This is a genomic window from Nostoc sp. (assembly GCF_036919555.1).
GTDB lineage: Bacteria > Cyanobacteriota > Cyanobacteriia > Cyanobacteriales > Nostocaceae > Nostoc.
Genome location: NZ_JBALCS010000052.1, coordinates 1 through 56,385, shown reverse-complemented (window position 1 = coordinate 56,385; position 56,385 = coordinate 1). Strand labels below are relative to the sequence as shown.

Here is a 56,385-nt window from a genome sequence, read left to right as displayed (position 1 = left end):
CAAATTTCTCAATCTTTTCCTGAGTCTGACCACCACTGGGCTGTAGCGGCGTCCAGAACGGACCGGGTGCTACAACGTTGACACGCACACCTTTCTCAATCATTTGTTTAGAGAGTGCTTTGCTGAAAGTAACAATACCTGCTTTGGTGAGCGCATAGTCAATGAGTCCCTCTGAAGGTTCATACGCCTGAATAGAAGCTGTATTAATGATGGCTGCGCCCGGTTTTAGGTGCGGTACTGCCGACTGTGTAATCCAAAATAGCGCGTAGAGGTTAGTCTTAAGCACCTTATCGAACTGCTCGGTGGTGATATCGCCAATGGAAGGACTAGTACTCTGTGCGCCGGCATTATTTACAAGAATATCTAAACCGCCCAGAGATTCTACTGCATCCGCCACAAGTTTTCGGCAAAAATTCTCATCCGTGATGTCACCCGGAAGAGCGACGGCTTTGCGTCCCGCTTGTTCGATCAGTTTTATAACTTCTCGTGTATCCGACTCTTCACTGGGAAGATAGGAGATTGCCACATCAGCCCCTTCACGTGCGAATGCGATCGCTACGGCACGCCCGATACCGGAATCTCCTCCGGTGATCAACGCCTTTCGGTTTGCAAGCTTGCCACATCCTGTATAGCTCTCCTCGCCGTGATCCGGCTGAGGGTTCATCTGTTGAGCAAGTCCCGGTGCAGGCTGCGGCTGACGGGGGAAGGGCGGTCCTGGATATTGCAGACGTGGATCTTGCATCTCCAATCGATCATTTGTCATCTGTTGTTCCCATGTTGTGGTGTATCCAATTCTAGAATCGCTTTTGGATTGCATCCATCCACTTGGGGCAACATCATTGTTGTAATTAGTAACAGTTTTAAGACTCCCGTGCATCTGTTTGACTCTACCTTTCGGCAGACTCCCAACAACCAGATGTTGCGTCTACTTGGTGGGAGAAAGTAGTGAGCATGATTTGCGATCGCAAATCATGCCAAAAATTGGTGAGTATTTATGTTTGGGCTGCAACAGTTCGTTCACAAGCAATTTCCGCAGGAAAGTCGCAGCACCAACCTTTTAAAACTGCTCGCTTAACGCCTCATGAGTTGCAAATTGCAGAATTGGTTGCTTTGGGGCGAACTAACGCAGAAATTGGGAATCAACTTTGGATTACTAAAAATTCTGTCAAGCAAGCCTGAAAGCGAATGTTTCTTGACATACTCCCCCGAATTTAGCGAAGCGGATTCGGGGGATTCTGAGGTCAAACAGCAATTGCAGGCACTGCCCGACTTACATCACCTAACTCAACATTTGTAGGTTCAACTTTTGCATTCAGCCGTTGCAGGACTAGAAGGCTGTTGCACGCTATTGTTAACAGTTTTTGCTTCTACAAAAGCTTCTCGACCTGTAATCAATCGAGAGCGACGATTACGAGTGATATAATTCCACCCCCACTGAATTGCTACTACTAATTTAGTGTCAAACTCGATTAAGAAGTAGATGTGAATTACTAGCCAAAAGAGCCAAGCAATGAAACCTTTGAGTTTGATTAAGCCTAAATCTACAACAGCTAAATTTTGCCCAATCATCGCCAAAGTACCCACGTCATTGTAACGAAATTGTGGCAAAGTATTACCTTTAAGCCTTCGTTGAATGAGTTTGGCTACATACTCTCCTTGTTGTTTGGCTACAGGTGCAACACCAGGTAAGGGTTTACCATTTTGATGGGAGAAGTTGCCTAAATCTCCCACTACAAAAATGTTTTTATAACCCTTGATAGTCAAGTCCGGTTCTACAATCACACGCCCGTCGCGATCGCACTCTACACCTGTACTTTTTGCTAGGGCTTTCCCCATAGGCGAACCTTGAACACCTGCTGCCCACAATATAGTTTTTGAGGTAATTTCTGTCAATTCATCGCCTTGCTTGAAAGTAACGATGTTATTTTCAATATTTGTCACTCTGGTGTTAGTGTAGACAGCCACACCCAACTTTTGCAAAGATTCTGCTCCTACTTTCGATAACTCTGGCGCAATGTGTGGGAGGATGCGATCGCCCCCTTGCAATAGTAAAATTCTCGCTTCTGAGGTGTTGATGCTGCGGAAATCTTCTGTGAGCGTTTGGTATGCTAATTCCGCGATCGCACCTGCTAATTCTACACCCGTGGGACCACCCCCCACAATCACAAAAGTCAACAAAGCACGGCGTTTTTCTGGATCAGTTTGTTTTTCTGCCGCTTCAAATGCCGAAAATATCTGGCGACGCATTTCTATGGCATCTTCAACAGTTTTCAAGCCCGGAGCAAATTCTTTCCAGTTATCTTTACCAAAATAGGAATGGTTAGCACCTGTGGCGACAATTAATGTATCATAAGGTACTAATTCATCACCTAGAATAACTTGTTGCGCTTTTGGATCAATATCATTCACTTCTCCCAACAACACTTTTGTATTCTTGCTTTTGCTAAATACAGATCGCAATGGTGCGGAAATATCAGCAGGTGATAGCGCACCTGTGGCAACCTGATATAAAAGCGGCTGAAATAGGTGAAAGTTACGTTTATCAATGAGAGTAACATTTACATTTGCTGTCTTTAAAGCTTTTGCTGTATACAGTCCACCAAAGCCACCACCAACGATAACTACCTGATGCGGTGCATTCTTCTCAAGAGAGACTACCATAATAAATATTTCCTTGTGTTAAGAAGTTGTAACTATTCTTAACAAAGTTCTAACAGAATTATCATGCAGGTTGCCGTTTATTTAGAACAATTAAAAAAATAATGAAAGTAGCCAAAGTTAGTTTTTATTCGGATTTACCGAACAAGAAACATCTCCTAGTTGGTGGTAGCCGGACGGTAATTGTTCTAGTGACTCCTCGCTTGAATGTTATGAGCGATCGCCTTCTTGATTAATCTAGGACTTACGCAAAATCATGAAAAAACGAACCGCAAAGGACGCAAAGGACACAAAGGAATAAGATTTTAGAGAGTTATTGCGTAAGTCCTATAATCATCAGTTTGGTTTTACGAACTTAAGAGTCATGCGATCGCTCTCCCCAATGGCGACGAAGCGTTGCCTATCCTTTTCACCTTGGCTTAGGGTCGGAGGTAGTGTCCAAACTCCGCCTGGATAGTCCTTAGTATCTTTTGGGTTGGCGTTAATCTCTGATTTGCCCACGAATTTGAAGCCGGCTTTCTCCACAGCAGCAATTACCCCATCTTCTGACATATAGCCAGTTTTAATACTCTCTTGTAAAGAAATATCTGGTTTGCCACGGTGTTCTTCCACCCCTAAGATGCCCCCGGGCTTGAGTGCTTTGTAAGCCGCAGCGTAAACCTGCTCGGCATAGCCAGCTTTGACCCAGTTGTGAATATTACGGAAGGTAACAACCATGTCCACGGAGTTGTCTGGGGCTAAGGTGATTTCGTTTGGGGGATTGATTTGGGCTACTTTGACCTTACCAAAAACTTCTGGATGATCTGCTAGTACAGTTTGGAAAGCCAAAGCGGGTTTACTCGTGCGAGGAGCAAAGTTAGTAACGATGAGTTGACCCTTTGCAGCTAGAAATGGAGCTAATATCTCGGTATACCACCCGGTCCCTGGCCACAATTCAACTACGGTCATATTGGAGCGTAAACCGAAGAATTTCAAAGTCTGGGCTGGGTGGCGGTACTTGTCTCGGTCACGATTTGCAACGGAGCGATGACTGCTGGTAAGTATAGTTTGAAGCGTGGTTGTGCTATCAAATGTCGCTTTTTCCCTTTCGTTGGCTAGAACAGTTGGGGGCATTATGCATGCCAATAGGAGGAAAGCTAGAGTTAGGGCTTTTAGTAAGCTAAGGCGGGGGGTGAGATTTTGTGTAAATTTCATACCTGTTGTTTTTACTTTCCACTTCAGCATAAGGGTTAATAGCCCCTTCAAATAGGGTATATCGCATCTATTAACTTTCTCAAATTACCGCCAAAAAATAACCCCCAGTTGAAGGCATTTTTTATTTTTCATGAGTATAAATAAATATTCCTCGAAAACTTATTAATCATGAGAAGTTTTCTTTCTATATCTGGAGGTATTGACAAAATTCACTCGCTTTTCTACTTTATTCTAAGAATTATCTGAGCTTGTATTCAAGCGAACGCCAAGAGCGTCTCCTAGAGAGGAAAAGATAGCTTTGCCGGGGTGGGGTTCTTCGAGTTTAATAAGTAATCAAGCGGACATGATATTAAATCATGCAAACCCCAGGTTTACCTAGATTTTTAGAAGCGGTGCTAAGGCTAAAGTCTTGTTTTTATCAGCAAGGAAAACGCAATCGCAGAGGTTAAACAGTTCTACCTCAGTCTGCGTCTGTCGCATCAGCCGCAGGAAATCACCTTCAGCGTCAACACTCAGGGCAATATAATTGAGGAACATTTTGAGGTAGCCTACGCGCGCTCGCTCTGGCATAGTTGCGGCTGTGGGGGTTTGCCATAAACGATCAATATAGTTGCGTACCTCTACTAAAGGAACCGGCGTGATCGGCTCGAAGCGCAAAGCCTGCCGAATTTGATTAAAAAGCCAAGGATTCCCGATCGCCCAGCGTCCCACCATCACACCCGCCGCCCCCGTTTGAGAAAGCACTTTAACAGCAGTTGTCGCAGAGTCGATATTACCATTGGCAAGCACTGGACAATGGACTCGGCTTACCGCTTCAGCAATCAAATCATATTTCACTGAAGAGTGGTACATATCTTTCACCGTGCGACCATGCAAACTCAGTAAATCAATGCTGTGGCGATTGATTATATCTAGAATTTCGTAAAAGTTATCTGTATTTTCAAACCCTACGCGCATCTTGACGGTCAAAGGTCGATCGTTGACAGCAGAACGCAGTTCTCCCAAAATCCGATCCACTTTTTCTGGTAAGAGCAGCAATCCACCCCCAACATTTTTGCGATAGATTCTAGGTGCTGGACAGCCCATGTTCAAGTCAACTCCAGCGATATTATAGTTGCAGAGTTCCTTTGCTGTTCTTACTAAGTCTGAAATGCTTTCGCCAATCATTTGAGCAAAAACGGGGCGACCCGTGTCATTTTCGGTGATTGCTGCCAGAATGCTACGATTGAGCCGTGAGGTATCATTGACGCGGAAATACTCGGTGAAGAAATAGTCAGGACTGCCGTAATGGGCAATCACCTTCATAAACCAGAGGTTTGTCACATCCTGCATGGGCGCAAGAGCAGTGAGGGGTAGGTATGGATGGAGCGATTGGGGAAGCGATACCTGGGACATAGAGATGAAGAGCGATCGACAAAGCATCACTGTATCAAAAAATGGTTACTTGTTAGGAACTGCGAACATAAAAGCCCAAAACTGCAATTAAGGTAAAATGCCATCAGTCCAACATGAGAACATAACTTAATACTCTGCATTACTGTTTTCTTCCACTCCTTGGTTTATTTAGAATTACATAGTACTTTATCCATGATCCCGTATTCCCGCTCAATCAAATTCAACGGCTTTTCTTACAACACATGGCGATGGAAAACCTCATCCCCAATCCAAATTACAATATTCATTCCTCGATAAAATTCATACGTTAATAGTCATTGTCAGCCACACAAATCCCTTTACACTTAATACCGTTGGTGGCGGTGCGCTGACAATGAGAACATAGAACTTTTTCGTTTTCTGTTTCTTGATTTATCTTTATACTAATGTTTCCCGTAAGAAAGTCTTTTTCGGTCTGGAGTTTTACAGTCATAAAAATGTAGTAGTTTTTTGCGGTTTACATTTTATCAACAAAGGCAGTTTCTCATAAGTTAGTCACAGAGATGCTTAGACCGTTTTCGGAGATGTCTAATGTACTAGCTTTTAAAAACCAGGAGCTAGTTTTCCAGCGTTCTCTTTTAAGTTTCGTCTGATGCACCTGTAGGAAAATCCTTTTTTTACACGCCAAAATCTTATAAAGTTTAAAAGGTCTAATATTTTCAGGCGTAATATTTTCATCATCACGAAAATCATCACGCAAAACAAATTCCATCGCTTGCGTTTCTGGTGTGATTTTAGGAATGTAGAAATAGAAAGTCGGGTACTCTTCGGTACTCAGTAGAGCTTGTGAACCTAGGGCTAGAAGCGGAATAGCAGGTTTTTGATTTTGAAAGCAATTTCCTCGCGTTGCCGCAGACCCTACTCTACCAGGTTTTCCAGCAATGCCAATTCTTTTTCTGCTGCCACGCGCAATATAACCTGTAACATTAGCGATCGCTCTATTGGCAGACCCGCTTCCAGGACTTATTCCATGTGCTTCCTGAAAAAACTTCAGAGCCTGTCGATCGCACTTAGATACGGTTCTCTTCATCATCCTAATCATTGTAGTGCGATTGCTCTCTCAGCGAACAGTTTTGCTTGAGTTCTGCTTTCCAAAAGTGCGCTCTTCCCCACGAAATTGCTTTATACTTAGTGCCACGGGGCTAGGCGAACAGTTTTGCTTTAGTCCTGCTTTCTCATAAGTGCTAACTGACAAGTCAGCGCTTGCGCTATCGCCCAATCATAGCTGTGATGGGTGAAATCTATGATAGTAGACGATGGCACTAAATCAACCATCATACTTGAGTTATGGCATTCCTTTTAAGACTGTCGCTACAAGTGCTTGGAAGATGAGGCGATCGCACTTCGTTAATGCATCCTACAAGAGCGGCGATCGCACTTATCCAATATAAAGAACAAGATAGACGATCGCACTTTTACCCATGTAGTGATCTGAGCGATCACCTGACGGGAAACTTTACATCAAATTGCGATGGCAACGAGAACACCGCAGGCATCGCACTATATGCCTCAATCCAAACGACAAGATTGGCGATCGCTCCTGATTTATCCCTAGTAATTTTATCTTTGTTTTGAATTTAAAAACAAAATCAAGTTATCTCAGCTGTAAAATATAAGTGTAGAGCCAGTAGTAGATTAAACCTCGGCAAAAGTAATCCCTAAAAATGCCAGGGTAATTTTATGCTTATTTGGTGTCTAAGAAAAAATCAAGTTATACCAGCTGTAAAATATGAGGGTGGAGCCAAAGGTGACTAGTATTGATAATTACAACTTCTCTTTTTCAGGAGAAGCCACAATCCCACAGGCTCCTCCTGAATTTAAATCAGGTTTTATCGGCATTGTGGGTCGTCCTAATGTCGGTAAATCTACTTTGATGAATCAATTGGTAGGAGAAAAAATTGCGATTACATCACCGATAGCACAAACAACACGTAACCGTTTGCGCGGTATATTAACTACACCAGAGGCGCAGTTAATTTTTGTAGATACGCCAGGAATTCATAAGCCCCATCATCAATTGGGTGAAGTGTTGGTGCGAAATGCTAAAATTGCCATTGAATCGGTAGATGTAGCGCTATTTGTGGTAGATGGATCTGTGGCTTGTGGAGCAGGCGATCGCTATATTGCCGATTTGCTCAGTCGCAGCAAAACACCGATAATTCTGGGCGTGAACAAAACCGACCAACAACCGCCCGATTCCCACTTTTTAGATAATAGTTACGCCCAGATGGGCAAGTCCCATGAATGGGAAATCGTAAAATTTTCTGCCAAGACTAGTGCCGGATTACCACAACTTCAAGAATTATTAATTGAACATTTAGAAATTGGGCCATTATACTATCCCCCAGACTTAGTAACTGACCAGCCAGAGCGCTTTATTATGGGTGAATTGATCCGAGAACAAATTTTATTATTGACTCGTGAAGAAGTACCCCATTCAGTAGCGATCGCCATTGACTTAGTAGAAGAAACTCCCAGCATTACCCGTATACTTGCTACCATCAACGTCGAGCGCGATTCCCAAAAAGGCATACTCATAGGCAAAGGCGGAGCGATGCTCAAAGCAATTGGTAGTGAAGCCCGCGAACAAATCCAAAAGTTAATCGCTGGTAAAGTTTATCTAGAATTGTTTGTCAAAGTCCAGCCAAAATGGCGACAGTCGCGGGTGAGTTTAGCAGAGTTAGGCTATCGCGTGGAAGAATAAAACAAGTTAGTCATTGGTCATTTGTCATTGGTTATTGGCAGGCAAAAAAAGTAAAGGACAAAAGGCAAAAGACTATTAACAATTCCAAATTCAAACATTTTAGAGATTTTCAGACGGAGATTTAAACCCGGACTGAAACTGGGGCTACCTGTAGAAGTAGGGGTGTTAAATCCTTTAATTTACAATAAGTAATGACAAATGACTCTTAATTAATAAAAATGTCTTTAGATACTCGCTATCCCTTAAATTTACCCGCCAATGCTCCGCCGTTGCGCGTGTTAATTGTCGAAGATGATCCGATGATGCAACTGGGATTAGAGCAATCGTTAATGGCTCATCCTCAGTTGGAGATTGTTGGACAAGCAGAAGATGGTTATTTGGGAGTTCAAGCCGCACTGCAACTGAAACCTGATTTGGTGGTTATGGATATTGGGTTGCCGCGATTGGATGGCATTGCAGCGACACAGCAAATAAAGGCGGCTCTGCCAGCAACTCATGTGGTGATGCTGACATCTCATCAAACGGAGACGGAAATTATTGCCGCACTGTCTAGCGGTGCAGATGCCTATTGTATCAAAGGTGCAAGTGTGGAAAGATTGTTAAGTGCGATCGCAGCCGCAGTTGATGGTGCAGCCTATCTCGATCCCCAAATTGCGCGACGAGTAATTGATAATCTCAAACCGCCCTCACCCACCAGCAATAACGCCAACTTATCTGGGCGCGAGTTAGAAGTGTTGAAACTCATGGTAGACGGCTTGAGTAACCCAGAGATTGCTGAAAAACTTTATCTCAGTCCCAACACCATCAAAACTCACGTCCGGGGGATTATGAATAAATTAGCAGTAGACGATCGCGTGCAAGCAGCAGTTGTAGCACTGCGTTCTGGATTGGTTTAATCCCATTTACAAGTAGAGGTGTACATATATATGTACGCCTCTATGGCCGATTTATTTGTTGCCAAGATTTTTCAAAAATAGTCTACCTCAATCTATTTTAGTTAAAAGAGTTTGAGAATTGATTCGGGTCTAAATTAACAGGAAATAAGAAAATTTCCTTGCCTTCTAAGTTTGCCTTTTGGTGAAGCAAAATTGCCTTTTCCAAAGAACAATATTTAATTGGAACCCATCCATCGCTATAAAAGTAGACAGTCACTCGGCTCATTGCATACTCTTTCAACGACAATGGAACGTACCAGGACGAGTTCACAATTTGAACTTTACCTGTTGAATCCATGCTTTGAACCTCAGCTACTAAATATATTTGCTTTGACTCATCACTCTCACTACTTTCACTCATCCAGATGAATGAAAGTAACTATCATAAGTAATAAACTAATATGGCTTTAAGTTAGATATTTAGGTAGGAGTTCAAGAGTCAACGAAGAGGACAAGGGGAAAACCCTATAGCGAAAGTTTGACAGGTTGTCTTTTGACGCAAGTATTCTTTTAAAATTATCGTTCCTAAATACTGGTGGAAAAATAGCATCAAAAATTTTTGAATTTTCCTTTAATTGCCTTTCCCCAGTCAGCCTAGACTACTTCGCTTACTTTTTAGAAACTCTATGTTCAACTTTACTCTTGAGAAGAATTTGGGATGGCTATTATTAATTTCGGTTTTAATTGCCACACCAGTTAATGCCCACACCGAAAAGGTATCTGGGGACGTAGGCGGGATGTTGCATATTGAACCCCATGACAATCCTCAAGCTGGCAAAACCGCTCATGTTTGGATTGTCCTCACTCATAGAGGCGGGCGACTAATCCCCCTGACACAATGTAACTGTCAGTTGGCTGTCTACCCTGAACCTCACAGTGAAACTGATGCCCCATTGCTAAAGCCCAGTTTACATAATGTCTCAACCAAGCAATATAAAGGCATTCCCGGAGCCGAGATCGTATTTCCCAAAGTAGGAGCTTATGAATTGGAGTTAAGCGGTACTCCCAAATCTGGAGCTAGTTTCAAGCCCTTTGTGTTATCTTACCCCGTCACTGTCGGCTCATAGAAGCTGAAGTGTTTGACACTCCCCGGCGTGAACGTAGGGGGATTCTTGGCTCACCGAAACCACTTAAATTAGAGTCCTTGCGTCATCTAACTCAGAGGTGGGATTCTCCCCAAGCGTTAATTCGGGTATGCCCTACCCTATTCGCGTTGTCGCGAGTTCTGTTTAGATTTGGAGATAATTACCCCAAAATGCTGAACGCCCTAGCTCCTCTGAATCTTTTACCTACTGCGAGGTGGAGTCTAGAAAAATGCAGTAGAACCGCATAGATTCAATTTTCAAGGTGCAGCGTGTCTTTCGACAACAAGGTTTTTAGCGTGGTTGATTACCTTTTCCACTATCGCTATTGTACCAAAAGCCACCCTAGAACGGCGGGGCTTTAGACCCATTATTTTGGTAAAATGTCATGCTGTAGCAAGATCCCGCAGGGTTGAGAAATCTTGGTGCGATCGCGTCCATTGCGGTAGCGATCGCATAACCTAGTTTTATCTCGTTTCTCTTGTTGAAATTCTGATCGTTGTTCACGAATATCAAAGACTCGTTAACGGAGCTAAAAAACGAGGTTTTAAAGGAGTTTTCATGTCTTTGAACCACATCTGTCGTAAGGGCACAGCATTGCTGTGCCCCTACCGCGTGGTCTATTTAAGACGAAAATAGTTGTAAAATCCTGCCAAACGATGTGAAGGTTTCAAACTCAGGGATGATGAATAATTAGCAATTAAATTGACAAAATCACACTATAAAAGGTGATATTAAGCGATAGAGAGCGATCGCAAAGGACTAACGGGCATGATTAAATCTTGGATGGTGATTGGGGGTGTGGCTTTCTTAGTTGCCTTAGTAGCTAACGTAATTACACCTAGCGATCGCCAATGGTTCAACCGCTTACAACGACCGAGATGGCTAACTTTTGAGGGTGCGATTCCAATTATCTGGACTGTAATATTTATTTGCGGTGCTTGGTCAGCTTATATTGTCTGGGAAAAAGACCCAGGAAGCACCCCAACCTGGTTAATCATGGGTTTATACCTGCTATTAGAAATTATTACCATTGCCTATACGCCTGTAATGTTTAAGCTTCGCAGTCTGAAAGTGGGTACAATTCTTGGTGGCACAGGTTTTTTCATTTGTGCTTTATTGATACTTGCAATCTTAACTATTTCTGGTTGGGCAGCATTGTTACTAGTTCCTTATTTGCTTTGGAGTCCCATTGGTACTTATACCACTTGGCAGATGATCACTCTCAATCCTCAAGATGCCTAAGATTCGCACCAGGGAATGATTCAACTTATGCCCGAAATTGTCAGACTTGCAGTGTATGACTTGACAAAATACACAAAGCTTGAGTGCATTATGATTCCATCTTGGATAATAATTGGGGCTATAACTTTCTTCATCGCCCTTGGTAGTTTCTTGATTACGCCGCGTGATGTTAAATGGTTTGCACAGTTAAGTCGCCCTCACTGGCTAGTTTTTGAGCTGCTAATTCCGCTCATCTGGACTGTGATTTTTATTAGCGGTGCAACTTCAGCTTATATTGTCTGGCAAAAAAATCCAGGAAGCTTAATTACTTGGCTACTAATGGCTTTGTACCTTTTGGTGGAAATTATCACCGTCGCCTACATACCTCTAATGCTGAGGTTTCGTAGTCTGAAAACGGGAGAAATTCTTGGACTAATCGGTTTGATTTTAGCCATTGGCTTGGCAATCTGCGTTTTACCAATTTCTCTAATGGCGGCGCTGTTACTCCTTCCCTATCTAGTTTGGACTCCCATTGGTACTTACACTACCGACGAGTTAAAGGAGTTAAACCCTCAAGATGCCTAACGTATCTATACAAGACGCCCATAACGTGCGGTGACAACATTGGCTGGATTGGATTGATTATTCAGCCAAGCCCACATTTGATCACCAACCGAAAAATGCCACCACTCTTTGGGATTGCGTTGAAAGCCGACTTTTAACATGACATCCCACAATAACTGACGGCGAGCATGATACTTTTGTGCTTGTTGACGATCGCTATTGGCATAATAATCGGTATGCGATCGCTCTGACATTTCATCAATCGGCGAACCCATATCCACTATTTGACCTGCATCATCTACCAGCGTCACATCCACCGCCGCACCTGTACTGTGAGGAGGCGGAGTTTTTTTATCTAAACTTGGTACAGCCCAAATTTCATAAACCGCCTCCCAAATCTCTTGGCGTTGCTTTGTTGATAACTCCACCTCAGTCAGTCCCCTATCCTGCACTGCTTGGGCGAAGCTGTAATCTACCATAAACTGCTGGACTGCGATCGGGCGATAGGCATCAAAGATTTGGATACGCCAGTTAGGATGCAAAAGATCAAGGTAATTTTGGGCTTGGAGCAAATTTTCAATCACGCTTTGACGGAGGTAATAAGGGGAGTGTTCGCCATAAATAGCACCTAATTTTTCATAAGGGTGGGGAGATTCCACCGCAAACAGTTCTAAAGGAATCTCTATTAGCGGTTCACCACACTCGAAAATTGGGATTTGATGATAAGCCCTCATCTAGTCAGCCACACAAAAATTAGGGATTTTAACCAAAGCATAGCATTCAGGGAGTCCCACCCACATAGAGTCATAGCTGCATATACGGCAGTGCTGCGGCAATGCCGTACAGAACCCCCTTAATATTCACGTCGATCTGTTCCACTCGTCGATTTTGAGGAGCTCAAGTGGCGACTGCGGCATCAGCCCGGCGTTGTATAGAGCCTGTTGTAAAAGCCTGGTCAAGAACTTTGAGAGAACCTTGGACAATGCCACAGCTAAGGTCGATGTTTGCTTCATCCGACTGATGCTCAAACGGTTGGCGAAGGTATAGATCCCAAATGGGTTCTATAATCCAGCCAAATTGTATGGTATTATCAGCCACTGGTTGTCCGTCACTATCTGGGTAGATGACCTCTGGCTGGGTCGGCGGTTGGATTTGCGATACCATAGCTTCGCCCTCAGAAGGATATTTAATCGGGATGCTTCCAAATTAGCAGACTCTTAAGGATGTCTGCGGGATGAATTTGGAACGATAACTAACTAAAACAGTACTATTGTTCTACTATAAACCGATTTAAAGATAGTATTATTAAGGACTGTTTCATCAGAAACTCCTTCTTCGCCGCCAATATGTCAGACCAACACCTAGCCGCATCCTTGAACGGACATCTTCCTTACCCCAGCCACAACAGCCAGAATACCATTCGGATTCGGGGTGCTAGGCAGCATAATCTGAAAAATATTGACTTGGAATTGCCGCGCGATCGCCTGATTGTGTTTACTGGCGTTTCTGGTTCTGGTAAGTCTTCCCTGGCTTTTGATACGATTTTCGCTGAAGGGCAACGTCGCTATGTGGAATCCCTCAGCGCCTACGCACGGCAATTTTTAGGACAGTTGGATAAGCCGGATGTGGAGGCGATTGAAGGCTTAAGTCCAGCAATTTCCATTGACCAAAAATCAACGTCTCATAACCCCCGTTCCACTGTGGGTACGGTGACGGAGATTTACGACTATTTGCGGCTGTTGTTTGGCCGGGCTGGCGAACCCCATTGTCCGATATGCGATCGCTGTATTGCACCCCAGACAATCGATGAGATGTGCGATCGGATTATGGAATTACCAGACCGCACCCGCTTCCAAATTCTTGCACCCGTTATCCGGGGTAAAAAAGGCACACACCGTAAGCTTTTGTCAAGTCTGGCATCTCAAGGTTTTGTCCGCGTGCGGATCAATGGCGAAGTACGCGAACTGTCAGATTCCATTGAATTGGATAAAAATTTTACCCACACCATCGAAGTGGTAATTGACCGCCTGGTGAAAAAGCCTGATATTCAAGAGCGTTTGGTTGATTCCCTGTCTACGTGTCTCAAACAATCGGGTGGTATTGCGACCATTCTTCTGAGTCTACTTGGTGATGACGGACAAGAAAAAGAAGAAGAATTAGTATTTTCGGAAAACTTTGCTTGTCCAGAACATGGCGCGGTAATGGACGAGCTATCGCCGCGATTATTCTCGTTTAACTCACCTTATGGTGCTTGTCCACACTGTCATGGAATCGGGACTTTAAGGAGATTTGCGCCAGATTTGATCGTACCTGACCCGGAAGCGCCACTTTATGCTGCGATCGCCCCTTGGTCAGAAAAAGATAATTCTTATTACTTGGAATTACTCTATAGCATCGCGCAAGCTCATGGGTTTGAGTTACAGACAAATTGGAGCAAACTGACAGTAGAACAGCAGCAGATTATTCTGTATGGAGAAAAAGAAGAAGGAAATACAAAAGCCCAAAAAACCCAAAACTTTAAAGGTGCTATTCCAATTTTGCAACGACAATATGAGGGTGGTTCTGAGCTAGTTAAGCAAAAATTAGAGCAGTATTTAATTGATCAGCCGTGTGAAGTTTGTCAGGGAAAACGCTTAAAACCGGAAGCATTGGCGGTGAAGTTGGGTCAATATGGAATTTTAGATTTGACTACGGCATCAATTCGGGATTGTCGGGAGAGAATTGAGCAATTCAAGTTGAGCGATCGCCAGTTACAAATTGCTGATTTAGTCCTCCGAGAAATCAAAGGTAGATTGCAATTTTTGTTAGATGTAGGTTTAGATTACCTTAGCCTTGACCGTCCCGCAATGACTCTTTCTGGTGGTGAAGCTCAACGCATTCGTCTAGCAACACAAATTGGTTCTGGTTTAACAGGAGTTCTCTACGTTTTAGATGAACCGAGTATTGGTTTGCATCAACGAGATAATGGCAGGTTGCTCAAAACATTAACTAAATTACGTGATTTGGGTAATACATTAATTGTTGTTGAACACGATGAAGAAACAATTCGTGCAGCTAACTACATAGTTGATATTGGCCCTGGTGCAGGAATTCACGGCGGAAATATTGTCGCCCAAGGCGATTTTCAGGCATTATTAGCAGCAGAAGATTCCTTGACGGGTGCTTATTTATCAGGAAGGCGAGTAATTACCACGCCAGCAGAACGCCGCGAAGGAAATGGGCGCAGTTTGGGAATTAAAAATGCCCATCGCAACAATTTAAGAAATATAGATGTAGACATTCCATTAGGTAAACTTGTGGCCATCACTGGTGTGTCTGGTTCTGGCAAATCTACCCTGATTAACGAGTTACTGTATCCATCTCTGCAACACCATTTAACTAAGAAAGTTCCCTTACCGAGACATTTGGAGAAAATTCAGGGATTAAACGCGATTGATAAAGCGATCGTTATCGATCAATCTCCTATTGGACGCACACCACGTTCTAACCCTGCAACTTACACAGGAATTTTCGATGCCATTCGGGATGTATTTTCCCAAACAGTAGAAGCGAAAGCTAGGGGTTACAAACCCGGACAATTTTCTTTCAACGTTAAAGGTGGACGTTGCGAAGCTTGTAGTGGACAGGGTGTGAATGTTATTGAAATGAATTTTCTGCCAGATGTTTACGTGCAATGCGAAATTTGTAAAGGTGCAAGATACAACCGTGAAACTTTGCAAGTGAAGTACAAAGATAAGTCTATTTCTGATGTTCTGAGAATGACAGTTGAGGAAAGTTTAGACTTTTTTCAAAATATTCCCAAAGCGATCGCGCGGTTGCAAACTTTATTTGATGTCGGGTTGGGTTATGTCCAACTAGGACAACCTGCGACTACCTTATCTGGTGGGGAAGCGCAACGGGTAAAATTGGCAACAGAACTATCTCGACGCGCTACAGGGAAGACACTTTATTTAATAGATGAACCGACAACCGGGTTATCTTTTTATGATGTCCACAAATTGTTAGATGTGTTGCAACGATTGGTAGATAAAGGCAATTCAATATTAGTAATTGAACACAACTTAGATGTAATTCGTTGTTCTGATTGGGTGATAGATTTGGGGCCAGAAGGTGGCGACAAAGGCGGAGAATTGATTGCTGTGGGTACACCGGAGGAAGTTGCAAAAAATCCCAGGTCTTATACTGGGCAATATTTGCAGCAGGTTTTGCAGCAATATCCGACAATGAAATCTTAGTCTTTTGCAAGTAAGGTGCATTACATACAGGTCATATCCAGGTCAAAAAAGCGGAGAAGGTTGTAGCAAACGTATTATGAAACTTCCTAACCGTGAATCCGCTATCGTTGAAATAGATAAAATCGCGGGTTACTGTCTCAACCCAGAACATCCAGAGGGAAAACACAAAGCCCGTGTATTTAAATCTGCACTAGACTTAAATTTAGCTCATGCAGAAGAATTACAAGCGATCCTTTTACAAGCAGTAGCAAATTATGATGCCATCCCTGGTAAAAGGAATCCATACGGTCAAAAATATATCATTGATTTTCCCCTGAATCGTTCAGATAAACAAGCAATTATTCAAAGCGTTTGGATAGTGCGTAATAATGAAGGCTTTCCCCGCCTAGTCACCTGTTATGTAATCTAAGCAATGAGGTAATACCAATGAAATTATTAGATGTGGTTGCCCTAACCGAAGACTTACCAGAATTGGGATTGCATCGCGGTCAAGTAGGAACGATTGTAGAAGAATATGAACCTGGAGTTTTTGAAGTAGAATTCAGCGACTTAACAGGAAAAGCTTATGCCGTAGAAACTTTAAATGCTAGCCAGCTAATGAGTTTATATCATCAACCAATTGGTGGGAAAACATTATTGGTTTAATATACTGCCCTTCTGATTCTCTAACCAGAGTACCCTGATGAAAAATCATTTTCCATCGCTCATTGTTCAATTTCCAGATGGAACTTCGCAGCGAATAAACAGGCTGTTCATCAGATATATATCTGACTACACGATAGGTTACTAAAATAACCCCTGTTGCCAAAACTAAGGTTTTGAATTCTGTTATCGATCTTTGAGTCAGAGATTCAATGGGTTCATTCTGCAAGCTGTTGATAATTTGTTGTTTATCACAAACACGCCCTGAGCTTCCGAACTCAATGAACGCGTCAGCAAGTAAGTCCATGACATCTTTAGCTGACTTTCGTACATCCGGTTGAAGCAAACGCTCCTCAAACTCACGGAGAAGCGATTCTTCTAAATAGTCTGCTTTCATCTACTTGCTGGAGTTGATTATACCTTTGATAAAACGGCTTACAACCGTCCGATGCAACTTTCTTTGTTAGGCTGTCTCGCCGTTTGCTGCTTGTGGCATTGACTTAATCAACGCCCTTAACACTTTGTTGACCGATTCTGGTGTGGTGAAAACCTGAGCCACATCTTCATCTAAGACCACAACTGTTAATTGTTGCGTTCCACTACGGGCAGCAAAACGATTGGGCTTTGCCGAATCATAATCGAAACGATACTCAACCTGAAGCTCGTCGTCAGAATTTTGCGATTTTTCTTCATGTGTTTCGTTCATAATCTTCACGTTCCTTTCGAGTAGGTAGACGGGTGCTGATGATACGGATAGCATTGGAACGCTCAGTGAAGGAAATCAACAGCAAGAGATTTTGTTGAGAGTGACCAATAATGATTTCTCGCTGCTCATCTATAGAGTGCGCTTCATCATCAAAGATCACTGCCAGAGAATTGCTGAAGACAGTTTTGGCTTCTTCAAAGCTGACACCGTGCTTCTTCAAATTTGCGGCTGCTTTTGATTTATCCCACTCGAACTCCATGACCAGATCATATCCGATTAGCTATACAGAGTTGCTAAAACTGCTCATCTGTAAGGTGAACCATTAGCTGTAGGTTTAGCACAACTGTATTCATTGAATATTACTGCGATCGCTCTAGTTAAAAGTTTTCAGGATTAATAGAGTTTTTGCAAAAAAAACAACCCAGTAGTGCAGTATAATTTCCAGCCTTAAAACAAATTTGCCCCAAGCTCTAGCTTGAGGCTATCTTTTCACTGTTTCTACATCAAGCAAGTGTTTTTTACTGTACAATAGTAGTTAATCCCCTAAAAATTTTTTCTGGGGATTCAAACAAACCAAATACGAGGGAATATTGAACAAACACATTATCGTGTCTTTTGCTTCCCTGCTTATGTTGGCTTACATATCTTTCAATGTAGCCAAAACAGCAGCGCATACAGACTCTGCTGCTAAATCGGTAATTTCAGGAATTACACTTTTGAAACAAAAATGACAAAATGATTAGGCTACTGGTAATAGCTTTTTCAGTCATTTAATTGTTCAAGCTCGTGAATTATGCAGTTCACGGGCTTTTTTTATTTATCTTATTTATATTATAGATCATTATCTAAAAAGTGACTTTTTAATTAGATATATAAAATAAAGTCACTTTAAGCATGGGAATACGAGTCAAAATTTTGAAAGTAACTTAATTACATGGATTTTTATAAGTTTCATAATTTTCTTATAAGATATACTACATACAATAGGTAACAATAGGTATATTTTTATTTACAGCACTTCCCGAAGTTATGAGTTACACTAATTGATCTAATTATCCTTTGTATGTCCTAATAGCATCCCAAGTATCTGTACCTCATAGGAGGAGGAAGTACTGTAATACATCCAACAAGATCCGCTATCAGACATAATCTGATCCCTAGCAAGTATACCCAAAATTAAAGCACCCCACCCCTAACCCCTCCCCGCAAGCGAGGAGGGTAACAATTGTACTAGCAAAAATCGGCTGGGGTCGGAAATTGGCCATGATTGATTAATAATGAGTTGCGGACTTGCGATGATGCACGGCTGTGATGCCATCATTATCTAACAATTTGCCATTCTCGACAGTTGCATAAACCAACCAATGATCGCCAGATTCCATCCGATTTTGTACGGAACATTCGAGATATGCTAGGGCATCTGTAAGTATGGGAGAACCGCTTTCAGTTTCTTGGGCGGCCACATCAGCAAATCGATCTTCTCCTGGGCCAAAAGGTTTGAGGAAGTGCTTCATCAACCCCAAGTGATTCCCTTCTTTAAGAATGTTGAGGACAAATTTGTTTCCTGTATGCGTCAGTGTTTCTACTGCGCGTTCTTTGGCTACAGCTATGGTTAAACCAGGGGGACTAAAGCTAGCTTGAGCGACCCAAGAGGCTAACATGGCACTGGAGCGATCGCCTTCTTTTGCTGTGAGAACACAAAGAGAACCCACAATCCGACCAACTGCTTGTTCTACACTTGTTGCAGGTTGACTTGGCGATCGCACTTTTCTGGTTTTCTTCAATGCTTGGGCAAAGTCGGTTCCAGCTTCTTCACACAATTGTAAGGTGGCATCGTCGGGTTTGAATTTTACGCGGATGGTGTCAAAACCAAACCGATAGCCAGCATCTTTCAATTTACTCTCAATTAAATCAACCGCTTCTCCACTCCAGCCAAAGGAACCAAAAACACCAGCGAGTTTATTGTTAGTAGCGGTGGATAGTACAATTCCTAAAGCTGTTTGCACGGGTGTGGGTGCATGACCACCGAGGGTAGGTGAACCGATCACAAAGCCAGCAGATTTTTCGACAGCAAGCCGGATTTCTTCTGGTTCAGTGAATTCGCAGTTAATCGATTCTACAGCAACACCAGCTTTTGTGATCCCACGAGCGATCGCTTGAGCCAATGTAGCTGTATTCCCGTAAGCTGAGGCATAAATTAACGCTACTGTCAAGTCAGCAGATGTTTGCTGTTGACTCCATTCCCGATAAGCTTTGGTCAGTTCGATTAAGCCATCGCGTACCAAAGGCCCGTGTCCATTGGCATACATTCGCACAGGAAAATCGGCAAGTTTATCCAGCGCTGTTTCAACTTGACGGGCGTGGGGAGCCATGAGGCAATCAAAATAATAGCGCCGATCTTCGTTATATATTTCCCAGCCTTCATCAAATACCTGATCGCCACAAACATGCGCCCCAAATAACTTATCTGTGTACAGAATTTCTGTTTGGGGATCGTAGGTGCAAAGTTGATCTGCATAGCGGGGGTTGGGAGTGGGAATAAATTGTAAATTATGCCCGTTACCCAAATCTAGAGTTTCTTCTCCCCGCATGACAATAATTTGCAAATCTAGATTTTCCAGCGCCGCACGTAAATTTATCGCCCCTGGATTAGAACAAACAAAAGTAATTTGCGGGGCAATTTCCAACAAAGCTTTTAAAGTTACAGCCCGGTTAGGATTTACGTGTCCCAAAATTACATAATCTAAGTCTTCGAGATGGAAACGCTGCTGCAACGCTTCTAAATATATTTGCGTAAACGTTTCGCCTGGAGGATCGATAATTGCGGTTTTATCGCTTTCGATTAAATAAGAATTAGCAGTTGTACCCTTAGCAAGAGCATATTCAATTTCAAATCTGAGCCTTGACCAACTGCGCGATCGCAATATTCTTGTATCTGTACCTATTGGGTAAACTTGAACATCACGGGGTTTGTTTGTTGACATGGGGAGTGGGGAGTGGGGAGTAGTGAATGGGGAGTGGGGAATAATATCATGTTCGCTTGATTTCTTATTAAACCCGAAGAACCCCACCCCGCCAAAGCTATGCTTTGTCTCCCCTCCCCGCCTGCGGGGAGGGGTTGGGGGTGGGGTTCTTTTATTATGGGTAATTTGGCGGACATGATATAAGAAGTAGGAATCACCACTTCCTATTCGCTTTTTTAATAATGCTTTCCGACATGAATTTTAGGGTAATGGGGGATCAGAAGTAGGAAACACCACTCCCTACTCCCTACTCCCCACTCCCTCTCTTAATAGTGGTTTCCAACTTTACGGTGATGCACAGCAGTCAAAGCATCTGGCTTAGAAACCCGTCCGGCGTAGACGGTGCTGTATACTGCCCAATGGTCGCCGCAGTCCATTCTACTGACGACTTCGCACTCCATGTAGGCGAGAGCGTCGTTGAGGATGGGGGCACCATTTTCGGCTGGCTGGGTTCTCACATTTTCAAAGCGATCTGCGCCAGGGGCGAACCGTTTCAAAAAGTGCTTCATTAGTGGTTGGAAATTGCCTTCTTCTAAGATGTTAAGAACAAAGCGATCGCCTACTTGCATGAGTGATTCAATTGCTCGATCTTTGGCTACGGCAATGGAAAATCCCAAGGGTTTGAAGCTAGCTTGATTTACCCATGAGGCTAGCATGGCACTGGAAACATCGCCTTTTTTAGCAGTAATAATATACAATCCGCCGCTAAGTCTACCTAGTGCTTTATCTAAGTCAGCACCAAGAGATTTCATGGCTTTGATACTGCGATCGCGTGTTACCCATTGAGCTAAGTCTGTACCCGCTTCTTCACACAACTTGTAAGTGTTTTCTGTGGGCGTTTGTTTAATCCGAATCGCTGGAAAAACTGTTGTCAAACCCAAATTGCGGAATTTATTCAGCAAAGGATCTATCGGCTCATCATCGCCACCACCGGTTTCAAACACGCCAATAGCTTGCTTTTCTTTGGCTGATCCTAAAACTGTGCTGAGTGCAGCTTGGATGCTAGCAGCGCCAGAAGCTGGAGGTAGACCAACAACTATGCCAGCACAACGGCTAACTAGCTCACGCAGTTCTTGTAAATCGACTTCAGATCCCAAATCGACAATTTCCACAGCGACACCAGTTTTACCGATACCGTTGGCAATTGCACCCGCGAGGCGATCGCTATATCCGTATTCTGAAACGTAAAATATCCCAACTGCTGTTTCTGCCTTAGTTTGTCTTTGGCTCCAAGTGCGGTAACGTCCAGTTAGTTCCTCAACATTATGAGATAATAATGGTCCGTGTCCTGTGGCAATCATGCTAATGGTTTTTAGTTCCGCCATCCGCTTCAGGGCAGACAAAACTGACCGTGCATTCGGCCCCATCAAGCAATCGTAGTAGTAATGAAAGTCTGCTTCGATCGCCGCCAAGTCTTCATCAAAGGTGCTATCTGTGCAATAGTGCAACCCAAAAGCATCACAGGTATAAAGAATTTTGGTTTTGTGGTCAAAGCTGAAGATGGTATCGGGCCAGTGTAAATTTGGAGCAATCACGAATTCAAATTCGTGACCATTGCCCAAATCTAAGCGATCGCCATTTTTCACAATTCGCCGTTTGAATGGCTGATGTACGAAATCTTCAAGAAACTGAATCGCCACCTTAGAACCGACAACGGTAATTTCTGGAGCCATTTGCAGCAAATCTTTAACTAAGCCACTGTGGTCTGGCTCAGTGTGGCTGATAATTAAATAATCAATCTCTGTTGGCTTGATTAGTCCAGTAAGCGTATCAAAATATAGTTGACGAAACTTTTCGTGGGAGGTATCAACTAAGGCAGTCTGCTCCCCACGGATAAGAAATGAGTTATAAGTGGTACCGTTTTGCAGACCAAACTCAATATCGAAGCGATCGCGATCCCAATCTAAAGAGCGAATAGCCGTCGTCTCTTGAGCGATGTCCACAGTCTGTATGGTCAGCCGTTTTTCAGCTTTTTCGGTGAGCGCTACCATAACTCCCCTCCTTAACACAATGAGTATTTGTTCCTCTAGGTTTATTGTTACACGCCTTGAATGTTAATTTTTATTAAAAATCCTATGATTGACTTAAAAAAGTTAAAAGTGTGAAACCGCAGAGGCACAGAGAAGCCAGGGCGTTGGACGGGTTCCGCGACTTGAGGCAACTGGCGCGACACAGAGAGGAAATTTGGCTAGCGTTGGAAATTGGGAATTCCCGACTGCATTGGGCATTGTTTCTAGGCGAGACGCTTTATTCAGCTTGGGATACTGACTATCTTCCTGAGTCTGTTATACAACAGTTGGCTGAATGTCAAACCCTGAATGATTTACTAGAGAAAATTTTTCCCGAAGGTGAATCTCTAACAAACACTCTGCCCCTCTGCCCTCTCCTCATCGCTTCCGTAGTTCCCAGTCAAACTGCTATTTGGCAAATTTACCCAAATACTCGCGTTATTACTTTAGACCAATTATCACTAAAAGGTGTTTATCCCACACTCGGAATTGACCGCGCTTTAGCTTTGTGGGGTGCGGGGAAAACGTGGGGTTTTCCAATGTTGGTGATTGATGCAGGAACAGCCCTGACTTTTACGGCTGCGGATTCTAACCAATGTTTAGTTGGAGGTGCAATTCTACCGGGATTAGGCTTGCAATTTGCAACTCTCGGTCAACAAACAGGACAATTACCATTTGTAGAAATACAAAATTTTCAATCTTTACCACCACGTTTTGCACTCAATACTACAGAGGCTATTCAAAGTGGAGTAATTTACACTGTCTTAGCTGGAATTAAAGATTTTATTGAGGCGTGGTGGGATTTATTTCCTGATGGGAAGATTGTGATTAAAGGGGGCGATCGCACTTTATTATTAAACTATTTGCAAGCGTTATATCCGGAAATTGCAGCAGGTTTGGTTGTAGAACCAAATTTAATTTTTTGGGGAATGCGGGAAATAGTAATGGAGAATAAGGAATAGGAATCCTAATTTTCACGGCAAAGAGACAAGCCAAAGCCCAGATAGCATAGAATTAAAAGAGAAGTTTACCTCTAGATAAACTATGCCCAAAACTTCACAGCTAGATGTAATTATGCAGCAATTGGATGCCCTTTCTTTGGCGGAATTGCTGGCAGTGAGAGCAAGAGTCGATGTCTTGATTGAAGGACAATCGTTGCCATTGGGTAAAGGTCAACCTCCTTTGTTTCGTTGGCGTAACCCAACTTGGTTACGAGAATCAAGGCAAAATCAACTTGCCCAATTTTCTGAATCGGAAGCAAAAGTGGATGATACCTTAGAAAAAGTAATCGGATTGATTGACGAATGGATAGCTGATGAATCGGGATATGATGAACAAACATACCCACAGATTGAGACAAGCTTGAATCAAAATCGGATGTCAGTGTAAAAACACAGATGAGTAGAGCCGTATTGCTAGACACTCATCCTTTGAGTCAAGTAACGCATCCAAAAGTAAACCCAAAAGTCCAACAGTGGTTGCGATCGTTAGGGAAAATTGAAACTGTTATACGTGTGCCAGAAATAGCCGATTATGAGCTTTGGCGTGAACTATTGAGACAAGGAAAACAAAAGAGTATAGACCGCCTCAACAAACTTAGCCAAATTTGTCTCATACCACTGACTCCCGAAACAATGCAAAAAGCAGCCGAACTATGGGCATGGGTACGAAACCAGGGAAAGCCCACGGCAAGTAATGAAAGTTTAGATGGTGATGTAATTCTTGCTGCTCAAGCAATTATCCAATTGAAGAGTTTTGATGAGGTCATAGTTATAACAACAAACATAAAACACATATCACGGTTTGAGAGCCAAGGAATATGTGTAGTCGATTGGCAGAAAACTCTCAATGATTTAGATTAATTGGTCGAAATCACTGTTTTTTGAGATATTTAACCTGCTTTCCTCTAATTACTAATTCCCTTTAATAAACTCCCTAATCTCAACCGCTACAACCCCAGCAGAAGATTCTGGTAAGTCGTTTCCAGCATGGGCAATCATTTTCAACACAACCTTCGGCATTAGATTTTTTAAAAAAAAGTCGTAATTCGTAATTCGTAATTAATAATTGAATTAGTTGAAGTATAAATCCCCAACTAATTCAATTACACCAATCTGATGATTTGGTGGGGAACTAAAACCCGAAAATTACAAATTACGTTAGCGTAGCGGTAGCGAGTCTGCGAGCGTCATTAGGAATTACGAATTAGTTAATTAGAGGGTCGGAATTGAGCTTTGATTCTCTGGGCAATGGAAGTAGCTTCACGGCGAATCCTCTCAGGGTCAACCGTGAGCATCTGACGTTTTTCCATTAGAACTTGCCCATTTACAATCACAGTATCAACATCTTGGGCATCTGCTGCATAAACCAGATGGGAGATAACATCATAAAGCGGGAGCAAGTGTGGTTCTTTAAGCTGGACTTGAATTAGGTCTGCTTGAAGTCCCACCTTAATCGCACCAATTTTATCTGATAAGCCGAGTGCTTCTGCACTGCCAAGTGTTGCCATACGCAAAACTGTCTTAGCCGATACAGCAGTGGGGTCAAGTGTAGTCCCTTTATGGATGAGGGCGGTGAGGCGAATTGCCTTCCACATATCAAGAGTGTTGTTCGACGCCGCTCCATCCGTGCCTAGACCAACCTTAACTCCCGCTTTCAGCATCGCCGGAATCGGCGCAAAGCCCGAAGCCAGTTTCAAATTCGAGTCAGGATTGTGAATAACACCAACACCGCGTTTAGCTAGCAGGGCAATTTCATTTTGGTTAGGCCAGACAACGTGTGCGGCAAATACACGCGGCTCCAGAAAACCGAGATTTTCTAGATGTTTGACTGGGGTTGCATTATAGCGCTGCTGGATATCTTTAACTTCAGTTTGTGTCTCTGCCAGGTGAATCGTCAACGGGATATCATATTGACGCGCAGCCTGAATAGCCTGTACCAGATGCTCTGGCGAGACGGTGTAGGGAGCGTGTGCAGCAATAGCCGGTATTATACGTTCGTTCTTGCCTTTCCAACGTTTCACAAAATTTATCGCCGAGGCAAAGGCATCATCCCATCCTTTGAAACCAGGGCTAGGAAAATCTATTGACGAGGGCGCAATAATGGCGCGTAAGCCGCATTCATTAACGACTTTGGCAGCGACATCTGGCTGAAAGTACATATCAACAAACGTTGTTGTGCCACCACGTATCATCTCCCAGCAAGCAAGTTGTTCCCCAACGCGGACAAAATTTTCATCAACAAACTTCCCTTCTGCTGGGAAGATGTAATTCTGAAGCCAATCCTGCAACGCTAAGTCGTCCGCAAGACCGCGAAACAGAACCATTGCTGAGTGAGAGTGACCATTGACAAGACCCGGCATCAGCACCAGACCCTCGCCTGGGAGCGTCCTGTCCGCTCTGTAAGATGCCATGATTTTATATTTTGTGTCTACCGCAACAATTTTGCCATCCCTAATGGCGACTGCCCCATTTTGGATGACGGGTTGTGCCTTGTTCATAGTAACGATGAAATCGCTACCTACAATCAGTTCTACTTTTTGCTTCCCTTGAGTGCCTAGATTATAGTTACTCTGAGCAATAACTATCTGACCGAAAAAGACAAACAACGTCGTACAGAGAAAAAGAACTAACAGCTTATAGTGTTTTGTCAGATGATATTTCACTCTAAAATATCCTTGTGGGATTTTTCTCGTGACTTTATCATCCGTCTAATTGCTACCAATTTCACAATTAAAAATTGTGTTTTATACCAATCTATCTGTAAACATTCTTCACAAGTTGCTAGTCGCAAATAGCGCTATTTCATCACTCTCATGAGAGAAAAATCAAGGGCAAAATCTGAAAATAAAATCCCGAATCTCAACCGCTACAACCCCAGCAGAAGATTCTGGTAAGTCGTTTCCAGCATGGGCAATCATTTTCAACTCAACCTTCGGCATCAGTTGAGCATAAACCCGGCTTTTGGCTAAAGCATCTGGTGTATCTTGGCCACCTTGTAAAATCAAAACTGGCACGTCTATCATATAAAGCCGCTTTTGCAGTAATTCCGCCTCAATTTCTGCTTGTCGCCGTTTGAAAAGTAACTGGCAACCTATGGGATACGGCAATAGCGCCTGACGCAGCTGCAAGTCTTGGGCAATTTTTTCATGCCAACCTAAGATTTTAGTGAAGGGAGTTAGCGATCGCAACAATTTTACCATTACTGGTGGATAGCTCAGTAATCGCCGCATCTTTCGGCAATGCTGTTCTTGTCCTGCTATTTCTACACCCTCTGGTGCTAGCAATACCACACCATCAACTTTCTCTGGATAATTTAAAGCATAGCTAGCAGCAATCCAACCCCCAAGAGAATGCCCTACTAAATATACTTTTTCTAGCTTGACAGCTTGCAGGAATTCAGCTAAACACTCTACTTGTAAATCTATCGAATGGTGGATATTCGGATTCTCTGATTCACCAAACCCTAACAAATCAGGTGCAAAGCAATGGAAATCTTGTGCAACGGACTCCATCACAGATAACCATTGACTGCTCTCATTCCAAGCACCATGTAAAAAAATTATAGGAGTTTTTTCACCGACTTCACGCCAGAATATCAGCCCTTGAGAGAGCTTTCTCCGGGAGTTACGGAATAGTGTATCCATTTTAATTTAGTAGTTAACTTTCAGCACCATAATAAATAGTCATTAGTCATTAGCATCTAACGAAAAACAAATGACTAATAACAAAATATTATTATGCCAATGTTGTCAAGCCCTTCAAGTAGTCTTGCAACTGCCGAGTATGGTCGTGAGACATCAGTCCTGAAGGGAGGAAATTTGGAGAAAAAGCTTGGATTTCCATGACTTCCAAAGTATCTTGAATCTCCATTGTCCCATGCACCTCGGCTTCAACCACAATACAAATTGAATGGATTCTGGGATCGCGGTCTGGTGCGGAGTAAACTCCTACCAAACGATTAATTTTCACCAATTCTAGCCCGGTTTCCTCCAGCAATTCTCGGCGGACTGTGTTGGGAATATCTTCTCCCCAATCCACCATACCTCCAGGCAATGCCCAAAGACCATCATCACGTCGCCGAATCAGTACTATCCGACCATCGGGTAAAATTGGAATGATACTAGTGCCAGTAATGGGATGACGAAATATGATACCCAATACTGTTTGTCCAATACGCCATAAGCTACGTGTGGACTGGACGGCTGCCGGAAAAAAAGCAATAACGTTCAATCTTCAAAATTTATGTATTGTATTCTATGCTTCTCTACCACTTACATAGACTCAACTAATAAAAATTTTATTGAGTTTTGTTTTATACAAAGATGTTTGTGGTTTGAGATTTTATTCTCACGATTTACGTAGAATATTATTAATTCTAACATCAAGTTTCAATAGAAGCACTGTATTCATCTATACATAATATTTTTTAAATCAGAAAAATTTTCAGTTTATAACTAAGATTAGCCTTGCCCAAACCAGTATCACTAATAGTTTTTCAGCATACATTAAAAAAACTAATCTGAATAATTAAGTTAGAATCCAAAATTAAGAATTCACAAGAGAAAATTAAGCGGGGTTTGAGACTGCCACCTAATTATTGATAATATTGATTGGTTTATTCCAAGAACAACAACTAGTTAGCTAAGTGGGTGGAAATAAATAAGCAAGATTATGTAAACAAAGGTTAAGGAAGAAATTACGATGATGTTACGCGCCATCGACACCCACAATCTGTTTACTTTTTTCCACCCACTTAATTTACATCTCTTTAAAGGATTCAAATCTAAGAAAAAGTATTTTTCATCTAGCTGGTGGGGATAATTCTAAATTTTTATTGACATAACAAGATTTAATGCGGTAGACTAGTACATTGTTTAAAGCGTATTAATTGCTGCACTAGGCTACAAGTATATCAATAACATTGGTAGCTGATATTGCCTACGTGATGCCTAGTTGCTACTTTTTTAGTTGCTACTTTTTTGTTGTTTATTTAATGAGGTGAACATGGCCAAGCGCCGTAACCCGAAAAAAGAAAAGGCGCTACGGAACCAGGCGTATGCCAGAAAGTTTCGTAAACGGACTACGACAGGAAGAATGCAGAGAAGATTCCAACAACGCCCACCGAAGAGTGAAGAAGAAGAAGGCGCAGCAGCAGCTGATACTGAATAAGCTGCCTGCTTAAACCTTTGTTATAGCGTTTCCTAATAAGAATGAGGTACGGCTTAACCTCACCCCGATAAAGCTCTGCTTTATCTCCCCTCTCCGAACTTACGCAGAGGGTTGGGGGGTGAGGTTTTGATATGTACTTCATGCAGATGGGAACCGCTATACTTGGTTTATTTAGTTTTTAGGGCGTACAAATGTGCGCCCTTATTTATTACTCGGCATTGAGCAATTCAATTTTGCATTTTGGATTGACGATAGCGCCACAAAGAGCGAGTCCGCGTACTCCTGCCCGGAAGCAAGCTACGTGCAGCGTCTGATAGAGAGCGTCTTTTGGATTGAATTTCAATCTAAAATCCAAAATCTAAAATCTAAAATTTTTACTCCCCATTCCCCCTATTTAACGATTTGAGCGCGGGCGGCTATGAGTGCTTTGCTTACCTGTACAAAGCCAGTACCACCGTAACTGTTGCGGGCTGCCACAACTTGACGGGGGGATATCGCCTCATAAATATCTGCTGCAAATGCCGGATGTAGTTGTTGCCACTCTGACAATTTCAAATCTTTCAGGAGTTTACCTGCGGCAATACTAGTTTTTACCACTTTACCTACAAGGTTGTAAGCTTCTCGGAAAGGGATGCCCCGTGCTGCCAGATAATCTGCTACATCGGTAGCATTGGAAAAATCTTCCGTCACGGCTTGAGCTAAGCGCTGGGTACGAAATTCTAAGCCTTCCCTGAGCAAAATTGTCATCGCTTCTAGAGAAGCTTTGACTGTGTTAACGCTATCAAATAGACCTTCTTTATCTTCTTGCAGGTCTTTGTTATATGCCAAGGGTAGCCCCTTCATAATCACTAACATCGCCTGGAGATGACCGAATACACGCCCTGTTTTCCCCCGCACCAATTCTGGTACATCGGGGTTTTTCTTTTGGGGCATGATACTGGAACCCGTAGCACAGCTATCTTTGAGGGTGATAAAGCGAAATTCTTCAGTTGACCAAAGAATGACTTCTTCTGCAAGGCGGCTGAGGTGAACCATAATCAAGCTAGCAGCACACAAGAATTCGATCGCAAAATCGCGATCGCTAACTCCATCAAGGCTATTAGCATAAATATCGTCAAAGTTCAAGAGTTTGGCTGTGTAGTGGCGATCAATGGGGAAAGTAGTTCCCGCCAAAGCACCACATCCCAAAGGTGAGATATTGACGCGGCGAGAAACATCTCCTAAGCGTTCCCAGTCGCGTTGCGCCATTTGAAAGTATGCCAAGAGGTGGTGAGCTAAACTCAGGGGTTGGGCGCGTTGTAGGTGAGTATAGCCAGGAATTAGGGTTTCAACGTGCTTTTCGGCTATATCCAGTAAAACACCTTGAAATTCTCGCAATTCGCTTTTGATTTGTCGGATTTGGTCACGCAGGTAGAGTCTGGTATCAGTACCAACTTGGTCATTACGCGATCGCGCCGTATGCAGCTTTTTACCCACATCGCCGACAATTTCTGTCAGTCGTCGTTCAACTGCAAAATGTACATCTTCAGCATCAACACCAGGCTGAAATGTACCCTGGCGGTACTCTTGGCGAATTTGCTCCAAACCAGCAACCAGTTGCTCTCCTTCTTCTGGGGAGATAATGCGCGTGTGAGCGAGCATTTTGGCATGAGCTTGAGAACCAGTCAGGTCATATTCTATTAATTCAATATCAAAACCTATACTGGCATTAAAACGAGCGATCGCTGGATGCAACGCTGATTCAAATCGCTGGCTCCAAGTTTCTTCTTTGGTCATAAATTATATGTGGGGAGTGGAGGAAAGTTAGGAGTTAAGAGTGAGGAGTTATGAGTTTTTGACTCCTAACTTCTCACCACTGCGGGGTTCGCCAGTCGCTCATCCGGGGTTTCCCGCATGAGCGACTGGCTCACTCCTCACTTTCAACTCCTAACTTTTAAATTTAACCGTAGCTAGTTAGATTCCGAATGATATAGCCAATGACTAAACCAATCAACAATGCCCACACTTGACCTGTCTGTATAAAGTGGCTCCAAGCTTTTTGAATCTGACCCATCACGTCTGGATCAGTAATCGTTTGTGCTAGGGCTGTGAAATTTACAGGCAAATGCCAAAATAACTGAGATATCAAATCGCTGTAGTGGCTCATATTTGATGCTTAAGAAGTAAAGAGTGGCAAATTTCAGCACCAGTTTATTTTTTACATTAAATACTGATAGTGTACTGAAATATTGGATATAACTTTAATGTCTTAACTCAAGATGCAGCCGATGCCAACCGCAATTTCTCGGCAGTCCGCAAAATTTGCCCCGCCAAAACTGCTGCGCCAAAACCATTATCGATATTTACTACGCCTACTCCCGCAGCACAAGAGTTAAGCATTGTCAATAAAGGTGCTAAACCGCCAAAACTTGCGCCATAACCGATGCTAGTGGGTACGGCAATCACAGGACAACTCGCTAAACCCGCGACAACGCTGGGTAAAGCGCCTTCCATCCCCGCCACGACAATTAACACCGATGCTGACTCAATCAGGTGGCGGTTACTTAATAAACGGTGAATCCCAGCAACGCCAACATCCCAGAGGCGTTGGACGCGGAAACCGGAAAGTTCAGCAGTGACAGCCGCTTCTTCAGCAACGGGTAAATCAGCAGTACCAGCAGAAAGAATGCCAATTTCACCCTGGAATTGTGGTTCGATACTAGGGGGAGCGATCGCACAAATTCGCGCCGAATCGTAATATCGCAAACCACTAACTTTTGATTGCAGTGCGGCATAAACTGCTGGTTCAATGCGAGTTGCCATCACCACCGGGTTGCGGAGGCGCATCACCTCCATAATTTGAGCAATTTGATCGGGAGTTTTACCAAGACCCCAAATCACCTCTGGGAAACCAGTTCTAAGGGCGCGATGATGGTCAATTTTGGCAAACTCACCCACAGATTCATAAGTTAAATCTTTAAGTGAATCTAATGCGGTATCTGGCGTAATTTTACCATTGGCAACCGCTTCGAGGAGCGATCGCAAAGTTTTTTCATCGGTCATTGGTTATTTGTCCTTTGTCCTTTGTCCTTTGTCCTTTGTCCTTTGTCATTCTTCCTTTGTGAATAACCAATGCCCCATGCCCAATGCCCCATTCCCAATTCCTAATCAGTTACTTTTAGTTCGTAGAGATTCCAGAATGGCCCACCAAGAGCAGTATATTGAATTCCTTGGAAGCGATCGCGCACTGCTTGCAGATTCAAGCTCTCCACTAAATGAATAAACGGCAACTGTTCTGAGGCGATGCGCTGATATTGATAATAAATTTCCTTGCGCTTGTTTTCATCCAATACCTGTGCGCCTTTAATGTAAAGGCTATCAATTTCCTTTTCCCAGTCGGAAACTTCCCAGCCAGTTATGGGTGGATCTCCTGGTTGTGGCCCCAAATTAAATGCGTGGGATGCACCGGCAATCCTCCAGATATTGCTAGCGCCGTGTGGTTCAATACCGCCTCCAGCAAATCCTCCCAGATAACAATCCCAATTATGCGTAACTTTGAGTTTTTCTAGATAAGAATTAAAGCTGAGAATTTGCAAATCTACTTGAATCCCAATATTACCAAGATCCCGTCTGATTTGAGATGCCATATCTCCTCTAACTTTTCTTTCCGAATTCGTTAAGATTGTAAATCTGACTCTGTTACCATTAGCATCTAAAAGCTGATTTTGGTCATTATATTTAAACCCAGCTTGTAACAGTAATTTCTTCGATTTATCTGGCTCGTAATTATATACCTTTAACCCTTTTTCTGGAGGAAGGAAGTAGGGGCTTTTGACATAAACAAATGAATTTTGCAGTTCACCCAGTCCCCGATAAGCATTTGTTTTCATGGTTTCGCGGTCGAGTGCATAGGCTATAGCCTGCCTGAATTCCTTTTTATTAAACCAGCTAGATTTAATTGGGTCTACAAAAGGTTTACCCTGAGAATTCTTCGCTTTACTAAGATTGAAAGCAATAAAACTCGTACTTGTGCCTGGGCCACCGTTATAAATTTTAAACTTCGCCCGTTTTTCTTCTCGCTTCAGCAAACTAAAACCTTCAGGAGGAACTTCTAAATCATCCAACTGCCCAGAGCGAAAACTAATCAACTGGTTTTCAGTAGATTCAATAATTTGCCAAACAATGCGCTCAATGTAAGGCTGAGGATTACCCTGAGCATCTTTACGCCAGTAGTATGGATTACGCCGAAATATAACTCGCTGACTGGAAACGTAACTTTCCATGACATAGGGACCGTTACCAACAATTTGTTTCGGATCAGTGCCTGTTCCCCACATTAAGAGAAACTTAGAATTTCCACCAGAACCGATTGTGCGAACTGCTTTCTGTAGAACATGGGCTGGCATAATTGGGATGCCGCCGACATATCTTAAAAAAGGAGCAAAGGGTTCCTGTATGCTAAATTCAACCCGACGCTCATCAATTTTTTTCACCTTTGGCAAACTGCCCTTATCGCCAATTCTTAGGGCATCTTTGGTAGAGGTAGGAATTTTAGGATTGAGGTAGATTTCGTTATAAGTAAAAACAACATCATCAGCAGTCATTGGCTGACCATCTGACCACTTAATTCCTGATCGTAGGGTGATCAAAATTCGCTGACCATCTTCAGAAACTTCCCAGGCTTCTGCTAAAGCAGGCTCAAGTTTTGTGGTTATAGGATTCTCATTAGTCAATGAGTCATAGAGGAAACCAAAAACGCTATATGCAGACTCATTCAGAGCATAGTTAAAAGTTGAAGGTTCGCTCAAAACTGCGGTGACGATTTGCGGCACTTGAGTGGCTGCACTTTTGAAGTTAGCAGGGTTGCAGGCGGTAAGTGTAAGTGCTATTGCTGAAGTCAGAATTATTGGCAACCAAAAACGCCTAATTGCAAAAAAGATTGATGGTGATTTCATAGAATTAAATTTACTGGAACTCTGTCTAATTATGTCAATAAATTCACCCGCAGGTTTATAGGACAAAGATTCAAGTGCGTCTAATCCTATATCTGGGGTAACTTTACCATTAGCCACTGCTTTGAGGAGCGTTCGCAAAGCTTTTTCATCAGTCATTGGTAATTAGCCTTTTGTCCTTTGTGAATTCCTTTGTGAATATTTATTTACCACTAACCAATAACTATAGGACTTACGCAAAACTATACGCTGTACGGGCAATTCATGAATTGCCCCTACCTGGAAATCTTTCTTTTCGGCTACTGTTTGCCTAAGTCCTGAACTAATGACAAATGACAAATGACAAATGACTAATCCGTTACTTTGATTTGTTCAATGTTCCAAAATGCGCCGCCAAGGGCAGAGAATTTAATGCCTTCAAAACGATTACGCACCGCTGACATTGAATAAGGATTAACCAGGTAAATAAAAGGTAAATTTTCCTGGGTAATCCGCTGTGTTTCGGCATAAATCGCTTTAACTTTCGCTTCGTCTAATTCCCGTGCAGCTTGAATGTAAAGATTCCCAATTTCTGCTTCCCAAGGAGCAACTTCCCAACCCTGAATCAGCTTTTGTCCTGCTTGGGGTTTCTGATTAAACATATGTAATCCGCCTTCAGGTGCCCAGACATTAGCCCCATCATTCGGTTCTAATCCGCCGGTTAGACCCATCAAAGAAGCTTCCCAATCCAAAGAGTTAGAAGTTTTGTCAGTAAAAGTATTCCATGCCAATGGGGTGAAATCGACTTGAATGCCAATTTTGCTCAAGTCTTGTTTAATCTGCGATCCCATTGCCTCACGAATTTTATTTCCAGCATTGGTAAGCAAAGAGAAACGGACGCGATTTCCCTGAGAATCTAGTAACTGATTGTTGTTGTATTTAAATCCTGCTTTGAGAAGTAATTTCTTCGCTTTTTGCTGATTGTAATCGTAAACTTTTAACCCCTCTTTAGGGGAAAGGTAATAGGGGCTTTGCACAGAAATCGGTGAATCTTGTGCTAGACCCAAGCCGCGAAAAGTGTTATTAATCATCGTTTGACGGTCAATTGCATAGGCTATAGCCTGCCGAAATTGCACATTATTGAACCACTGAGACTTAAACGGATCGACCAGTGGTTTTCCATCCCTTTTACCTTTGTTGAGATTGAACCAAACAAACGATGTACTGGATGTTGGTCCACCATTATAAATTTTGAAATTACCCTGCTTTTCTTGCACCTTTAGCAAAGAAAAGTAATCTGGCGACACTCCCACAGTATCTAACCCGCTAGAACGAAATTGTAGCAACGAGGTATCTGTTGATTCTACAATTTCCCAAATTACCCGTTCAATATAAGGCTGAGAATTGCCTTGAGCATCCTTGCGCCAGTAGTAGGGATTGCGCCGGAAGACCACACGCTGACTCGTGTCATAGCGCTCTAATTTGTAAGGCCCGTTGGCAATAATTTGGTTCGCAGGAGTATCAACGCCCCATTTTGTCAGAAAGGTCGGATGCCCATTTTGATCTTTAGTTTTTACCGATTCTTGCAATGTATGGGCGGGCAAAATTGGCGAACCTGTACTCAGTAGAAAAGGTCTAAAGGGTTCCGGTACGCTAAACTCAACTCGGCGTTCATCTACTTTTCGCACAGTGGGTAGCTTCCGACTTTTACCAATCCTCAAGCCGTCTCTCACATCTGTAGGAATCGCTTCGTTAAGGTAAATATCGTTGTAGGTAAACACCACATCATCTACTGTTAGTGGCTGACCATCAGACCATTTCAAGCCTTCCCGTAGGGTAAAAACAATCTTTAATTTATCATCGGAAATTTGCCAGGATTCTGCTAATGCCGGTTCGACTTTCGCAGTTATCGGATTTTGAGTGATTAACCCTTCGTAAATTAGAGGAAAAACATTTGGAGATTCCTGACTGAGAGGATAGTTAAAGGTTTTAGGATCACTGAGAATGCTACTTACCAATTGTGGTATTTGAGCGGCTGGAGTTTTGAACTTAGCTGGGTTGCAGGCGGTAAGTGTAAGTGCTGTTGCTGAAGTCAGAATTATTGGCAACCAAAAACGTTTAATTGCCAAAAATATCATTCTCAAAAATTTCATACTTTCAATACGCGAATAAGTGTAATTAATTTGATTGAGATTGTGGCCAACCAAAGAAGTTTTGGGTTTTATTGAAATACATACTCATTAAGAAATTAGTTTCAACGTAAATTATCACTACACAATATTAATAAATTTCAGTTGTTCCATCTTCTATTAATTGCAATAAACCAATTTTTGCCATTTCCTTTGCCAAAGGTGGTGTTGCAGATTTCCAATGATATGCTAAGTCACGTAGCCAAGCTTCTGTAAGACCTTTAAGATAAAGACTAAATATCCTTTTTTCGCGGAATTTTGGCTCGTAATGACTCAGCAGATCAGCAGGATTAAAGCAGACAATTGGCTCGATAAATTATTGCCATCCCATTTTAAAATTTGAATTTTATCTACATCAACAAGCATGGCAAAGGGAATCACTATCTTTGCAGCTTTTAAGTAATCAATCAGCCGTAAAATAGCATATTTTTTGGCTTTTGCTTCTTGAAAATTGAATGGTAAACCTTTGACTTCAGCTATGAGAATAATTTGTTCCTCTTTGTCTAAAGCAACTAAATCGGGAAAGTCTATATCTTCTATTTTTGTAGCTTGTAAGGCTCTAATTTACCACCAAGTTAAGGTTTGTTGGTTGCTATAAATCATTGATTTCAATCCTCGTGAGTCTTCGATATTTTTACCGATGTTTCCAAAGAAAAGTTACTCTAAAGCTACTAGCAAAACGACAGCATAAGCACATATACCTTCTTCCCGGCCAACAGGGCCTAATTTTTCGTTGGTGGTAGCTTTGATACCAATTTGATTTGGTTGTAATTCTAAAACTGCCGCTAGTTTGTCGCGCATGTTGTGAATATGCGGTTTTAATTTTGGACGTTCTGCTACTACCACCGAGTCAATATTTCCCACCTCCCAGCCTTGATCGCTAATTAGCTGATGTACTTGAGTTAATAGTACTAAACTATCTGCTCCCGCCCATTCAGGATCGCTAGGCGGAAAATAATGACCAATATCCCCCAAGGATAATGCCCCAAGCATGGCATCCATAATCGCGTGCGTTAACACATCAGCATCACTGTGCCCCAACAAACCCAGTTCATGGGGAATTTGAATTCCCCCTAAAATCAAAGCGCGATCGCTCACCAGCTGATGAATATCGTAGCCGTTACCAATCCGAATTTTACTCATTAGTCGTTAGTCATTGGTCATTGGTCATGGGTCATTGATCATTTGTTATTTGTTATTTGTCAGGAGTTAGGAATTATTATTCTCCCCCTGCTCCCCTGCTCCCCTGCTCCCCTGCTTCAATTTTTCCAGGAGATCAGGGCGGCGATCGCCTGTTCTTTGAATTTGTTGTTCGTAACGCCACCGCGCGATCGCTGCGTGATTCCCACTGAGCAAGACATCAGGCACTTTCAAACCGCGAAAATTGGCAGGACGAGTATATTGGGGATAGTCCAACAACCCTTCCTCAAAACTTTCTGCTGTGAGAGACTCCGTTTTGGCCACAGTTCCGGGTAATAGCCGTACTACACCATTAATCAAAGCCATTGCTGGAATTTCCCCACCGGTCAGAATAAAATCACCTAAAGATACCTCACGAGTTACTAAATGTAGCACCCTCTCATCTACTCCTTCGTAATGTCCGCAAATAACTACTAACTGGTCATAATTTGTCACCAATTCTTTCAAAAGAGGTTGATTGATTGTTTCACCCTGTGGACTCATCAAAATTACTTCTCTTCGGGGTAGAATTGGCAGCGACTCCACAGCAGTAAAAATCGGTTCCGGCTTCATTAGCATCCCAACGCCTCCACCGTAGGGTTCATCATCTACCTTTCGGTGCTTGTCAGTGGTAAAGTCCCGTGGGTTAACCAGATGCACTTCGGCAATCTGTTTGGCTAAGGCTTTACCCAGCAGCCCAGAATTGAGAACAGAGTTAAAACAGTCAGGAAAAAGCGTAACTATATCAAAGCGCACAGTTATTCGTATTCAAGGACACTAATCTTAAATTTGAATGTCTAGCAAACATCATCAAGCCAAGGGCGGGTCAAATTCCAGTTAAACTTTATCAATAGTATCTAAAACTACCAGACCTCTTGGATTTTAGATAGGATCAAAAGTTTTTCTAATTACTTAATTTATGTTTAAATGTTGTCACAACTACATTTAAATTAATAATCATATCAAGTTAACAACTTCCAGGATGCATCGAGCCAGCCTCAGAAAAAAGCGTAGTCTTAACTGCTCGTCCCCAACCCTAAAGGGGGAATCTAGCCCCCTAAAGACTATTTTGCCCTGCTGCAAGTGGAGAGGTGAAAAACAAGGCGCCGGCTTTGAGCAACGGGAACGAAGACATTTAGACCGAGGCAAGGCGAGAATTTGGAGAGTGGCTGACCCAGTTCCAAACTTCCAAAAAGTGTCCTCTCAAAGAAGCAAAGTCCAAAAATCATGGCTGCTTCTGAACCTTGTTAAATTCACCTGAAGTTGTTGACAGGAGAAACACAATGCCGCAATTACAAGCTAAATCGCTAGAAATGAGGACACCCCAAGCAACTAAAACCGCCGTTCTGGTTATCGGAGGCGCAGAAGATAAAGTTCATGGGCGCGAAATCCTACGAACTTTTTTTGGACGTGCTGGTGCTAGTAAGGCTTATATTACAATTATTCCATCAGCCTCTCGCGAACCCGCCATTATCGGTGGTCGGTATATTCGCATTTTTGAAGAAATGGGTGCCCAGAAGGTAGAGATTTTAGACATCCGCGAACGGGAACAATGTGAAGGCTCCCAGGTTAAAGCATCATTAGAAGCCTGTAGTGGGGTATTTTTGACAGGAGGAGACCAGCTGCGTCTTTGTGGCGTATTGGCAGATACGCCAGCAATGGAAATTATTCGGCAAAGGGTGAGGGCGGGGCAACTTACCTTAGCAGGCACTAGTGCAGGAGCGGCAGTGATGGGGCATCATATGATTGCTGGCGGCGGTAGTGGAGAGTCGCCAAATCGTTCCCTAGTGGATATGGCAACGGGTTTGGGATTTATTCCCGAAGTAATCGTTGACCAACACTTTAATAACCGTAATCGCATGGGGCGACTGATTAGTGCGATCGCAGCTCATCCCGATCGCTTAGGTATTGGCATTGACGAAGATACTTGTGCTGTATTTGAACGCGATGGTTGGCTACAAGTTATGGGCAAAGGCAGTGTTACCATTGTTGATCCCACTGAACTCACCCACACCAACGAACCCCATGTCGGTGCTAATGAACCATTAACCGTGCATAATTTACGTCTCCATATCCTCAGCTACGGCGATCGCTTCCACTTGTATCAGCGAACTGTATTGCCTGCTGTACACCGAATCTCCAGCTGACGGGATAGAGTATCTGAGGTTACACTGAGTTGACCGCACAGCAGATTATATTTCTTGTTGCAGAAAAATGATAAGAATACCATGTAAAAAGAAAAAACTGTTTGCAATGAACAGTTTAGCGGTCAATTCCAGTAAGAAACTAGAATTTTGGTTCCGAATCTCCATCTACCTATTCCCATGAGAATCCTCAAGATCCAGACCTTACGCGGCCCAAACTATTGGAGCATTCGACGCCACAAGCTGATCGTCATGCGCCTCGATTTAGAAACCCTTGCCGAGACGCCCTCGAATGAAATCCCTGGCTTTTATGAAGGATTAGTTGAGGCGCTGCCGAGTCTGGAGGGTCACTATTGTTCGCCTGGCTGTCGTGGTGGCTTTCTGATGCGAGTCAAAGAAGGCACTATGATCGGCCATATCGTCGAACACGTAGCCTTAGAACTCCAGGAATTAGCTGGTATGCATGTCGGCTTTGGTCGCACCCGCGAAACTGCCACACCCGGAATTTTCCAAGTAGTGATCGAGTACCTGAACGAGGAAGCGGGACGTTACGCTGGACGAGCAGCTGTGCGGCTGTGTCAGAGTATCGTTGATCGAGGCCGTTATCCCAAGGCAGAACTAGAGCAAGATATCCAAGACCTGAAAGACTTCACCCGTGATGCTTCCTTAGGCCCTTCCACAGAAGCGATCGTTAAAGAAGCAGAAAAAAGAGGTATTCCCTGGATGTCTCTAGAAGCCCGCTTTTTGATTCAGCTAGGCTACGGCGTGAATCAGAAGCGGATGCAGGCCACAATGACCGACAACACCAGCATTCTGGGCGTAGAGCTAGCTTGCGACAAAGAAGCCACTAAACGCATCCTCGCGGCTGCTGGTGCGCCAGTCCCCAGAGGTACAGTGATCAACTTCTTAGACGATTTGGAACAAGCCCTGGAATTAGTTGGCGGCTATCCCATCGTCATCAAGCCACTAGATGGCAATCATGGACGTGGGATCACCATTGATATCAGAACTTGGGAAGAAGCTGAAGCCGGATACGAAGCCGCCAGACAGGTTTCCCGGTCAATTATTGTCGAAAGATATTACGTTGGGCGCGACCACCGGGTACTGGTGGTAAATGGCAAAGTAGTAGCAGTAGCCGAACGCGTGCCGGCTCATGTTATTGGCAACGGCAGATCGACCATCGCCGAACTGATTGAAGAAACAAACCTTGACCCAAATCGGGGTGAAGGACATGATAACGTCCTGACCAAGATTGAACTAGACCGCACCAGCTACCAGTTGCTAGAAAGGCAAGGCTACACCCTAAATAGCGTGCCACCCAAGGGCACTATTTGTTATCTCAGGGCAACGGCAAACTTGAGTACAGGTGGCAGTGCCGTAGACCGTACCGATGAAATTCACCCAGAAAATCTTTGGTTGGCACAACGGGTAGTCAAAATCATCGGTTTGGATATCGCTGGCTTAGATATCGTCACCACGGATATTAGCCGTCCTCTGCGGGAAGTGGATGGCGTGATTGTCGAAGTTAATGCCGCTCCCGGCTTCCGAATGCACGTTGCCCCAAGCGTGGGCATCCCGCGCAACGTCGCTGGTGCAGTGATGGATATGCTGTTTCCTAACGAGCAATCTAGCCAAATTCCAATCCTCAGCATCACGGGCACTAATGGCAAAACCACCACTACCCGACTACTAGCACATATTTATAAACAGACTGGTAAGGTAGTAGGGTATACGACTACCGATGGAACATATATCGGTGATTACTTAGTAGAAGCTGGCGATAACACAGGCCCCCAAAGTGCCCAGGTGATCCTCCAAGATCCCACAGTAGAAGTAGCGGTACTGGAAACGGCTCGCGGTGGCATTCTCCGGTCTGGATTGGGCTTTGAAGCAGCAAATGTGGGGGTGGTATTGAATGTAGCCTCTGACCACTTAGGAATAGGCGATATAGATACCATTGAGCAGTTAGCTAACCTTAAGAGTGTAATAGCGGAAGCCGTATTCCCTGATGGCTATGCGGTACTTAACGCCGACGATCGCCGCGTCGCCGCCATGTCAGAAAAAACTAAGGCTAATATTGCTTATTTCACCATGAACCCCGACTCGGAACTAGTGCGGAAGCACATCCAAAAGGGCGGAGTAGCGGCAGTGTATGAAAATGGCTATTTGTCAATTGTTAAAGGTGATTGGACACACCGGATAGAAAGAGCAGAAAATATACCTTTAACAATGGGCGGACGTGCGCCGTTTATGATTGCCAACGCTTTAGCTGCAAGTTTGGCAGCGTTTGTGCAAAACGTCACGATTGAGCAGATTCGGTCTGGTTTGAGGAATTTTCGGGCTTCAGTTAGTCAAACGCCGGGACGGATGAATCTGTTTAATTTGGGAAATTACCACGCTTTAGTGGACTATGCCCACAACGCAGCCAGTTACGAAGCTGTAGGTTCCTTTGTTCGGAACTGGACTACAGGACAACGGATTGGCGTAATTGGTGGCCCAGGCGATCGCCGTGATGAAGACTTTGTTACTTTAGGCAAATTAGCAGCGCAAATTTTTGACTACATCATCATCAAAGAAGATGATGACACACGAGGACGGCTAAGGGGATCAGCCGCCCAGTTGATTATTCAAGGCATCACCCAAGTTAAGCCTGATAGCCGCTATGAATCAATTCTGGACGAAACCCAAGCGATAAATAAAGGCTTAGACATGGCTCCTGATAACAGTCTGGTGGTAATTTTGCCAGAAAGTGTTACTCGGGCGATTAAGTTAATTAGGGGGCGTGGTGTAGTGAAGGAAGAGACACACCAACAAAATCCCGGCACAAGTGTCATCGATTCCCAAAATGCGATCGCACCTTCTTCTGTTGTTAATACCTTGCTGTAGTCAGGAATCAGGAATCAGAATGACTTCTATGCAACGTGCGTATAACTCGTTGCCGCAAGCGTGTCCCTTTATGGGAAAAACTATATTCAGAAATTTCTCAATATTTAAAATGCATCTTCTCGTGAGTGCATTTTTTCTGAACGCCAGTTGCTCCACTTGGGGAAACCCCAGACGCTCGTTCGCCCTTGGCGTCTCCCAAGGGGAGAAGACTCGCTATCGCTTTTAGCGTCTCCCCTTGGGAGAAGACTGCACTGGCTCCTCCTGTATTCTGACTTCTTTTATCATTGTTTTTCTTCTTCCTGATTGGTTTCCTCACTGGGAGTTTTCATCTCCTCCTTAAAACCTCGTAGGGTTTTGCCCAGTGCAGTTCCCAGTTCGGGAATTTTTTTTGGCCCAAAAATTAGAACAGCGACTATGGTAATTACAGCGATTTCTGGCCATCCCAGTCCAAACATATAAATTTCCTCTAAGGCATCTGTAATTAAATATAGACATTGATGGCTCAAATCTGATGAGTTCGCCACTGATAAGCGTTCGACCCTCTTGCAGAAACAGGGTATAAATAAAATCAATATAAATAAGTCTTTTTGCCCTCAAAAACTTTTGCCAAAGCAACTTGGCATAATCTGGAAAAGAGGCTCAGTCTGTGATTGACCAACTCAAATCCGTGAAAAGTGCGACTAAATCTCCTCAGTCTATTCAGCCTGTAACCTTGTCAGAGCTAGAGGTGTTGCGGCTGAATTAAAATCAGGACTTACGCAAAAAAGTAGTGAAAGCCTTGATTTAGCGTAGGGGCAATTCATGAATTGATTGCCCCTACATTTGGTAGTTGATGCGTAAGTCCTAAAAATGTAGCAGTTTCTAGTAATAGAGCTATTACCTAGACTTGATAGAGAAACTTTTAGTGTGCAGTCTTTAAGGCTATTTTTTGATAAGAGTATAAATCTTTGATATAAGCGTGAAAATACTTCCCGTGTGAAGAAGCAGTCATTAGTCGCCTATAAATAGCTTCTGGAACTTTAAAATACTGATATATGCCTCGACTATGAAACTTAATTTCAAGTGTGCAAGTTGTGGCATCGTAACCAACACTTTGCAAATCGCTTGAGCTAACTCGTGTTCATAGCATTCTTTATTCCTATAGAAAAATAAATGTCAGGTAAAATTACTCACCTGACAGTCCATCTTGAACTAATGCATTAGTCTTCAACCTTTAGGCGGGTGCGGGTCATTGCCGTAGCTGTTCCGCTCTCGAATTTCCCCTTCTCGGTTATGTATTAATAATTCTGACTGCTGATTAATAGCAATCTCACGCCCTTTCTCAATGGCTTCTTGCTGGGTGTGGAATATTTTAGTAGCCTTACTAGCACCCTCAGACTTAACTGCCCAACCTTCAGAGTGAGGGACGATATGTTGGTTTTTACCTTTAGACATTAGTGATATTATTTATACTTAACTACTTTTACACCTTAACACAATCTTTACTAATGTAAGTATCTTGTAGTAGAAACAATATTAAATAATTATGAAATAGTTTTTGTTGTTCTTTGAAAATCAACTTTTAAAATTATTCTCCCTCAAAAGGGGAGCATCCCAATTTTGTCAAAAGACAGAGGACTGTTACAAAAACCCTGTATAAACCTCTTTCCTTTGTGTTCTTTGCGTCCTTTGCGTCCTTTGCGGTTCGTTATTTCATTCTCCGTCTAAGTCAAAATACCGGATGAAAATAAACTTGCACATTTAGGATGCTCCCCTCAAAAGTCATTTTAATCTCAATTTTAGATTTCAATATTAATACCAATTAATTTGAGAGAGCCTTTTTTAAAACAGTCCTAACTGGACTCCGTGGTTTTTATTATTAGCATTTTCTGTTGCTATTGATGGTAAATCTGCTGGAGGTTCAACAACTAAAGGAGCATTTTCTTCAAATCGCAGTTTTGAGCTTATGATGTAGTCTTCATCAATCTCAAAAGCTAACCAGCATCTTTGTAAAGTTTCTGCAACTCGACCTGTCATATTAGAACCAGCAAAAGGTTCTAAAACAATATCACCTGGTTCTGTACAAAGGTTGATGACAAACTCTGGTAAAGCTTGAGGGAATCTTGCCGGGTGTGGCTTAAAACCTTCTTGTTTGCAACGCCTTTGGTAATAATCGTTAGAAGCAGTATTCGAGGCAGAAATCACATTTACGGGCTGGACTAAATCTTCAAATAAAATTTCTTGTATAAGAGTCTGTTCCCCTATTTGTTCTTTGTCTGTGCTAGAACGTCCATCAATAATATTCGGCGGGATAGCTCCTCCCCTGTCTTTCCCAAATTTATTGGAAATATCATGGCCTGATGGTCTAACTTTGGGTTTATAGCCATTCTTCAGAAGGTTTTTCATTGCATCACTATAAGGCTTTAAAACCCTTCTATTATTAGCTTTAGGATGTGGTTCTTTTGACAGCCACCAAATTGTATTTACCGAATCTTTAACTCTTTCCCTGCGAACTGTTACCCATTCGGCGGGGGTGGGTAATTTTGCTGGATTATACCAATACAATTCTTGTGCCAGATAAAATCCAAGTCCACCTTTTTCTTTTGCTTTGCACAAAGCAATAACCAGTTCAAAATGATAAAGAGAACGAACTGGCATCCCCTTAATCCAACTGCCACCTATATCAATAACCAGTGAGCCTGTTGGCTTAAGAATACGGTAAAACTCTGCCGCATAATCTTTAAACCATTCAACATATTCATCGGCATCAACATTTCCGTATTCTTTTTTCCGAACCAGTGCAAATGGTGGAGACGTACAAATTAGGTCGATACTTTCGTCGAAAATACCTGCCATTAATTCTAGGCTGTTTCCCAAATAAGCAGCACCAAATTTTGTTTCGTAGTAAGGGTTACAATTAAGTCTCATCTCAATTTTGTTAGTACATTTATACGGTCTATGAAGACAGTATTATCCATAAAAGTCTAATTTATTACTAGCCCTGGCGACTAGAAGTCGCGGCTATACAGACAAAACCCACCGACCTGGGTTAAAAACCCTTCATTTTGTATTAATTAGTCCACGGAGGTGGACTTTGCTTGTGTAGTAGCGAATTCTATTCGCCTAATACTTTTTAAATATGCTCTAACTGTTAACTGTTAGCTATGTTTTTGATCAATTTGTTGGATGAATATGGCAATGTGCCAAGTGTCTGCAATCATAATAGTACAGAAGTTCTATATCGAGTCTGGTCGAGACAGAACTGGACACCTTTAATAGAGCAATGATGAGCGCAACTAATTTCTAATTGGATTGGTAATTGGCAAACCTAACCAATCGCTTAATTCATTAGCTAGCCATTCCAGTTCCGCTTCAGATTTGATAGCACCACTAATACCACCAAGTTGATATTTTTTTACTCCTACCCAAATATCTAATTGTGCTGGAACGGCAATTCTAGTGCCTTCAGAGTCTTTAGTAAAATGTTTTGGAATGTAAACTAACTTAGTAATACTTTTTCTTGGCGATGCACGGGGACGATAAAATTTCCAAGCAAACAACTCCCAGGTTAGGGTAATTTGTTCTGGATTCAGGCGTAAGCAGATGCGTCCAAATAAATGAAAGAGAAATTTATACACCATGAAAAAGCCTGCACCCCAAAAAGGAAGTGAAAACAAGGCAAAGGGGATGTTGACAGGAAAAGGTGCCGAGAGTGCGCCAATTGTCCAAAATAAGATAAATGAATTCCAGACGATCGCAAATAAACCTGTGAGTACTATTGATGAATCAAAACCAGTCGGTGGAACGATAATTTCTAGAGAATTCCCATTTTTGGTTAGTTGAATCTTACTCCCATCTGGTTTGCCAACAATCAAAGCAGGTGAGTTTGTCTGTTGTGGTTTCTCTAAGGCGGCGATCGCTTCGGTAGCAGAACTCAAACGCCGTTCTAAACTGGGTTCAATCATCCACTTTAGCCAATTGGTAAAGCTGGGACTCAGATTAGCCGCTTGTTGAAACTGAATGCGAAAATCCTTTTGGGGTAAATCGGCTGGGTAAGTACCCGTCACTAAATAAATTAAGGTTGCACCTAAACTATAAAGGTCAGATGCGGCAACGGTACGTCCGCCAAATTGCTCCTGTGGCATATATCCATAGGTTCCTACCACAGTTCTTGTCCCGCTTTCTGTGGCGAGGACAGTCTGCACTGAGCCAAAATCTACCAGGTAAATTTGACCGATACTATTACCAGAGCGATCGCCCAATAAAATATTACTAGGCTTAATATCACGGTGAATTACAGGCGGATACAGCCCATGTAAATAAACGAGAATCTCTAAAAGTGCTTTGGCTATCTGCTTGACTTCTGCTTCTGTAAAAGTTCGCCCAGTTTGTAAATATTGCTCTAAACTTTGGGCAGGGATATAAGTTTGTACTAGGGCAAATCCTTTGATGTTTGGTAAATTTACCTCAAAATAGTTTAAATAGTGAGGAATTAAAGGATGTGACAAAGATTTTAAAATTTCAGCTTCCCGCTCAAACAGCTTGAGTGAATCCCATTCAAAGTCACCACCAAAAGAGAGTAACTTGATGACAACTAATTCTTGAGTTTGCAAATCACGGGCTAACAACGTCCGCCGCCCTGCTTTTTTTCCTAATAGCTGCTGAACTTCGTAGCGTAGACGCGTAGCGTCTTGTCCGTGAACATCACCTAATATTTCGCCAATCATTATGGTTTCTGATAATGCTAGGGTTGAAAAGTTTTTAGCGCTTATGGCTTTTCAATTTGGCAAACCGATATCTTTAGTATAATTGCGTAGTTCTATGCCCTCCCAACTTTGGCCTTATATTACCCCTGGTATTCCCGATGAATTATTTGAACATTTGCCAGGAATTCCCCTGAGCCAGCGAGAAGTCCGACTACTATTAATTGCCCAGCTGCGACTAAAATCAGATTCTGTGTTATGGGATATTGGCGCAGGGACAGGTACAATTCCGGTAGAGGTGGGGCTATTATGTCCAGGTGGACAGATTATCGCTATAGAAAGGGATGAAGAAGTAGCTAATCTGATCAAGCGTAACTGCGATCGCTTTGAAGTGAAGAATGTCGAAGTAATTGAAGGTAGTGCCCCAGAGTGTTTGCATGACCTCAAAGTTACTCCTCACCGCGTTTGTATTGAGGGAGGACGCCCCATTCAGGACATTTTGCAAGCAGCTTGGCATTATTTGCCGCCATCCGGTCGGGTTGTAGCCACAGCTGCTAATCTAGAAAGTCTGTATGCTATTTCTCAGAGCTTTTCCCTGTTAAGGGCTAGAAATATCGAAGTCGTACAGTCTGCGGTGAACCGCTTAGAGACGCGCGGCTTTTCTCAAACCTTTACCGCCGTTGATCCCATTTTTATCCTCAGTGGTGAGAAACTGGATTAGGGAATGGGGCATGGGGGAGGCAGTGTGGTCTTGGGGTTTCCCCAAGTGGAGCAACTGTCGTCATGGGGCATTGCAAGAGGCGGCAAGGGAAGGGGAAAAACGGAGATGAGGAAGTAGGGGGAGCAGGGGGAGCAGGGGAAGCAGGGGAAGCAGTGGAAGAAAGGGAAGCAGTGGAAGAAAGAATAACTAATTAATTAATGCCTAATGCCTAATGCCCAACGCCCAATGCCCCATGCCCAATGCCCCATGCCCCATGCCCCATGCCCAATGCCCCATGCCCAATGCCCAATGCCCAATATTTAATACTTCTATGCCTTGGTCTCGGATTATTAGTGGAATTGTTGCGATCGCTCTTGCTCTTTCTGTTACCCTTTTGGGGGGTTGGTACTTTACCATCATGTTTGCAATTGTGGTCTTCTTGGGTCAACAGGAATATTTTAATTTGGTGCGAGCCAGAGGCATTACTCCTGCTGCTAAAACCACTATGGCTGCTAGCCAAGTATTACTGATGATTTGTACCCTTGATGGCAGTTTAGCTGATGCTGTGATGCCAATAGCTGGCACACTTATTTGTTTTTACCTGCTATTCCAGCCCAAATTTGCCACGATCGCTGATGTTTCCGCTTCTATTATGGGGCTATTTTATGTAGGTTATTTGCCGAGTTACTGGGTGCGCTTACGAGCAATTGATAGTGCTGCTTTTAGCAATCTCCCTTTCGGAGGTTATTGGCCCACAACCTGGACAGATTTCTGGGAAAAGGCAAATTCCGCTTCTTTAGGACAAGGTTTTACAGCAACACTGCTGACTTTTTTGTGTATTTGGGCAGCCGATATCGGTGCTTACACCATTGGCAAATTCTTTGGGAAAACCCGTCTGTCTGAGATTAGCCCGAAAAAAACTGTCGAAGGTGCTGTCTTTGGTATCATCTCCAGTGTTGCCGTAGCCATAGCAGGAGCCTATTATCTACACTTGCCCAGATCCCTGTTCACTGGTTTAGCATTGGGTTTGCTGATTGGCATTGCTAGTATTTTAGGGGATCTTACCGAATCTATGCTCAAGCGGGATGCTGGTGTCAAAGATTCTGGCCAGTTAATTCCCGGTCACGGTGGTATCTTAGACCGTACCGATAGTTATATTTTCACAGCTCCTTTGGTTTACTATTTTGTGACACTATTGTTGCCGCTTCTATAGCGGTTCTCAGTTGAGTTCAATACAGACCTTACAAGAACAGCCCCAACCCTTGTAGGGCTTGTCATTACCCACATTTTTGTAACAGTTAAAGTATTGCACTAACCCACATTCCGCCCAGAACTTAAGTTCCGGGCTAATAGCTCAAGTCCACTCAAGTGGACTAAAATTCTTGTTTAGTCCTCTCAAGAGGAATTGAGCTATTAGCCTGGGAATTTTATTCCGAGGCGGGATAGCAACGAAGCGGGGATTGTCCCCTTGTCCTCCTCATCTCGCCCTGCTCTCTCAGGGGATGAGAAACGCCATATCATTTAAAATAGGGTATTAGCATTTTTTTATTTCTAATCATCAAGGGTTAACGTTAATCCGTCCACGACACACCAGCTTGCCTGGGATCAGCGTTAGTTCTTGGATATCGACATCTGAGCCAAGATCCAGATTGTACTCATGATTGTCCGCTAATATATCTCCTTGGTCAGGCTTGATTTGAATATGTGCCACTTGCAACTCATGTCCACTGAGTAACTGTAAGCCCAGAAAAATCTCTAGAGGTGTGGTTTCACTATTCGTTACTCTCACGCCTCGCAGTATAATTTGATTGTTATCAAGGATAATTTCTTGCCAATTAATTGGTTGTGACTGTGGGTAATGTGTTGGTAAAACCTTAACCAGTAAATCGCTCAAAGCAGTAGATAATAAGTCAGATGAGAGAGAAGCATTGAGATCCTTCTCGTCTACGATCAAATCGCCAACCACTGGTACTGTTTCTAACACTTTAAGTGGCTGTCCCTTAAGTAGCGAGCCGATATTTATCCGAATATTTTCTGCTATTAATTGAATTTGTGTAATCAGGAGACCTCGATAAACCGCATGAGTAGCAAAAATAGATACCGAGGGGATGCGCCCAGAGAAAATTTGGCGATCGCTCGCTTTAATCTCCACTTCTAATTCCGATATTTGGCTCACTTGCGCTCTCAACCAGAGCTTTAGTGCTGTTGTGAGTCCCTGCGTAATTATGCGGATTTTATTTGAATTTGTGGTTTGGGGATTTTGCTCTGGCATCTAACCAATCTAATTAAACAAGCTTTAAATGTAACATTTATGCCTACTCTCTACAAAATGCAAATATCATTTAATTGTTAGTAAATAAGCAATTTCCACATGGAGGCACGGTTACAAAAAATTCTCGCTCAATGGGGTATCGCCTCACGTCGTGAAGCCGAAGAAATGATTAAGGACTCACGGGTGCAGATCAATGGGATATTGGCACATTTAGGTCAAAAAGTTGATCCCGAAAAAGATGCGATCGCAATCGATGGTAAACCCGTACCGAAAAAGCACCGTCCGGCTTTAATATATCTATTGCTGCACAAACCTGCGGGAGTGGTTTCGACTTGCTACGACCCTCACCGCAGACCGACAGTTCTAGATTTACTACCGAAAGAATTACGAGAGGGTTCAGGTATTCACCCAGTTGGACGTTTAGATGCAGACTCTACAGGAGCATTAATCCTGACAAATGACGGAGAACTGACATTTGGACTAACCCATCCACGTCACAGTATTTCCAAGACATATCGTGTTTTGGTCAAAGGATATCCTCCAGAAGCAGTGCTGCAAATGTGGCGTCAGGGTGTGATGTTGGAGGGTAGAAAAACCAGGGCTGCCAAGGTACAGCTAATAGAACGTTGTGCCGAGCAAAGCGTTTTAGAAATAGTGTTGCAGGAGGGAAGAAATCGCCAAATACGCCGGATAGCCCAACAGTTAGGATACCCAGTAATCAAACTGCATCGGACTGCTATCGGTTCAATTCAATTACAAACTTCAAAAGAACCCTTTTTAGATGAGGGTAAATATCGTTCCCTCAAAGATCATGAGATTCACTTTTTGCAAAAGCAGATAATGCAACCTATTAAAGATTCAGCAGAGTTAAGGAGCGTCAGTAGCCATGAAATGGCCAAGAAAGAAGAATAATCACCAGCCATCACCTTCATTAGAGCAACAACGATCTGAAAAGTTGGCAGAATTAGGCGCTAAACTTTGGGCATTGCGTCAAGAACAGATTCTATCTCTAGAGCAAGTGGTTGTATTGACCAGGATTCCCCGGCGATTATTACAGGCGATCGAAGAAGGTAATTTAAACGAACTGCCAGAACCAATCTATATTCAGGGTTTGATCAGACAATTTGCCGAAGCACTCGGCTTGAATGGAGTAGAATTTTCTAGCAGTTTTCCGATCGCTTCTGCACAAATGAACCCCCAAGGTATGGGAAATATTTCACCCCTTAGTCAACTACGTCCGATTCATCTTTACTTTCTTTACATATTCCTAATCGTCTGCTCTGTAAATGGCTTATCTCAGTTATTAAATAACGCTGTACTACAAGCAAGTAATAGCCAAAACCAGCCATACCCACAACAAAAGTCCGTTGTTAAACCAGAACTAGCCCAACGACAAGAGTCAGTTAAGGTTCAACCGATCAGCGATCCCCTTAGCGGCATCCACCAGGGGCAGGCTGTACAAATTGGTGTCACTTTGAAAGCATCATCTTGGATTCGCGTAGTAGCTGATGGCAAAACCGAGTTTGAGGGTATTCTGCCAGAGGGAACTCACCGAACTTGGAAAGCCCAAGAGCAATTGACAGTGAAAACTAATAATGCTGGTGGTGTGTTGATGAGCGTCAATCAAGAAAAAGCCAAGGAAATGGGAGAGCCTGGGAAGGAGGAAGAAATTAGGATTGCTGCTAAACCTAAGTTGTGAGATGAGGGAGAAATCAATTCAAAATTCAAAATGACGATCTCTAGGAGACGCTCTTACTAGCTTGCTTCCCCGCAGGGGTACGCGAACTCGCTCTCCGTGACGCTAACAAACTTCAAAATTAAAGAAAAAGACTGAGGAAGATGAGGGAGATGAGGAAGATGGGGGAGTGTTTTTTCCCTTGCTGCCTCATCTCCCCATCTCGCCACTCCCTACTCCTCATTGTGCTTGCGGGGCGCGTCCATTGAGTCTCGTAAGAACTTTTAAGCGATCGCCTAATTCTTCTGTCAATGCTGCTGCTTGATAGCGCCACTCCCAGTTACCCTCAGCAACACTGGGAAAATTCATCCGCGCTTCGTTTCCTAATCCCAAAACATCTTGCAAAGGAATAATCGCTTGGTTGGCTATGGAACTCAAAGCTAGGCGAATTAAATCCCAGTGGATGCCTTCAGGACTAATACAACCTAAATAAAGTAACAGGTTTTGTTTTTCGTTGTCGTTAGCTGTATTGAACCAGCCTACAGTTGTGTCATTATCGTGAGTGCCCGTATAAACTACAGCATTTCTTGGGTAATTAAATGGTAAAAATGGATTATCGGGATCAGAACCAAAGGCAAACTGCAAAACTTTCATCCCAGGAAATTCATACTTATCTCGTAGTGCATCAACCTCTGGTGTAATTACTCCCAAATCTTCCGCTAAGACAGGTAGCTTGCCCAACTTCTGCCTAATCACTTCAAAAAAAGCATCTCCAGGCGCTTGGACCCATTTACCATTCATGGCAGTTTGTTCACCTTGAGGCACAGACCAATAAGCCTCGAAGCCCCGGAAGTGGTCAATGCGAATTATATCTACATAATCCAGCATTGCCTCAAAGCGCTGTACCCACCATTTAAAGTCTTGTTTTTGCAATTCCTCCCAGTTATAAACCGGGTTGCCCCACAATTGACCGGTGGCGCTGAAGTAATCCGGTGGGACCCCTGCCATTTGGGCAGCTTCTCCAGTCTCTTCATCTAAGCAAAATATATCGGGATGCGCCCACACGTCGGCACTGTCGTGAGCTACGTAGATGGGGATATCGCCGATAATGTCAATACCGCGCATATTGGCGTAGCTTTTCAGGTCTGACCACTGCCGGAAAAACTCAAATTGAACAAACTTGTAATAAAAAATCTCTCCGTTGAGCCGATCCTCTGCCTGAGCTAATGCTTCCGGTTTCCGCTTGACAAGTTCTCGCTCCCATGTATGCCAGTTTGCATTCTGGTTGGCATCTTTCAGCGCCATAAATAAGGCGTAATTATCTAGCCAATAGGCTTTACTGTCACAAAAACCTGCAAACTCTTTATGCTGAATAGGCGTAGCAGTCGCTTTAAAGTTTTCACAGGCTTTTTTGAGTAGCCCAATTTTAATCGGCACAACCTGGTTGAAATCTACCTTTTCTACCGGAAATCCTGGTAAATTTGCAAAGTCTTCTTCAGATAGCAAACCGTCTTCTAAGAGTTTTTCTGGGCTAATCAGCAGAGGATTTCCTGCCATTGCGGAGTAGCACATATACGGAGAATTGCCGTATCCAGTAGGGCCTAAGGGTAAAACTTGCCAATATTGTTGATGGCTCTCTTTGAGAAAATCAATGAAGCGATAGGCTTCTAAGCCTAAATCTCCAATACCAAATCGACTGGGAAAGGAAGTAGGATGCAGCAAAATGCCACTGGATCTAGGAAAAGGCATATTTAACCTGAATTATGGGAAGAAGCGATCGCATCAATCTATCACGAAACAGTATTTACAGGGTAAATCAAGTAAACTCATGTTGATTGTCATTTGTCTTTGGTTGATTAACTAATGACTAATGACCAATGACTAATGACTAATAACTATGACTTACCGAAATCCTACACCGACAGTTGATATCATCATTGAATTAGTAGACCGACCTCATCGGCCAATAGTGTTAATTGAAAGACATAATCTACCTTTAGGTTGGGCTATTCCTGGTGGTTTTGTGGATTATGGGGAAGCGGTGGAAGTGGCGGCGCGGCGAGAAGCTGAGGAAGAAACGGGTTTGCAGGTGGAGTTAGTTGAACAATTACTAGTGTATTCTGACCCCGATCGCGATCCGCGTCAGCATACTATTAGTATTGTGTTTTTGGCGACAGCTACGGGGGAAGTTGTGGCTGGGGATGATGCTAAGGGTGTAGGAGTTTTTGAGTGTTGGCGTGTGCCTGGTAATTTATGTTTTGACCACGATCGCATTTTGCGCGATTATTGGCGATATCGGCATTATGGGATACGTCCGAGGTTGGGGTAGGAGGGACGAACCGCGTTCGCGCAGAGGGCGCAAAGAGTGGAGGGGAGAGGAATACCTGTGACACAAAGTTTTTGTGATTATACTGTGTCAGTGGTATTTAAAGGTGCATTATGAACGCTGAGGAACTTTTAGAGAAATACGCGGCAGGCGAACGGAAATTTCATTCAGTAAATTTGAGTCAAGAAAATCTCAAAGGTGCAGACCTCAGTGAGATAGACCTTACTAGTGCAAATTTGACTGGAGTTGATTTAAGTGGGGCAAATCTCAGCAAAGCAAAGCTTAATAGTACAAATCTCACTAACGCATCTTTAGTAGATACAAAGTTGAATTCGGTAAGTGCTTCTTCAGCAATTTTTGCTTGGACAGACCTCTATGGTGCTGACTTAAGTCGGTCAACTCTGAATAGCGCAAATTTGAATTATGCAAACTTAGAACAGGCAAACCTAACAGCTATAGACCTAAGTAATGCACAATTAATCAATGCAAACTTAGATACAGCAAATTTTAGTGGAGCAAACTTTAGTAGTGCAAACCTGACTGCGGCTTCTTTAGCTGAAGCTAATCTCAGTAAAGCTAATCTAACTAAGGCAAATTTGGGTCAGGCGTACTTAACTGGATCTGACTTAACTCTAGCAAACTTAACTGAGGCAATATTGAAAAGTGCTAACCTTCAAGGAGCTAAACTTCATAGAGCGAATTTAAACCAAGTTGATCTATCAGGTATAAATTTGGCTGGTGTCGATTTGACAGAAGCATCTCTTCAAAGTGCAAACTTTACAAAAACATTTCTCCAAGGAGCAAATTTAGAAAGAGCCAATCTGCGATGGGCAAATTTAATCAAGACAAATCTTGATGGAGCAAATTTGAAAAGAGCAGATTTAACTGGTGCAAAAACTTACGGCATGAGCTTTAAAAATGCAGACCTAACTGGTGCGATAATGCCAGATGGAGAAGTCTACAAGCCGATCGCAGCTGAGGCGGAAATCGATAAACAGGAAACATCGTTAGAGAAAGTAATATCTATGACCCGTAAAGTAATTAATACTGATAACGCACCCGCACCAGTCGGCCCTTATAATCAAGCGATCGCAGCTTCAGGTCAATTTCTATTCATAGCTGGACAAATTGCCATCGATCCCCGCCTTGGTGATGTCGTCTACACTGATGATGTCAAAAAACAAACTGAGCAGGTATTAGCTAACCTTGAAGCCATCCTCACAGCAGCCGGTGCGACTTTTCAAGATGTGGTGAAAACCACCGTATTTTTAGCTGATATGAATGACTTCGCGGCGGTGAATGCCGTATATGCTAAATATTTTCCGGAAGATACAGCCCCAGCGCGGGCTTGTGTTCAGGTATCGCGCTTACCTAAAGATGTGTTGGTAGAAATTGATGCGATCGCTGTGATTAGCGGTTAGGAGAAATAGAACAATTGCTAAAGCTGATTTCAGAGAGATAAATCATGAACATTAAACTCAAACCTGAACATGAGCAATTTATCCAAGCCCAAATTGCTAGTGGGAAATTTACGAATGCAGATGAAGTTCTTGATGTAGCATTTCAACTGCTAGAAAAATTAAATTCTGAGTATGTCCAATGGGTGGAAGAAACCCGGCAAAAAGTTGATGTCGCAATTGCTGAAATTGAACGAGGGGAAGTTTTGGATGGTGAAACTGTAGTGATGCAGATCCTCGAAAAATTCCAAAAGGCGCGTGAGGCTTAGTAATGAGTCGCTATGTCATTTCACTATCTGCTAGTCGCGACTTAAATGAAATTTCTGATTACTTTTTAATCCAAAACCTGGAAGCAGGAGAAAAACTATTTAGAGAATTTAACAATAAATGTCAAAATTTAGCGGTGTTTCCAAATATGGGACGCAGCTATGCTCATATTAAACCTTCATTACGTGGCTTGCCGCTAGATGGATATGTAATTCTGTACCAAGTGATTGATGATGGGGTAAAAATTTTGCGCGTTGTCAGCGGTCGTCAAGATTTAGAATCTTTATTTGCAGAGTCGGATGAAGAGTAAAGCAAAAAATTTTGTTAACTAGGATGAAAAAATATAAAGATGTTCTTTGGCTTGCTGTAAAGTGCAGATAAAACTGTGTTAATTACCTCTCAACAATGGCGATCGCCTCCATAATTTTGGGGATACTGAAATTAAGTATCCTAAAGGAGTATTAAAAATGGCAGAAAATCGCATCAGTGCCAACCTAGCCCCAGCAGACAAAGAAGCAGTCATGCAGGCGATCGCTACAATTAAAGAAAAGTTACCATTTTTGGTTGATTTGACCCCTGAAGATCGGCGAAGAATGCTAAAGATGGGTATGACTGGGCGATCACACATCGCGGTCAAACTTACCGCTTAATGAAGCGTTACGAAGAAGCCCTACAAGACTTTGACCGCGCCATTGAACTTAACCCCAAATATGACTGGGCGATCGCAAATCGCGGTCAAACTTACCGCTTAATGGAGCGTTACCCAGAAGCCCTACAAGATTTTGACCGCGCTATTGCCAAATATGACTGGGCGATCGCACTTCGCGGTGAAATTTACCGCTTAATAGAGCGTTACCCAGAAGCCCTAGAAGATTTTGACCGCGCCATTGAACTTAACCCCAAACTTGACTGGGTGATCGCAAGTCGTGGTCAAACTTACCAATCAATGGAGCGTTACCCAGAAGCCCTAGAAGATTTTGACCGCGCCATTGAACTTAACCCCAAACTTGACTGGGTGATCGCAAGTCGTGGTCAAACTTACCAATCAATGGAGCGTTACCCAGAAGCCCTAGAAGATTTTGACCGCGCCATTGAACTTAACCCCAAACTTGACTGGG

At 43.0% G+C, this 56,385-nt stretch carries 60 protein-coding genes and 1 pseudogene (1 of these 61 only partly in view); 30 read left to right on the top strand and 31 right to left on the bottom strand.

Annotated features, from left to right (window positions below; translation table 11 throughout):
- Positions 1-763, bottom strand: the 5' portion of a protein-coding gene (locus V7K36_RS16175) for an SDR family oxidoreductase (RefSeq protein ID WP_335117342.1). Its footprint begins 134 nt before the window's first position; only the first 763 of its 897 coding nucleotides appear in the window; its start codon is at positions 761-763; its stop codon lies off the left edge, out of view.
- A 275-nt stretch (positions 764-1,038) separates the two neighbouring features.
- Between V7K36_RS16175 and V7K36_RS16170 the strand changes: the two are divergent.
- Positions 1,039-1,176, top strand: a pseudogene (locus tag V7K36_RS16170) (LuxR C-terminal-related transcriptional regulator); the annotation flags it as partial.
- Positions 1,177-1,299: 123 nt separating this feature from the next.
- Here the strand turns inward: V7K36_RS16170 and V7K36_RS16165 are convergent.
- Positions 1,300-2,661 carry an NAD(P)/FAD-dependent oxidoreductase gene (locus V7K36_RS16165; protein ID WP_335117340.1) on the bottom strand — a complete coding sequence of 454 codons (1,362 nt, stop codon included), beginning with the start codon at positions 2,659-2,661 and terminating at the stop codon, positions 1,300-1,302.
- Positions 2,662-2,762: 101 nt separating this feature from the next.
- Between V7K36_RS16165 and V7K36_RS16160 the strand changes: the two genes are divergently transcribed.
- A complete protein-coding gene (locus V7K36_RS16160) occupies positions 2,763-2,894 on the top strand; it encodes a hypothetical protein (protein WP_335095735.1) in 132 nt (43 codons plus the stop codon).
- A 100-nt stretch (positions 2,895-2,994) separates the two neighbouring features.
- Here the strand turns inward: V7K36_RS16160 and V7K36_RS16155 are convergent, their stop codons facing one another.
- The 3 genes from V7K36_RS16155 to V7K36_RS16145 all read right to left on the bottom strand — a co-directional run bounded on the left by V7K36_RS16155 (position 2,995) and on the right by V7K36_RS16145 (position 6,319).
- Positions 2,995-3,771 carry a class I SAM-dependent methyltransferase gene (locus V7K36_RS16155; RefSeq protein WP_335117338.1) on the bottom strand — a complete coding sequence of 259 codons (777 nt, stop codon included), beginning with the start codon at positions 3,769-3,771 and terminating at the stop codon, positions 2,995-2,997.
- 456 nt (positions 3,772-4,227) lie between these two features.
- Entirely contained in the window at positions 4,228-5,247 is a 1,020-nt protein-coding gene (locus V7K36_RS16150) for a tRNA-dihydrouridine synthase family protein (RefSeq protein ID WP_335117336.1), read from the bottom strand.
- A gap of 523 nt (positions 5,248-5,770) precedes the next feature.
- On the bottom strand, positions 5,771-6,319 hold the full coding sequence (locus tag V7K36_RS16145; protein ID WP_335117334.1) for a DUF928 domain-containing protein: 549 nt from the start codon (positions 6,317-6,319) through the stop codon (positions 5,771-5,773).
- Between the two features lie 223 nt (positions 6,320-6,542).
- Between V7K36_RS16145 and V7K36_RS16140 the strand changes: the two genes are divergently transcribed.
- The 4 genes from V7K36_RS16140 to V7K36_RS16125 all read left to right on the top strand — a co-directional run bounded on the left by V7K36_RS16140 (position 6,543) and on the right by V7K36_RS16125 (position 8,886).
- Positions 6,543-6,677, top strand: a complete 135-nt coding sequence (locus V7K36_RS16140; protein ID WP_335117332.1) for a hypothetical protein — start codon at positions 6,543-6,545, stop codon at positions 6,675-6,677.
- Positions 6,637-6,861, top strand: coding sequence for a hypothetical protein (locus tag V7K36_RS16135; RefSeq protein ID WP_335117330.1), 225 nt, complete (start codon positions 6,637-6,639; stop codon positions 6,859-6,861). The genes V7K36_RS16140 and V7K36_RS16135 overlap by 41 nt, the downstream gene beginning before the upstream one ends.
- 154 nt (positions 6,862-7,015) lie before the next feature.
- A complete protein-coding gene (era, locus tag V7K36_RS16130) occupies positions 7,016-7,990 on the top strand; it encodes a GTPase Era (RefSeq protein ID WP_335117328.1) in 975 nt (324 codons plus the stop codon).
- A 218-nt stretch (positions 7,991-8,208) separates the two neighbouring features.
- Positions 8,209-8,886 (top strand): response regulator, encoded by a 678-nt coding sequence (locus tag V7K36_RS16125; protein ID WP_196527287.1) that lies wholly within the window; start codon positions 8,209-8,211, stop codon positions 8,884-8,886.
- Between the two features lie 97 nt (positions 8,887-8,983).
- Here V7K36_RS16125 and V7K36_RS16120 read toward each other — a convergent pair whose 3' ends face one another.
- Entirely contained in the window at positions 8,984-9,286 is a 303-nt protein-coding gene (locus V7K36_RS16120) for a hypothetical protein (protein ID WP_335117326.1), read from the bottom strand.
- A 265-nt stretch (positions 9,287-9,551) separates the two neighbouring features.
- Between V7K36_RS16120 and V7K36_RS16115 the strand changes: the two genes are divergently transcribed.
- Positions 9,552-9,992, top strand: a complete 441-nt coding sequence (locus V7K36_RS16115) for a hypothetical protein (protein WP_334830572.1) — start codon at positions 9,552-9,554, stop codon at positions 9,990-9,992.
- A gap of 360 nt (positions 9,993-10,352) precedes the next feature.
- On the opposite strand, the gene V7K36_RS16110 is transcribed toward V7K36_RS16115, so the two are convergent.
- Positions 10,353-10,514 carry a hypothetical protein gene (locus V7K36_RS16110; RefSeq protein ID WP_335117324.1) on the bottom strand — a complete coding sequence of 54 codons (162 nt, stop codon included), beginning with the start codon at positions 10,512-10,514 and terminating at the stop codon, positions 10,353-10,355.
- 264 nt (positions 10,515-10,778) lie between these two features.
- Between V7K36_RS16110 and V7K36_RS16105 the strand changes: the two genes are divergently transcribed.
- Both V7K36_RS16105 and V7K36_RS16100 read left to right on the top strand, forming a co-directional pair.
- Positions 10,779-11,252 carry a TspO/MBR family protein gene (locus V7K36_RS16105; protein WP_335117322.1) on the top strand — a complete coding sequence of 158 codons (474 nt, stop codon included), beginning with the start codon at positions 10,779-10,781 and terminating at the stop codon, positions 11,250-11,252.
- A 90-nt stretch (positions 11,253-11,342) separates the two neighbouring features.
- A complete protein-coding gene (locus V7K36_RS16100; RefSeq protein WP_335117320.1) occupies positions 11,343-11,816 on the top strand; it encodes a TspO/MBR family protein in 474 nt (157 codons plus the stop codon).
- Between the two features lie 5 nt (positions 11,817-11,821).
- On the opposite strand, the gene V7K36_RS16095 is transcribed toward V7K36_RS16100, so the two are convergent.
- Both V7K36_RS16095 and V7K36_RS34145 read right to left on the bottom strand, forming a co-directional pair.
- Complete coding sequence (locus tag V7K36_RS16095) at positions 11,822-12,529, bottom strand: M15 family metallopeptidase (protein ID WP_335117318.1); 708 nt, start codon at positions 12,527-12,529, stop codon at positions 11,822-11,824.
- Between the two features lie 163 nt (positions 12,530-12,692).
- Complete coding sequence (locus V7K36_RS34145) at positions 12,693-12,959, bottom strand: hypothetical protein (protein ID WP_442948469.1); 267 nt, start codon at positions 12,957-12,959, stop codon at positions 12,693-12,695.
- Positions 12,960-13,141: 182 nt separating this feature from the next.
- On the opposite strand from V7K36_RS34145, the gene uvrA reads away from it, so the two are divergent.
- From uvrA to V7K36_RS16070, 3 genes are all read left to right on the top strand, one after another.
- A complete protein-coding gene (gene uvrA / locus V7K36_RS16080) occupies positions 13,142-16,030 on the top strand; it encodes an excinuclease ABC subunit UvrA (protein ID WP_335117315.1) in 2,889 nt (962 codons plus the stop codon).
- A 76-nt stretch (positions 16,031-16,106) separates the two neighbouring features.
- Positions 16,107-16,439 (top strand): DUF6883 domain-containing protein, encoded by a 333-nt coding sequence (locus tag V7K36_RS16075; RefSeq protein ID WP_335117313.1) that lies wholly within the window; start codon positions 16,107-16,109, stop codon positions 16,437-16,439.
- A 17-nt stretch (positions 16,440-16,456) separates the two neighbouring features.
- Positions 16,457-16,675 (top strand): DUF4926 domain-containing protein, encoded by a 219-nt coding sequence (locus tag V7K36_RS16070; protein ID WP_335117310.1) that lies wholly within the window; start codon positions 16,457-16,459, stop codon positions 16,673-16,675.
- Here the strand turns inward: V7K36_RS16070 and V7K36_RS16065 are convergent.
- From V7K36_RS16065 to V7K36_RS16045, 5 genes are all read right to left on the bottom strand, one after another.
- Positions 16,617-17,069: a nuclear transport factor 2 family protein gene (locus V7K36_RS16065; protein ID WP_335117308.1), complete on the bottom strand. Its 453-nt coding sequence runs from the start codon at positions 17,067-17,069 to the stop codon at positions 16,617-16,619. The two genes, V7K36_RS16070 and V7K36_RS16065, sit on opposite strands and share 59 nt — an antisense overlap.
- Before the next feature lie 66 nt (positions 17,070-17,135).
- The gene (locus tag V7K36_RS16060) at positions 17,136-17,378 is read right to left on the bottom strand and encodes a hypothetical protein (RefSeq protein WP_335117306.1); all 243 of its coding nucleotides are present in this window, start codon (positions 17,376-17,378) and stop codon (positions 17,136-17,138) included.
- Positions 17,362-17,637, bottom strand: a complete 276-nt coding sequence (locus V7K36_RS16055; RefSeq protein ID WP_335117304.1) for a BrnT family toxin — start codon at positions 17,635-17,637, stop codon at positions 17,362-17,364. The genes V7K36_RS16060 and V7K36_RS16055 overlap by 17 nt, the downstream gene beginning before the upstream one ends.
- Positions 17,638-18,649: 1,012 nt before the next feature.
- Positions 18,650-20,362: a diflavin flavoprotein gene (locus tag V7K36_RS16050; protein WP_335117302.1), complete on the bottom strand. Its 1,713-nt coding sequence runs from the start codon at positions 20,360-20,362 to the stop codon at positions 18,650-18,652.
- A 305-nt stretch (positions 20,363-20,667) separates the two neighbouring features.
- Positions 20,668-22,392 (bottom strand): diflavin flavoprotein, encoded by a 1,725-nt coding sequence (locus V7K36_RS16045; RefSeq protein WP_335117300.1) that lies wholly within the window; start codon positions 22,390-22,392, stop codon positions 20,668-20,670.
- 161 nt (positions 22,393-22,553) lie between these two features.
- Between V7K36_RS16045 and V7K36_RS16040 the strand changes: the two genes are divergently transcribed.
- From V7K36_RS16040 to V7K36_RS16030, 3 genes are all read left to right on the top strand, one after another.
- Positions 22,554-23,372, top strand: coding sequence for a pantothenate kinase (locus V7K36_RS16040; RefSeq protein WP_335117363.1), 819 nt, complete (start codon positions 22,554-22,556; stop codon positions 23,370-23,372).
- 82 nt (positions 23,373-23,454) lie between these two features.
- The gene (locus V7K36_RS16035) at positions 23,455-23,799 is read left to right on the top strand and encodes a hypothetical protein (RefSeq protein WP_335117298.1); all 345 of its coding nucleotides are present in this window, start codon (positions 23,455-23,457) and stop codon (positions 23,797-23,799) included.
- Positions 23,800-23,807: 8 nt separating this feature from the next.
- On the top strand, positions 23,808-24,272 hold the full coding sequence (locus V7K36_RS16030) for a type II toxin-antitoxin system VapC family toxin (protein ID WP_335117296.1): 465 nt from the start codon (positions 23,808-23,810) through the stop codon (positions 24,270-24,272).
- Between the two features lie 347 nt (positions 24,273-24,619).
- Here V7K36_RS16030 and V7K36_RS16020 read toward each other — a convergent pair whose 3' ends face one another.
- From V7K36_RS16020 to V7K36_RS16010, 3 genes are all read right to left on the bottom strand, one after another.
- Entirely contained in the window at positions 24,620-26,074 is a 1,455-nt protein-coding gene (locus V7K36_RS16020; RefSeq protein ID WP_335117294.1) for an amidohydrolase, read from the bottom strand.
- Between the two features lie 162 nt (positions 26,075-26,236).
- Positions 26,237-27,055, bottom strand: a complete 819-nt coding sequence (locus V7K36_RS16015; protein ID WP_335117291.1) for an alpha/beta fold hydrolase — start codon at positions 27,053-27,055, stop codon at positions 26,237-26,239.
- A 91-nt stretch (positions 27,056-27,146) separates the two neighbouring features.
- A complete protein-coding gene (locus tag V7K36_RS16010; protein WP_335117289.1) occupies positions 27,147-27,641 on the bottom strand; it encodes an NUDIX hydrolase in 495 nt (164 codons plus the stop codon).
- 774 nt (positions 27,642-28,415) lie between these two features.
- Here V7K36_RS16010 and V7K36_RS16005 point away from each other — a divergent pair.
- Positions 28,416-28,580 carry a hypothetical protein gene (locus V7K36_RS16005; RefSeq protein ID WP_167407613.1) on the top strand — a complete coding sequence of 55 codons (165 nt, stop codon included), beginning with the start codon at positions 28,416-28,418 and terminating at the stop codon, positions 28,578-28,580.
- A gap of 390 nt (positions 28,581-28,970) precedes the next feature.
- Here V7K36_RS16005 and argH read toward each other — a convergent pair whose 3' ends face one another.
- The 7 genes from argH to trmD form a co-directional block, all read right to left on the bottom strand.
- Positions 28,971-30,356: an argininosuccinate lyase gene (argH, locus tag V7K36_RS16000; protein ID WP_335117286.1), complete on the bottom strand. Its 1,386-nt coding sequence runs from the start codon at positions 30,354-30,356 to the stop codon at positions 28,971-28,973.
- A 163-nt stretch (positions 30,357-30,519) separates the two neighbouring features.
- Entirely contained in the window at positions 30,520-30,726 is a 207-nt protein-coding gene (locus V7K36_RS15995; RefSeq protein WP_335117282.1) for a hypothetical protein, read from the bottom strand.
- A gap of 107 nt (positions 30,727-30,833) precedes the next feature.
- The gene (gene larB, locus V7K36_RS15990) at positions 30,834-31,622 is read right to left on the bottom strand and encodes a nickel pincer cofactor biosynthesis protein LarB (RefSeq protein WP_335117279.1); all 789 of its coding nucleotides are present in this window, start codon (positions 31,620-31,622) and stop codon (positions 30,834-30,836) included.
- Positions 31,623-31,723: 101 nt separating this feature from the next.
- Positions 31,724-33,514, bottom strand: a complete 1,791-nt coding sequence (locus V7K36_RS15985) for an ABC transporter substrate-binding protein (RefSeq protein WP_335117361.1) — start codon at positions 33,512-33,514, stop codon at positions 31,724-31,726.
- 347 nt (positions 33,515-33,861) lie between these two features.
- Positions 33,862-35,628: an ABC transporter substrate-binding protein gene (locus V7K36_RS15980; protein WP_442948470.1), complete on the bottom strand. Its 1,767-nt coding sequence runs from the start codon at positions 35,626-35,628 to the stop codon at positions 33,862-33,864.
- A gap of 708 nt (positions 35,629-36,336) precedes the next feature.
- Positions 36,337-36,822 (bottom strand): 2-C-methyl-D-erythritol 2,4-cyclodiphosphate synthase, encoded by a 486-nt coding sequence (ispF, locus tag V7K36_RS15975; protein ID WP_335117273.1) that lies wholly within the window; start codon positions 36,820-36,822, stop codon positions 36,337-36,339.
- A gap of 66 nt (positions 36,823-36,888) precedes the next feature.
- A complete protein-coding gene (gene trmD, locus V7K36_RS15970) occupies positions 36,889-37,614 on the bottom strand; it encodes a tRNA (guanosine(37)-N1)-methyltransferase TrmD (RefSeq protein ID WP_335117271.1) in 726 nt (241 codons plus the stop codon).
- A gap of 527 nt (positions 37,615-38,141) precedes the next feature.
- Here trmD and V7K36_RS15965 point away from each other — a divergent pair.
- Complete coding sequence (locus tag V7K36_RS15965; RefSeq protein ID WP_334831648.1) at positions 38,142-39,005, top strand: cyanophycinase; 864 nt, start codon at positions 38,142-38,144, stop codon at positions 39,003-39,005.
- Positions 39,006-39,182: 177 nt separating this feature from the next.
- Positions 39,183-41,888: a cyanophycin synthetase gene (gene cphA, locus V7K36_RS15960; protein ID WP_335117269.1), complete on the top strand. Its 2,706-nt coding sequence runs from the start codon at positions 39,183-39,185 to the stop codon at positions 41,886-41,888.
- Positions 41,889-42,169: 281 nt separating this feature from the next.
- Here the strand turns inward: cphA and tatA are convergent, their stop codons facing one another.
- From tatA to V7K36_RS15940, 4 genes are all read right to left on the bottom strand, one after another.
- Complete coding sequence (tatA, locus tag V7K36_RS15955; protein WP_196527662.1) at positions 42,170-42,343, bottom strand: twin-arginine translocase TatA/TatE family subunit; 174 nt, start codon at positions 42,341-42,343, stop codon at positions 42,170-42,172.
- A 446-nt stretch (positions 42,344-42,789) separates the two neighbouring features.
- Positions 42,790-42,987: a KTSC domain-containing protein gene (locus V7K36_RS15950; RefSeq protein ID WP_334831646.1), complete on the bottom strand. Its 198-nt coding sequence runs from the start codon at positions 42,985-42,987 to the stop codon at positions 42,790-42,792.
- A 107-nt stretch (positions 42,988-43,094) separates the two neighbouring features.
- The gene (locus V7K36_RS15945) at positions 43,095-43,322 is read right to left on the bottom strand and encodes a DUF2188 domain-containing protein (protein ID WP_334831644.1); all 228 of its coding nucleotides are present in this window, start codon (positions 43,320-43,322) and stop codon (positions 43,095-43,097) included.
- 387 nt (positions 43,323-43,709) lie between these two features.
- Positions 43,710-44,795 (bottom strand): DNA-methyltransferase, encoded by a 1,086-nt coding sequence (locus tag V7K36_RS15940; RefSeq protein WP_335117267.1) that lies wholly within the window; start codon positions 44,793-44,795, stop codon positions 43,710-43,712.
- A gap of 236 nt (positions 44,796-45,031) precedes the next feature.
- Here V7K36_RS15940 and V7K36_RS15935 point away from each other — a divergent pair, with 236 nt between their 5' ends.
- Positions 45,032-45,154 (top strand): hypothetical protein, encoded by a 123-nt coding sequence (locus V7K36_RS15935; protein ID WP_335117265.1) that lies wholly within the window; start codon positions 45,032-45,034, stop codon positions 45,152-45,154.
- A 9-nt stretch (positions 45,155-45,163) separates the two neighbouring features.
- On the opposite strand, the gene V7K36_RS15930 is transcribed toward V7K36_RS15935, so the two are convergent.
- Positions 45,164-46,594, bottom strand: coding sequence for a serine/threonine protein kinase (locus V7K36_RS15930; RefSeq protein ID WP_335117263.1), 1,431 nt, complete (start codon positions 46,592-46,594; stop codon positions 45,164-45,166).
- Between the two features lie 94 nt (positions 46,595-46,688).
- On the opposite strand from V7K36_RS15930, the gene cbiT reads away from it, so the two are divergent.
- The 3 genes from cbiT to V7K36_RS15915 all read left to right on the top strand — a co-directional run bounded on the left by cbiT (position 46,689) and on the right by V7K36_RS15915 (position 48,483).
- Positions 46,689-47,291 (top strand): precorrin-6Y C5,15-methyltransferase subunit CbiT, encoded by a 603-nt coding sequence (gene cbiT / locus V7K36_RS15925; protein ID WP_335117261.1) that lies wholly within the window; start codon positions 46,689-46,691, stop codon positions 47,289-47,291.
- A 62-nt stretch (positions 47,292-47,353) separates the two neighbouring features.
- On the top strand, positions 47,354-47,485 hold the full coding sequence (locus V7K36_RS15920) for a hypothetical protein (RefSeq protein ID WP_334831637.1): 132 nt from the start codon (positions 47,354-47,356) through the stop codon (positions 47,483-47,485).
- A 116-nt stretch (positions 47,486-47,601) separates the two neighbouring features.
- Positions 47,602-48,483, top strand: coding sequence for a phosphatidate cytidylyltransferase (locus V7K36_RS15915; RefSeq protein WP_335117359.1), 882 nt, complete (start codon positions 47,602-47,604; stop codon positions 48,481-48,483).
- A gap of 345 nt (positions 48,484-48,828) precedes the next feature.
- Here V7K36_RS15915 and V7K36_RS15910 read toward each other — a convergent pair whose 3' ends face one another.
- A complete protein-coding gene (locus V7K36_RS15910) occupies positions 48,829-49,542 on the bottom strand; it encodes an LmeA family phospholipid-binding protein (RefSeq protein ID WP_335117259.1) in 714 nt (237 codons plus the stop codon).
- Between the two features lie 99 nt (positions 49,543-49,641).
- Between V7K36_RS15910 and V7K36_RS15905 the strand changes: the two genes are divergently transcribed.
- Together V7K36_RS15905 and V7K36_RS15900 are read left to right on the top strand one after the other, a co-directional pair.
- Positions 49,642-50,454 carry a pseudouridine synthase gene (locus tag V7K36_RS15905; protein WP_335117257.1) on the top strand — a complete coding sequence of 271 codons (813 nt, stop codon included), beginning with the start codon at positions 49,642-49,644 and terminating at the stop codon, positions 50,452-50,454.
- Positions 50,429-51,241 (top strand): helix-turn-helix domain-containing protein, encoded by an 813-nt coding sequence (locus tag V7K36_RS15900; protein ID WP_335117255.1) that lies wholly within the window; start codon positions 50,429-50,431, stop codon positions 51,239-51,241. The genes V7K36_RS15905 and V7K36_RS15900 overlap by 26 nt, the downstream gene beginning before the upstream one ends.
- A gap of 216 nt (positions 51,242-51,457) precedes the next feature.
- On the opposite strand, the gene malQ is transcribed toward V7K36_RS15900, so the two are convergent.
- Complete coding sequence (malQ, locus tag V7K36_RS15895; protein WP_335117253.1) at positions 51,458-52,966, bottom strand: 4-alpha-glucanotransferase; 1,509 nt, start codon at positions 52,964-52,966, stop codon at positions 51,458-51,460.
- A gap of 148 nt (positions 52,967-53,114) precedes the next feature.
- Here malQ and V7K36_RS15890 point away from each other — a divergent pair, with 148 nt between their 5' ends.
- From V7K36_RS15890 to V7K36_RS15865, 6 genes are all read left to right on the top strand, one after another.
- The gene (locus tag V7K36_RS15890) at positions 53,115-53,546 is read left to right on the top strand and encodes an NUDIX hydrolase (RefSeq protein WP_335117251.1); all 432 of its coding nucleotides are present in this window, start codon (positions 53,115-53,117) and stop codon (positions 53,544-53,546) included.
- A gap of 110 nt (positions 53,547-53,656) precedes the next feature.
- Entirely contained in the window at positions 53,657-54,964 is a 1,308-nt protein-coding gene (locus V7K36_RS15885; RefSeq protein WP_335117249.1) for a Rid family detoxifying hydrolase, read from the top strand.
- 44 nt (positions 54,965-55,008) lie between these two features.
- Complete coding sequence (locus V7K36_RS15880) at positions 55,009-55,269, top strand: ribbon-helix-helix domain-containing protein (protein WP_335111614.1); 261 nt, start codon at positions 55,009-55,011, stop codon at positions 55,267-55,269.
- Between the two features lie 2 nt (positions 55,270-55,271).
- Positions 55,272-55,577: a type II toxin-antitoxin system RelE/ParE family toxin gene (locus V7K36_RS15875; RefSeq protein WP_335117246.1), complete on the top strand. Its 306-nt coding sequence runs from the start codon at positions 55,272-55,274 to the stop codon at positions 55,575-55,577.
- 157 nt (positions 55,578-55,734) lie between these two features.
- Positions 55,735-55,917 carry a hypothetical protein gene (locus tag V7K36_RS15870; RefSeq protein WP_335117244.1) on the top strand — a complete coding sequence of 61 codons (183 nt, stop codon included), beginning with the start codon at positions 55,735-55,737 and terminating at the stop codon, positions 55,915-55,917.
- The coding region (locus V7K36_RS15865; RefSeq protein WP_335117242.1) for a tetratricopeptide repeat protein at positions 55,917-56,385 on the top strand (469 nt) is incomplete at its 3' end. The genes V7K36_RS15870 and V7K36_RS15865, both read left to right, overlap by 1 nt.

What these genes read in the sequence shown, in the direction of transcription:
- malQ (WP_335117253.1), bottom strand. Translation starts at nt 52,966, where the DNA reads ATGCCTTTTCCTAGATCCAGTGGCATTTTGCTGCATCCTACTTCCTTT.
- V7K36_RS15900 (WP_335117255.1), top strand. Translation starts at nt 50,429, where the DNA reads ATGAAATGGCCAAGAAAGAAGAATAATCACCAGCCATCACCTTCATTA.
- V7K36_RS16045 (WP_335117300.1), bottom strand. Translation starts at nt 22,392, where the DNA reads ATGGTAGCGCTCACCGAAAAAGCTGAAAAACGGCTGACCATACAGACT.
- V7K36_RS16065 (WP_335117308.1), bottom strand. Translation starts at nt 17,069, where the DNA reads ATGAAAGCAGACTATTTAGAAGAATCGCTTCTCCGTGAGTTTGAGGAG.
- V7K36_RS16145 (WP_335117334.1), bottom strand. Translation starts at nt 6,319, where the DNA reads ATGATGAAGAGAACCGTATCTAAGTGCGATCGACAGGCTCTGAAGTTT.
- V7K36_RS15985 (WP_335117361.1), bottom strand. Translation starts at nt 33,514, where the DNA reads ATGAAATCACCATCAATCTTTTTTGCAATTAGGCGTTTTTGGTTGCCA.
- V7K36_RS15935 (WP_335117265.1), top strand. Translation starts at nt 45,032, where the DNA reads ATGTTTTTGATCAATTTGTTGGATGAATATGGCAATGTGCCAAGTGTC.
- V7K36_RS16070 (WP_335117310.1), top strand. Translation starts at nt 16,457, where the DNA reads ATGAAATTATTAGATGTGGTTGCCCTAACCGAAGACTTACCAGAATTG.
- V7K36_RS15880 (WP_335111614.1), top strand. Translation starts at nt 55,009, where the DNA reads ATGAACATTAAACTCAAACCTGAACATGAGCAATTTATCCAAGCCCAA.
- V7K36_RS15940 (WP_335117267.1), bottom strand. Translation starts at nt 44,795, where the DNA reads ATGAGACTTAATTGTAACCCTTACTACGAAACAAAATTTGGTGCTGCT.
- tatA (WP_196527662.1), bottom strand. Translation starts at nt 42,343, where the DNA reads ATGTTTGGACTGGGATGGCCAGAAATCGCTGTAATTACCATAGTCGCT.
- V7K36_RS16125 (WP_196527287.1), top strand. Translation starts at nt 8,209, where the DNA reads ATGTCTTTAGATACTCGCTATCCCTTAAATTTACCCGCCAATGCTCCG.
- V7K36_RS16075 (WP_335117313.1), top strand. Translation starts at nt 16,107, where the DNA reads ATGAAACTTCCTAACCGTGAATCCGCTATCGTTGAAATAGATAAAATC.
- V7K36_RS15910 (WP_335117259.1), bottom strand. Translation starts at nt 49,542, where the DNA reads ATGCCAGAGCAAAATCCCCAAACCACAAATTCAAATAAAATCCGCATA.
- V7K36_RS15945 (WP_334831644.1), bottom strand. Translation starts at nt 43,322, where the DNA reads ATGTCTAAAGGTAAAAACCAACATATCGTCCCTCACTCTGAAGGTTGG.
- V7K36_RS15875 (WP_335117246.1), top strand. Translation starts at nt 55,272, where the DNA reads ATGAGTCGCTATGTCATTTCACTATCTGCTAGTCGCGACTTAAATGAA.
- V7K36_RS16030 (WP_335117296.1), top strand. Translation starts at nt 23,808, where the DNA reads ATGAGTAGAGCCGTATTGCTAGACACTCATCCTTTGAGTCAAGTAACG.
- V7K36_RS15890 (WP_335117251.1), top strand. Translation starts at nt 53,115, where the DNA reads ATGACTTACCGAAATCCTACACCGACAGTTGATATCATCATTGAATTA.
- V7K36_RS16050 (WP_335117302.1), bottom strand. Translation starts at nt 20,362, where the DNA reads ATGTCAACAAACAAACCCCGTGATGTTCAAGTTTACCCAATAGGTACA.
- V7K36_RS15905 (WP_335117257.1), top strand. Translation starts at nt 49,642, where the DNA reads ATGGAGGCACGGTTACAAAAAATTCTCGCTCAATGGGGTATCGCCTCA.
- V7K36_RS16060 (WP_335117306.1), bottom strand. Translation starts at nt 17,378, where the DNA reads ATGAACGAAACACATGAAGAAAAATCGCAAAATTCTGACGACGAGCTT.
- V7K36_RS34145 (WP_442948469.1), bottom strand. Translation starts at nt 12,959, where the DNA reads ATGGTATCGCAAATCCAACCGCCGACCCAGCCAGAGGTCATCTACCCA.
- V7K36_RS15965 (WP_334831648.1), top strand. Translation starts at nt 38,142, where the DNA reads ATGCCGCAATTACAAGCTAAATCGCTAGAAATGAGGACACCCCAAGCA.
- V7K36_RS16140 (WP_335117332.1), top strand. Translation starts at nt 6,543, where the DNA reads ATGGCACTAAATCAACCATCATACTTGAGTTATGGCATTCCTTTTAAG.
- V7K36_RS16015 (WP_335117291.1), bottom strand. Translation starts at nt 27,055, where the DNA reads ATGGATACACTATTCCGTAACTCCCGGAGAAAGCTCTCTCAAGGGCTG.
- V7K36_RS15885 (WP_335117249.1), top strand. Translation starts at nt 53,657, where the DNA reads ATGAACGCTGAGGAACTTTTAGAGAAATACGCGGCAGGCGAACGGAAA.
- era (WP_335117328.1), top strand. Translation starts at nt 7,016, where the DNA reads ATGAGGGTGGAGCCAAAGGTGACTAGTATTGATAATTACAACTTCTCT.
- cphA (WP_335117269.1), top strand. Translation starts at nt 39,183, where the DNA reads ATGAGAATCCTCAAGATCCAGACCTTACGCGGCCCAAACTATTGGAGC.
- V7K36_RS15870 (WP_335117244.1), top strand. Translation starts at nt 55,735, where the DNA reads ATGGCAGAAAATCGCATCAGTGCCAACCTAGCCCCAGCAGACAAAGAA.
- V7K36_RS15930 (WP_335117263.1), bottom strand. Translation starts at nt 46,594, where the DNA reads ATGATTGGCGAAATATTAGGTGATGTTCACGGACAAGACGCTACGCGT.
- V7K36_RS15995 (WP_335117282.1), bottom strand. Translation starts at nt 30,726, where the DNA reads ATGAGCCACTACAGCGATTTGATATCTCAGTTATTTTGGCATTTGCCT.
- ispF (WP_335117273.1), bottom strand. Translation starts at nt 36,822, where the DNA reads ATGAGTAAAATTCGGATTGGTAACGGCTACGATATTCATCAGCTGGTG.
- V7K36_RS16135 (WP_335117330.1), top strand. Translation starts at nt 6,637, where the DNA reads ATGCATCCTACAAGAGCGGCGATCGCACTTATCCAATATAAAGAACAA.
- larB (WP_335117279.1), bottom strand. Translation starts at nt 31,622, where the DNA reads ATGACCGATGAAAAAACTTTGCGATCGCTCCTCGAAGCGGTTGCCAAT.
- V7K36_RS16155 (WP_335117338.1), bottom strand. Translation starts at nt 3,771, where the DNA reads ATGCCCCCAACTGTTCTAGCCAACGAAAGGGAAAAAGCGACATTTGAT.
- V7K36_RS16160 (WP_335095735.1), top strand. Translation starts at nt 2,763, where the DNA reads ATGAAAGTAGCCAAAGTTAGTTTTTATTCGGATTTACCGAACAAGAAA.
- V7K36_RS16105 (WP_335117322.1), top strand. Translation starts at nt 10,779, where the DNA reads ATGATTAAATCTTGGATGGTGATTGGGGGTGTGGCTTTCTTAGTTGCC.
- V7K36_RS16100 (WP_335117320.1), top strand. Translation starts at nt 11,343, where the DNA reads ATGATTCCATCTTGGATAATAATTGGGGCTATAACTTTCTTCATCGCC.
- V7K36_RS16165 (WP_335117340.1), bottom strand. Translation starts at nt 2,661, where the DNA reads ATGGTAGTCTCTCTTGAGAAGAATGCACCGCATCAGGTAGTTATCGTT.
- V7K36_RS16095 (WP_335117318.1), bottom strand. Translation starts at nt 12,529, where the DNA reads ATGAGGGCTTATCATCAAATCCCAATTTTCGAGTGTGGTGAACCGCTA.
- cbiT (WP_335117261.1), top strand. Translation starts at nt 46,689, where the DNA reads ATGCCCTCCCAACTTTGGCCTTATATTACCCCTGGTATTCCCGATGAA.
- V7K36_RS16115 (WP_334830572.1), top strand. Translation starts at nt 9,552, where the DNA reads ATGTTCAACTTTACTCTTGAGAAGAATTTGGGATGGCTATTATTAATT.
- argH (WP_335117286.1), bottom strand. Translation starts at nt 30,356, where the DNA reads ATGACCAAAGAAGAAACTTGGAGCCAGCGATTTGAATCAGCGTTGCAT.
- V7K36_RS16120 (WP_335117326.1), bottom strand. Translation starts at nt 9,286, where the DNA reads ATGAGTGAAAGTAGTGAGAGTGATGAGTCAAAGCAAATATATTTAGTA.
- V7K36_RS16035 (WP_335117298.1), top strand. Translation starts at nt 23,455, where the DNA reads ATGCCCAAAACTTCACAGCTAGATGTAATTATGCAGCAATTGGATGCC.
- V7K36_RS16005 (WP_167407613.1), top strand. Translation starts at nt 28,416, where the DNA reads ATGGCCAAGCGCCGTAACCCGAAAAAAGAAAAGGCGCTACGGAACCAG.
- uvrA (WP_335117315.1), top strand. Translation starts at nt 13,142, where the DNA reads ATGTCAGACCAACACCTAGCCGCATCCTTGAACGGACATCTTCCTTAC.
- V7K36_RS15980 (WP_442948470.1), bottom strand. Translation starts at nt 35,628, where the DNA reads ATGATATTTTTGGCAATTAAACGTTTTTGGTTGCCAATAATTCTGACT.
- V7K36_RS16055 (WP_335117304.1), bottom strand. Translation starts at nt 17,637, where the DNA reads ATGGAGTTCGAGTGGGATAAATCAAAAGCAGCCGCAAATTTGAAGAAG.
- V7K36_RS16150 (WP_335117336.1), bottom strand. Translation starts at nt 5,247, where the DNA reads ATGTCCCAGGTATCGCTTCCCCAATCGCTCCATCCATACCTACCCCTC.
- V7K36_RS15915 (WP_335117359.1), top strand. Translation starts at nt 47,602, where the DNA reads ATGCCTTGGTCTCGGATTATTAGTGGAATTGTTGCGATCGCTCTTGCT.
- V7K36_RS15920 (WP_334831637.1), top strand. Translation starts at nt 47,354, where the DNA reads ATGGGGCATTGCAAGAGGCGGCAAGGGAAGGGGAAAAACGGAGATGAG.